The organism is Paenibacillus sp. Leaf72 (assembly GCF_001422685.1).
In the GTDB taxonomy this organism is placed as follows: Bacteria; Bacillota; Bacilli; order Paenibacillales; family Paenibacillaceae; genus Pristimantibacillus.
Genome location: NZ_LMLV01000015.1, coordinates 1 through 57,201, shown reverse-complemented (window position 1 = coordinate 57,201; position 57,201 = coordinate 1). Strand labels below are relative to the sequence as shown.

At 49.5% G+C, this 57,201-nt stretch carries 43 protein-coding genes, 1 tRNA gene, 1 rRNA gene and 2 pseudogenes; 43 read left to right on the top strand and 4 right to left on the bottom strand.

Features of this window, described 5'->3' with window-relative positions:
- Both ASF12_RS18120 and ASF12_RS18115 read left to right on the top strand, forming a co-directional pair.
- Positions 1–135: ribosomal RNA gene (locus ASF12_RS18120) — 23S ribosomal RNA — on the top strand; the annotation flags it as partial.
- Between the two features lie 362 nt (positions 136–497).
- Entirely contained in the window at positions 498–1,769 is a 1,272-nt protein-coding gene (locus tag ASF12_RS18115; protein WP_056037532.1) for an MFS transporter, read from the top strand.
- Positions 1,770–1,803: 34 nt separating this feature from the next.
- Here ASF12_RS18115 and ASF12_RS18110 read toward each other — a convergent pair whose 3' ends face one another.
- On the bottom strand, positions 1,804–2,583 hold the full coding sequence (locus ASF12_RS18110) for a YheC/YheD family protein (protein ID WP_235533198.1): 780 nt from the start codon (positions 2,581–2,583) through the stop codon (positions 1,804–1,806).
- Positions 2,584–3,374: 791 nt separating this feature from the next.
- Here ASF12_RS18110 and ASF12_RS18105 point away from each other — a divergent pair.
- The 8 genes from ASF12_RS18105 to ASF12_RS18070 all read left to right on the top strand — a co-directional run bounded on the left by ASF12_RS18105 (position 3,375) and on the right by ASF12_RS18070 (position 12,239).
- The gene (locus ASF12_RS18105; RefSeq protein WP_056037527.1) at positions 3,375–4,394 is read left to right on the top strand and encodes a beta-ketoacyl-ACP synthase III; all 1,020 of its coding nucleotides are present in this window, start codon (positions 3,375–3,377) and stop codon (positions 4,392–4,394) included.
- Positions 4,384–5,595 (top strand): ATP-grasp domain-containing protein, encoded by a 1,212-nt coding sequence (locus ASF12_RS18100; protein ID WP_056037524.1) that lies wholly within the window; start codon positions 4,384–4,386, stop codon positions 5,593–5,595. Before ASF12_RS18105 ends, ASF12_RS18100 begins: the two co-directional genes overlap by 11 nt.
- Positions 5,596–5,612: 17 nt before the next feature.
- Complete coding sequence (locus ASF12_RS18095; protein ID WP_081418895.1) at positions 5,613–6,611, top strand: NAD-dependent epimerase/dehydratase family protein; 999 nt, start codon at positions 5,613–5,615, stop codon at positions 6,609–6,611.
- A complete protein-coding gene (locus ASF12_RS18090; protein WP_056037522.1) occupies positions 6,608–7,453 on the top strand; it encodes an MBL fold metallo-hydrolase in 846 nt (281 codons plus the stop codon). The genes ASF12_RS18095 and ASF12_RS18090 overlap by 4 nt, the downstream gene beginning before the upstream one ends.
- Positions 7,450–8,763, top strand: a complete 1,314-nt coding sequence (locus ASF12_RS18085; RefSeq protein ID WP_056037519.1) for a F390 synthetase-related protein — start codon at positions 7,450–7,452, stop codon at positions 8,761–8,763. The genes ASF12_RS18090 and ASF12_RS18085 overlap by 4 nt, the downstream gene beginning before the upstream one ends.
- 31 nt (positions 8,764–8,794) lie before the next feature.
- The gene (locus tag ASF12_RS18080) at positions 8,795–9,952 is read left to right on the top strand and encodes a GNAT family N-acetyltransferase (protein WP_056037518.1); all 1,158 of its coding nucleotides are present in this window, start codon (positions 8,795–8,797) and stop codon (positions 9,950–9,952) included.
- A gap of 126 nt (positions 9,953–10,078) precedes the next feature.
- Positions 10,079–11,092 carry an HD-GYP domain-containing protein gene (locus ASF12_RS18075; protein WP_056037515.1) on the top strand — a complete coding sequence of 338 codons (1,014 nt, stop codon included), beginning with the start codon at positions 10,079–10,081 and terminating at the stop codon, positions 11,090–11,092.
- A 61-nt stretch (positions 11,093–11,153) separates the two neighbouring features.
- A complete protein-coding gene (locus ASF12_RS18070) occupies positions 11,154–12,239 on the top strand; it encodes a GGDEF domain-containing protein (RefSeq protein ID WP_056037512.1) in 1,086 nt (361 codons plus the stop codon).
- Between the two features lie 64 nt (positions 12,240–12,303).
- On the opposite strand, the gene pdxR is transcribed toward ASF12_RS18070, so the two are convergent.
- The gene (gene pdxR, locus ASF12_RS18065) at positions 12,304–13,749 is read right to left on the bottom strand and encodes a MocR-like pyridoxine biosynthesis transcription factor PdxR (protein WP_056037509.1); all 1,446 of its coding nucleotides are present in this window, start codon (positions 13,747–13,749) and stop codon (positions 12,304–12,306) included.
- A gap of 191 nt (positions 13,750–13,940) precedes the next feature.
- Here pdxR and ASF12_RS18060 point away from each other — a divergent pair, with 191 nt between their 5' ends.
- The 23 genes from ASF12_RS18060 (at position 13,941) to pckA (ending at position 40,336) form a co-directional block, all read left to right on the top strand.
- Complete coding sequence (locus ASF12_RS18060) at positions 13,941–14,897, top strand: carbon-nitrogen hydrolase family protein (protein WP_056037504.1); 957 nt, start codon at positions 13,941–13,943, stop codon at positions 14,895–14,897.
- A gap of 38 nt (positions 14,898–14,935) precedes the next feature.
- Positions 14,936–15,070 carry a hypothetical protein gene (locus ASF12_RS36175; protein ID WP_257790757.1) on the top strand — a complete coding sequence of 45 codons (135 nt, stop codon included), beginning with the start codon at positions 14,936–14,938 and terminating at the stop codon, positions 15,068–15,070.
- A 275-nt stretch (positions 15,071–15,345) separates the two neighbouring features.
- Positions 15,346–15,918 (top strand): nucleotidyltransferase family protein, encoded by a 573-nt coding sequence (locus tag ASF12_RS18055; RefSeq protein ID WP_056037499.1) that lies wholly within the window; start codon positions 15,346–15,348, stop codon positions 15,916–15,918.
- Between the two features lie 115 nt (positions 15,919–16,033).
- Entirely contained in the window at positions 16,034–16,618 is a 585-nt protein-coding gene (locus ASF12_RS18050) for a TetR/AcrR family transcriptional regulator (RefSeq protein ID WP_056037497.1), read from the top strand.
- 66 nt (positions 16,619–16,684) lie between these two features.
- Positions 16,685–18,142, top strand: coding sequence for a DHA2 family efflux MFS transporter permease subunit (locus ASF12_RS18045; RefSeq protein WP_056037554.1), 1,458 nt, complete (start codon positions 16,685–16,687; stop codon positions 18,140–18,142).
- 111 nt (positions 18,143–18,253) lie between these two features.
- A tRNA-Leu gene (locus ASF12_RS18040) sits at positions 18,254–18,335 on the top strand.
- A 192-nt stretch (positions 18,336–18,527) separates the two neighbouring features.
- On the top strand, positions 18,528–19,577 hold the full coding sequence (locus ASF12_RS18035; RefSeq protein ID WP_056037551.1) for a LacI family DNA-binding transcriptional regulator: 1,050 nt from the start codon (positions 18,528–18,530) through the stop codon (positions 19,575–19,577).
- A gap of 31 nt (positions 19,578–19,608) precedes the next feature.
- A complete protein-coding gene (locus tag ASF12_RS18030) occupies positions 19,609–19,803 on the top strand; it encodes a hypothetical protein (RefSeq protein ID WP_056037493.1) in 195 nt (64 codons plus the stop codon).
- Positions 19,804–19,840: 37 nt separating this feature from the next.
- Positions 19,841–21,250, top strand: a complete 1,410-nt coding sequence (locus ASF12_RS18025) for an ABC transporter substrate-binding protein (protein WP_235533201.1) — start codon at positions 19,841–19,843, stop codon at positions 21,248–21,250.
- 161 nt (positions 21,251–21,411) lie between these two features.
- A complete protein-coding gene (locus tag ASF12_RS18020; RefSeq protein WP_056037548.1) occupies positions 21,412–24,276 on the top strand; it encodes an extracellular solute-binding protein in 2,865 nt (954 codons plus the stop codon).
- A gap of 115 nt (positions 24,277–24,391) precedes the next feature.
- Complete coding sequence (locus tag ASF12_RS18015; RefSeq protein ID WP_442952539.1) at positions 24,392–25,264, top strand: carbohydrate ABC transporter permease; 873 nt, start codon at positions 24,392–24,394, stop codon at positions 25,262–25,264.
- 5 nt (positions 25,265–25,269) lie between these two features.
- Entirely contained in the window at positions 25,270–26,133 is an 864-nt protein-coding gene (locus ASF12_RS18010) for a carbohydrate ABC transporter permease (protein WP_056037486.1), read from the top strand.
- 19 nt (positions 26,134–26,152) lie between these two features.
- Positions 26,153–27,601, top strand: coding sequence for an SMP-30/gluconolactonase/LRE family protein (locus tag ASF12_RS18005; protein ID WP_162241909.1), 1,449 nt, complete (start codon positions 26,153–26,155; stop codon positions 27,599–27,601).
- Positions 27,579–28,202 (top strand): YIP1 family protein, encoded by a 624-nt coding sequence (locus tag ASF12_RS18000; protein WP_056037479.1) that lies wholly within the window; start codon positions 27,579–27,581, stop codon positions 28,200–28,202. The genes ASF12_RS18005 and ASF12_RS18000 overlap by 23 nt, the downstream gene beginning before the upstream one ends.
- 16 nt (positions 28,203–28,218) lie before the next feature.
- Positions 28,219–30,780 (top strand): DUF5696 domain-containing protein, encoded by a 2,562-nt coding sequence (locus tag ASF12_RS17995; RefSeq protein WP_056037476.1) that lies wholly within the window; start codon positions 28,219–28,221, stop codon positions 30,778–30,780.
- Positions 30,777–31,676 (top strand): carbohydrate ABC transporter permease, encoded by a 900-nt coding sequence (locus ASF12_RS17990; protein ID WP_056037473.1) that lies wholly within the window; start codon positions 30,777–30,779, stop codon positions 31,674–31,676. Before ASF12_RS17995 ends, ASF12_RS17990 begins: the two co-directional genes overlap by 4 nt.
- A gap of 20 nt (positions 31,677–31,696) precedes the next feature.
- Complete coding sequence (locus tag ASF12_RS17985; RefSeq protein ID WP_081418893.1) at positions 31,697–32,713, top strand: carbohydrate ABC transporter permease; 1,017 nt, start codon at positions 31,697–31,699, stop codon at positions 32,711–32,713.
- A 9-nt stretch (positions 32,714–32,722) separates the two neighbouring features.
- Positions 32,723–34,393 carry a glycoside hydrolase gene (locus ASF12_RS17980; RefSeq protein ID WP_056037469.1) on the top strand — a complete coding sequence of 557 codons (1,671 nt, stop codon included), beginning with the start codon at positions 32,723–32,725 and terminating at the stop codon, positions 34,391–34,393.
- A gap of 254 nt (positions 34,394–34,647) precedes the next feature.
- Entirely contained in the window at positions 34,648–35,283 is a 636-nt protein-coding gene (locus tag ASF12_RS17975; protein WP_056037540.1) for a spore coat protein, read from the top strand.
- Between the two features lie 118 nt (positions 35,284–35,401).
- Positions 35,402–37,075: a ribonuclease J gene (locus tag ASF12_RS17970; protein WP_442952538.1), complete on the top strand. Its 1,674-nt coding sequence runs from the start codon at positions 35,402–35,404 to the stop codon at positions 37,073–37,075.
- Between the two features lie 452 nt (positions 37,076–37,527).
- Positions 37,528–38,559 (top strand): type I glyceraldehyde-3-phosphate dehydrogenase, encoded by a 1,032-nt coding sequence (gene gap / locus ASF12_RS17965; protein WP_056037463.1) that lies wholly within the window; start codon positions 37,528–37,530, stop codon positions 38,557–38,559.
- Positions 38,541–38,762 (top strand): GapA-binding peptide SR1P, encoded by a 222-nt coding sequence (locus ASF12_RS34560; protein ID WP_162241908.1) that lies wholly within the window; start codon positions 38,541–38,543, stop codon positions 38,760–38,762. The genes gap and ASF12_RS34560 overlap by 19 nt, the downstream gene beginning before the upstream one ends.
- Entirely contained in the window at positions 38,759–40,336 is a 1,578-nt protein-coding gene (gene pckA, locus ASF12_RS17960) for a phosphoenolpyruvate carboxykinase (ATP) (RefSeq protein ID WP_056037460.1), read from the top strand. The genes ASF12_RS34560 and pckA overlap by 4 nt, the downstream gene beginning before the upstream one ends.
- 87 nt (positions 40,337–40,423) lie before the next feature.
- Here pckA and aroC read toward each other — a convergent pair whose 3' ends face one another.
- Together aroC and aroA are read right to left on the bottom strand one after the other, a co-directional pair.
- Positions 40,424–41,479 (bottom strand): chorismate synthase, encoded by a 1,056-nt coding sequence (aroC, locus tag ASF12_RS17955; RefSeq protein WP_056037458.1) that lies wholly within the window; start codon positions 41,477–41,479, stop codon positions 40,424–40,426.
- Positions 41,480–41,498: 19 nt separating this feature from the next.
- Positions 41,499–42,851 carry a 3-phosphoshikimate 1-carboxyvinyltransferase gene (gene aroA / locus ASF12_RS17950; protein WP_056037455.1) on the bottom strand — a complete coding sequence of 451 codons (1,353 nt, stop codon included), beginning with the start codon at positions 42,849–42,851 and terminating at the stop codon, positions 41,499–41,501.
- Positions 42,852–42,956: 105 nt separating this feature from the next.
- Here aroA and ASF12_RS17945 point away from each other — a divergent pair, with 105 nt between their 5' ends.
- From ASF12_RS17945 to ASF12_RS34555, 10 genes and pseudogenes are all read left to right on the top strand, one after another.
- The gene (locus ASF12_RS17945; protein ID WP_056037452.1) at positions 42,957–43,868 is read left to right on the top strand and encodes a LysR family transcriptional regulator; all 912 of its coding nucleotides are present in this window, start codon (positions 42,957–42,959) and stop codon (positions 43,866–43,868) included.
- A gap of 208 nt (positions 43,869–44,076) precedes the next feature.
- Positions 44,077–45,360 (top strand): cellulase-like family protein, encoded by a 1,284-nt coding sequence (locus ASF12_RS17940; protein WP_056037449.1) that lies wholly within the window; start codon positions 44,077–44,079, stop codon positions 45,358–45,360.
- A 185-nt stretch (positions 45,361–45,545) separates the two neighbouring features.
- A pseudogene (locus tag ASF12_RS35725) lies at positions 45,546–46,079 on the top strand (TerD family protein); the annotation flags it as partial.
- A 189-nt stretch (positions 46,080–46,268) separates the two neighbouring features.
- On the top strand, positions 46,269–46,880 hold the full coding sequence (locus ASF12_RS35720) for a vWA domain-containing protein (protein ID WP_056037537.1): 612 nt from the start codon (positions 46,269–46,271) through the stop codon (positions 46,878–46,880).
- Positions 46,881–47,167: 287 nt separating this feature from the next.
- On the top strand, positions 47,168–50,053 hold the full coding sequence (locus tag ASF12_RS17930; protein ID WP_056037534.1) for a cellulose binding domain-containing protein: 2,886 nt from the start codon (positions 47,168–47,170) through the stop codon (positions 50,051–50,053).
- A gap of 196 nt (positions 50,054–50,249) precedes the next feature.
- A pseudogene (locus ASF12_RS35715) lies at positions 50,250–51,392 on the top strand (glycoside hydrolase 5 family protein); the annotation flags it as partial.
- Positions 51,378–52,163 carry a cellulose binding domain-containing protein gene (locus tag ASF12_RS35710; protein WP_235533199.1) on the top strand — a complete coding sequence of 262 codons (786 nt, stop codon included), beginning with the start codon at positions 51,378–51,380 and terminating at the stop codon, positions 52,161–52,163. The pseudogene ASF12_RS35715 and the gene ASF12_RS35710, both read left to right, overlap by 15 nt.
- A 195-nt stretch (positions 52,164–52,358) precedes the next feature.
- A complete protein-coding gene (locus tag ASF12_RS17920; protein ID WP_056037446.1) occupies positions 52,359–55,448 on the top strand; it encodes a hybrid sensor histidine kinase/response regulator in 3,090 nt (1,029 codons plus the stop codon).
- A 16-nt stretch (positions 55,449–55,464) separates the two neighbouring features.
- On the top strand, positions 55,465–56,592 hold the full coding sequence (locus tag ASF12_RS17915) for a response regulator (protein ID WP_056037443.1): 1,128 nt from the start codon (positions 55,465–55,467) through the stop codon (positions 56,590–56,592).
- A gap of 206 nt (positions 56,593–56,798) precedes the next feature.
- Positions 56,799–57,017, top strand: a complete 219-nt coding sequence (locus tag ASF12_RS34555; RefSeq protein WP_155973258.1) for a hypothetical protein — start codon at positions 56,799–56,801, stop codon at positions 57,015–57,017.
- The last annotated feature ends 184 nt before the right edge of the window (positions 57,018–57,201 follow it).

Below are 57,201 nucleotides of genomic sequence, written 5' to 3'. Positions count from 1 at the left end.
AAGGCGAAGCCCCCCTCAAGATGAGATTTCCCAATTTAGTAAGACCCCTTGAAGACGACGAGGTTGATAGGTTCGGGGTGGAAGCGCAGCAATGCGTGCAGCTGACGAATACTAATCGGTCGAGGGCTTATCCTAAACAACACGCTAAAGTTTCATGACTTTGTCTTTCGCATCCAGTTTTCAGTGTGCAACACACATAGGAAACTTTAGCTTCATATTACAAGCCTGCCACTAATCATGTGGCAGGCTTGTTTATTTTTACACAAAAACGAATATACCATTTGCCTAACTTTATACATAGCCGATATTGTATGAAAACACTCGTTAACGTTCAATAAATAGCTTAAACCCCCTTGAAACGGGCGTACAACAGCATTTAAGGCTGTTTTCCAAACCGTTAACGCTTTCAGGCAACGGCTGACCGTCTAGCCCTTGTGCTAAAATGAACGGGAAAGATGAAGTTCATGTAAATAGAGAGAGGCAGGGGCAGTATACATATGCGAACATGGCCGAGATTGGACTATTTTTTCAGCAGGGGAGCGGCTATTCCACCAGAGAGAAGGCTAGGCAGGGAGGCTATTATCTCGATTGTCATTCATGGTTGTTTTCAATTTGGTGCATCCATGTCTGGATTGTTTCTTAATTTGTACTTGTGGCGGTTAACGCAGGATTTAACGGTAAATGCGCTCTACAACATTATTGTATTTCTAATGACACCAATTACGTTTGCAGTTGGGGGTTGGATCGCGAAACGCAAAGACCGAATGGTGACGTACAGGATTGGCATCGTTTTAATAGCTGTCTTTTATTTAATGGTCGTTATTACGGGTGAGCAGGTCGTTAATTATTATGTTTTGTTCGCCATATGTAATGGTATTGCAGGGGGACTATATTGGACCGGATATTTAGTCATCCAATATGATGTTTCTACAGAGGCGAATCGGATTCGTTTTCTAGCGCTGAATATGATTGTGTTCAACACGGCGGGATTGCTGGGCCCGGCGCTGGCCGGATTTATTATTTCTCGTAATGAAGGGCTGCAGGGATATGTTATTATTTTTTTACTCGCCTTCGTTATGTTTGTTATAGCGGCCATCGTGAGCTTCCGGATTCCCATTGTGAAATCGCATCACCGTGCTTATTATTTAAAATTTATGGGGCTTGCGATGAATAAAAACAGGCGGTGGTTCAAGGCGCTCGTCAGCTTTTTTATACTTGGGCTTTTTCAAGGGATTATGTTGTTTTTACCGAATATTTTATTGTTTCAGACGGTGGGGCGTGAGGATCGGGTCGGTTACTTAGGCGTAGCCTTTTCAGCACTTACCGTTATGACGGGGTATGTCATATCTAGGAAAGCACAGAAGGAGCAAGTCCAGAGATATGTGCTATTTTCTACAACAGGAGTCGCCATAGGGGCTGCGCTGCTGCTAATTGCAGTTGATTTTTGGTCCGTGCTTTTGTTTATGATTTTGTTCTCCATCTGTAATCCGCTTGCTGTCAATACATTGACCTCTTACTATTATCGGCTAATTGGCACACTTCCTCTTAAAGGACAACTGCGTGTAGAATGCGTCGTTATGCGTGAGTTGTTTCTGAATGTCGGCAGAGTTGTGTCGATTGGCTGCTTGATCTTGTTTGCTGGCGATGTGACGTCTGTCTGGCTGCCGGTCGTACTGTTCGGGGCTGCACTCGCACAATATTTGCTATCTTTATTAATTAGCGAGAAGCAGCCCGATCAAGCAAAGGTATCTGAACGCGCAGGAGGCTAGACTGCCTTTCAACAACAGGCAAACGTAGCATAAGCTAATCGTCCTTTCGGCCATAGCTTTGGGCAAATCGCATAATCCGGTTGTAGGCGCGGCGATCAATCCATTTTAACGGACGGAATTGGGGATGGTTGGAATTGACCTCCAATATCCACAGGTGCGTGTTGCGGTCCAAGGCAAAATCGATGCCCATTTCAAACATGCCCGCTTTATGCTTGCTGAGGGCACGGGCTACTGTCAATGAGTGCTGTGTCAAATGGCCAATGAGCTCGCTGCTTTTGGCATCTTCATATCCTTTGCGCTGCACCAGCTTATGCATCGTCCAAATTTCGCCGCCCTGATGGTAGTTGGTGACGATTTTACCTTTGGCGCCTACTTTAATAAGGAAGCCGGTAAGATGCCATATGCCGCCCGGTTTTCGCTGAACCATGGCACGAATATCGTAGGGACGATTTTCGACTTGATCGAGGCTGACTGCTTGTTGAATAATAAGGCGGGAAGGCTTGGCAGGCAGCAAATGCTCATAAACGTCATCTAGACTGTGAAAAAATTTGGAAAGCTGCTTTTTGCTTTTTGTATAAAGGAGCTTGTAGCCGTCGTTTAGGGGCTCAAGCTTATGCACACCGACGCCAAGCGAGCCGATATTTGGCTTAATGTATAGCGTGTGATGGGCAGCAGTCATCATCTTCAGATTGGATAAGGTGAAGCTGGTGGTGCTTGGTATGAGCGGTTTAGTTGAAGCATTTTTTTGCAAAAAACGGCACACCTTCAGCTTGCCAAGAATGGTCGCGCTGCGATACGTTTTCGTATACATCATTGTCACCTCGTAGCCAGTGTATGATAGCAGGAAACAACGAAATTGTACGGATAACTAGAATGTTTACGAAAAATAATGAAATCAGCAAAAGCCCTCAATCGCTTGTATCAAGCGGCGGAGGGCTTTTGCCTGAAGGGAGAAGGGCCCAAGGCTCATCCTTATATAGGCCGAATGACGAAAAGCTCACTCGAGGTTGTTGGAAATATGAGCTGCCGAGCAGTCGATTTAGGGTTGGAGATGAAAAGTTAAGCGCTTAGCTCCAAATCCACCTTAAGCATGAGCACATGGCTGACAATCGTTGCGCCGAATAGAGGAACGGAAAGTATTTCCTCGGCAATATTTTTGATTGCAAACAGTTGCTTAAATTCGGCGCTGTCTTCTGGCTGGACTAGGGAATATCAATTATGTAGCTGAGCCGTTCCTCGAAACAAAACGTTTGGTTCATCACCTAGCTGCTCATGATTTCAATTTCCTCAGCAAGGGTAATAATAGGCTGCTTGAGTTTAATGGATGAGCTTAGTAGAGCACAACTATGAGAGTGATTAATATAGAAAGCTTGGTATAGGCTCGAAGCCGCGCGTGCATAGCGGTAAAGCTCGTAAAGCTCGTAAAGCTACATTCCAGTAATAAGTGGCAATAGATTGGATTTTAAAAGAAAATATGTAAATTAAATGTAATTTAAAAGGGTACTAATAAAATTTGGTACTATGTCCAGCTATGCACCATCTAGTAAGATAAAGTAGCAATACACATTAAGATAGACAACAAGCTAATAGATGGCGGTGAGGGTTATGCATGCAAGAAACAAGCATAAGCAACAACGGAATGTACGAATATGGGGGACAGGCTCCTACTTGCCATCCCAAATGGTGACAGCGGAGCAGCTGGACGAAAAACTGAATAAGCCGCAAGGCTGGGTATATAAGAAATCAGGCGTGAAAATCAGGCATTACGCAGCTGGCGAAGCCGCGTCAGTCATGGGCGCAAAGGCTGCCTTTGCGGCTTTGGAGGATGCAGGACTTGAGCTTGACGACATGGACTGCATCATTTGTGCCAATGCGATTCCTGAGCAGCTTATCCCGTGCACAGCGGCGCTCATCCAAGATGAGATGTGGGCAGGCGAATCAGGTATTCCTTGTTTCGACATTAATACGACCTGCTTGTCGTTTCTAGCGGCGCTTGATATGGTGTCTTATATGATAGAAGCGGGCAGATATGACACAGTGCTGCTTGTATCGCCGGAAATTGCATCAAGCGGCCTTAATGACAAGCATCCCGAAAGCGCGACGCTGTTCGGCGACGGGGCAGCAGCGGTAGTCATTGGCAGAAGTGGTGAAGGCGAAAGCTCATCCATTATCGCCTCCCGTATGGAGACGTACGGATCGGGACGCGAGCTGTCGGAAATTCGCGGAGGCGGCTCAGGATTGCCTTCCACACAGTACGGGGCGGCAAATGCGGAGCAATATTTGTTTGCAATGCAGGGCGAGGCGCTGTTTCGCAAAACGTCTAAGCTGCTGCCCGACTTTATCAAGCGGCTGTTTCAGGAGGCGAGCATCGACATGTCCGAGCTGAAGCTCGTAGTTCCGCATCAAGGCAGCGCCCTTGCCATGCGGCTGCTTCAGAAAAAGCTTGGCATTGCGCCCGAGCAGTTCATGAACATTATTGAAAATCACGGCAATATGATTGCGGCTTCTCTGCCGATGGGCATTCATCTGGCCATCCAGCAGGGCCGCTTGCAGCGTGGTGACCGCTTTGCGCTCATTGGCATTTCAGCGGGCATTTCGTTAGGCGGGATGATTATTGAATATTAAAACAGGCCAAGAGCAGGGAATACACACCGGGCGGCGCATCCTTATTACGGGAGGCAGAGCGCCAGCTGCGCTGGATTTAGCCCGTCAGCTGGCGGAGCAGGGTTATGAGGTTTATGCAGCGGACAGTATGGCGAGTCCGCTCATTCGCTTTTCAACCTGCATTAAGCGTTATGAGATGCTTCCAGCGCCACGAGTGGACGAGGCAGCATTTGGCACAGCGCTTGCGGTAATGGTGGAAAAGTACAGCATCGAGCTGCTTATTCCAACCTGCGAGGAAATTTATTATATTGCCAAGCTGCGCGGCAAGCTTGGAAGCTGCATGGTTTTCACCGATGAAGCGGAGAAGCTCACCGCCCTGCATAGCAAATGGGCGTTCATTGAAATGGTTCGGGAGGCGGGGCTTGCCGCCCCAGAGACAAAGCAGCTGCGTTCCTACACTGAGCTAAAACAGCTGCATAATCCCGCTTCAGAGCAAATATGGGTGCTGAAGCCGGTCTATTCCCGCTTTGCAACGAAAGTGCATATATGGCATGCAAACGAGTCGCCGCCTCCTGCTGCGGAACTGCAGCTATCCGCAGATTCCCCTTGGGTAGCCCAAGCATTCGTAGCAGGACAGGAATATTGCACGTATTCAATTGCAAAGGATGGCAAGCTGCTTGCCTATTCCGATTATGCAGTCGACTTTACTGCTGGACGGGGAGCCAGCACCTTCTTTAAGCCATGCCATCAGCCGCAGCTGCGGCAATGGGTGGAGACGTTTGCCGGGCATACGCAGTTTACAGGCCAAATCGCTTTTGATTTTATAATAGACGAGAGCGGCGCGGTATGGCCGCTTGAGTGCAATCCGCGAGCGACGAGCGGATTGCATCTGTTCGACAGGCGCGACCGGCTCGGCCGCGCCTTGTGGGGGACTGGCCAGCCTAGCAGCATCATTATGCCGCAGCAATCGCGGGGCAAAATGATCGCGGCAGCGATGCTGGCCTATGGGCTTTCGCAGCAGCGGCGCCAGCGTGGGCTATGGCGGGGCTCTTGGCACTGGCTGGCGAGCATGGCAGGCGGCCGGGATGTTATTTTCAGCTGGAAGGACCCTGGTCCATTTCTGATGCAAGGTTATGTTTGGTTTGATTTATGGCGGCGGGCACGCAAGGCGGAGCAGCCGCTTATTGCTTTTACAACTGCTGATATTGAATGGAATGGATGAGAAAGGAGAAGGCGAGGATGAACATACTGGTAACAGGGGCTACCGGATTTTTAGGAGAAAATGCGGTATATCGACTGCTGAAGGAAGGCCATACGGTGACCGCGGCCGGGCGTAATCAAGAGGCAGGCGGGCGGCTCAGCGAGGCGGGGGCGGCATTTTTACAGCTGGATTTAGCCTCCAGTGCAATGAGCGAAGCGATTGCCGGTCATGACGCCGTGTTTCATTGCGGCGCCTTGTCTTCGCCTTGGGGCAAGTATCGCGACTTTTATGCATCCAATGTCAGGGGCACGCGCCATGTCATACAAGGCTGCCTTGAGCACGGCGTCCAGCGGCTGGTGCATGTGTCGACGCCTTCGATCTATTTTGACTATCGCCATCGCTTTAATATTGCAGAGCATGAGCCGCTGCCGAAAGCAGCGGTCAATCATTATGCGGCGACGAAGCTGCTTGCCGAGCAAGAGGTTGACCACGCTTATCGTGAGCAGGGGCTGCGCGTTGTGACGATCCGGCCGCGAGCGTTGTTCGGACCTGGCGATAAGGCGATTTTTCCAAGGCTGCTGCGGGCAAATGACAAACGGTTTATACCAGTGTTCGGAAGCGGTCAGCCGCTTGTCGATATTACGTATGTGGATAATGTGACGGAGGCGCTCATGCGCTGTCTGTACGCCGATCCGATTGTGCTTGGACAGAAATACAATATTACGAATGGCGAGCCTATTCAGCTGTGGGAAGCTATGGCGAGGCTGTTTGAAATGCTGAATAAACCGATCCGGACCAAGAAGATTGCATACCCCGCGGCGTATAGTGCGGCCTCTTTGCTGGAGCTGGCGGCGAAGCTGCCGGGGCTTGCCAAAGAACCGCTGCTGACCCGTTATACGGTCGGCATTCTTGCGTTCAGCCAAACGCTTTCTATTGAGAAGGCGCAGCGGGAGCTGGGTTATCGGCCTCTCGTGAGCGTCGAGGAAGGGCTTAGGAGGTTCGCGGCCTGGTGGAAAGAGCAGGAGGAGACACGATGAAAATTACCTTTCATAATACGGGCTACTGCAAGCAGTTGGAGGCGCTAGCGATTAGCGGGGGGCGCTGGCGGCAGCAAGCATTTCCAGGTATTTTTGCTATAATGGAACATCCTGTGCTAGGGCCGGTATTATTTGATACCGGCTATTCGCCGCGCTTTCTCGAAGCGACCAAGCGGCTGCCTTATGCGCTTTACCGCTGGACGACCCCCGTTACGCTTGCCGGGGAACGCTCTGCGGCGGAGCATGTGCAGGCGGCAGGCTATTCGCTTCGCGAGGTTAAGCATATTATCGTCTCGCATTTTCATGCCGACCATGTTTGCGGCTTGCGAGATTTTCCCGAGGCGACGTTTATTTGCTCACAGCAGGCATATGAGGCTGTCCAGCCGCTGAACGGATTTGCAGCGGTGAAAAAAGCTTTTTTGCCCGAGCTGCTGCCGCCTGATTTCGCCAAGCGGGCACGCTGGATCGAGCAGTCGAACGAGGTGGACCTGCCAGCGAAATATGCCCCCTTCCATAAGGGGTACGATTTATTTAATGATGGAAGCGTAACGGCTATCCGTTTGTCTGGCCATGCGGCCGACCAATTCGGACTGCTGCTGCAGGGAGATACGGGGCAGGAGCTGCTGCTCGGCGCAGACGCTAGCTGGTCGGAGGCGGCGGTGCGGGAAAATCGCCCTCCTCATGCGCTAGCCTCCATTGTGTTCGACAACCGGGTGGAGTTTAAGGAAACGTTCGACCGTCTCGTCGAGCTGAAGCGGAGAAATCCGGAGCTCCAGCAAGTTTTCACGCATTGCGGGGAAACGTGGAAACGCTGCACCGCGTGGCAGGGGGCGAGAGCATGAGAGTATTAAGGCTGCTGGTTTATTATGTGCTGACACGGGTGCGCGCCCGGCGCTTTCGCAGCCGGAAGGCGCTGGAAGCCTGGCAGCACCGCAAAGTTGTGGCACTTGTGAGGCGGGTACGCCAGCAATCGCCCTTTTACCGAAGCTATTATCAAGGGCTGGATGCACAAAATTGGCGCAGCTTCCCGACGATCGATAAAGCGGTAATGATGGACCATTTTGACCGGTTGAACACAGCGGGTATTACGAAGGAGGAAGCATTCCGAATCGCGCTGCGCGCCGAGCGGGAACGGGACTTCTCCGCGCAGATCGGCGATATTGCGGTCGGACTGTCGTCAGGCACATCAGGCAGCCGCGGCTTGTTTCTGGTCAGTGCCAAGGAACGCGCAGCGTGGGCGGGAACGGTACTGGCAAAGGCGCTGCCAGCCTCGCTGCTTGTGCGGCAGCGGATCGCTTTTTTTCTGCGGGCGGACAGCCATTTGTACCAAAGCGTGCGCTCCAAGCGGCTGCAATTCCGTTTTTACGACATGATCCATCCAGTAGAGGACAATGTGCGTTTGTTAAGCGAGCAGCAGCCGACGCTGCTGGTTGCACCGCCGTCCATGCTGCGACTGCTCGCTGAAGCGCAGCTTGCCGGAGAGCTGTTCATTGCGCCGGGTAAATTGATCTCGGTTGCAGAAGTGCTTGAGCCGCTGGACAAGCGGCTTATCGAGCAGGCTTTTGGGGTGCGCGTCGATCAAATTTATCAATGCACAGAAGGCTTCCTCGCTGCCACCTGCTCACAGGGTACCCTGCATCTGAACGAGGATATACTCGTCATTGAGAAGGAGTATGTGGACGAGGAGCAGCGTATCTTCTCGCCAATCATCACTGACTTTTCACGGGAAACCCAGCCTATCATGCGATATCGGCTTAATGATTTGCTGACGGAGGCGACGCAGCCTTGTGCCTGTGGCTCCACTTTTACGGCGATTGCCTCCATTGAAGGCAGGACGGATGATTTATTTTATGGACGCGATGCGGATACACAGCGGCTTGTGCCGATTTTTCCCGATTTTATAAGGCGGGCGGTCATTATGTCCTCGGAGCGTATAAAGGAATACAAGGTCGTTCAGCAATCGGATCGGCAGCTGGAAGTAGCTCTGCGCGTCGATGGAGCGCCTGAGGAGCTTCAGCCGGAGCTTGCCGCTGCGCTGTCCAAGCTGTTTACTTCACGCGGCTGCATGGCGCCGCTAATTGCATTTGTCCCGTATGAAGCGGATGAGGGGCTGCGCAAGCTGCGGCGGGTGGAGCGAAAGTGGAAGGTTTAGAACAGATGAAGGAAAGAAAGGAGGGTCAGCTTTGCCCCTATCTAAGACGGTCGTTAAAGAGCTGAACCTAACAGAAATAACAGAGCTTGCCGCAACAAAAAAGGGGGAACGAAATAAAGCGGTTGAATATATGCTTCCTTTGATGCAAAATGGGGTAAATTTATTTATCCGCAACGTGCGCACGGAGCTGCGGCTGCTGCAGGCGAGCCAAGCATGGCTGCCCATGACGGTTAATGAGCAGGAATATGACAATTCCTATGTGTGCTCCCCTTATGGAACGTATGTCAAGTATGCGGAAGAAGAGCTTTATTTGTTGGAAAATCCGCTGCTGCGCTTCCTGTGCGGCTCCTTGCTTAAGGCAATTGCGCCGCTGCTCCGCGGGGCTCAAATTGACCGAAACGTTCATGTGAACAACTGGTTGCTTTCAACGAATTTGTATACCGAAATAAGCTCGGATGAGCTGGAGGGAGCTACACAGACGTTAACAGCAAGCTATCCGAAGCATGCGATTATTTATCGTTCGCTTAACAGGCGCACGAATGGGGAGCTGCTTGAACAATTGCTGCAGCAGGGCTATGTGCTGGTCCCGAGCAGGCAGGTTTATTTTTTCAATGGAGCCGCTCCGTTGTACTTGAAGAAAAAAAATACGAAGTGGGACCGCAAGCTGCTCGCCCAGTCTGACTATCATATCGTACCGCATGCTGAACTCGGCGAGCAGGACTATGAGCGTATTGAGGAGCTGTATGACCTGCTGTATGTAGGCAAATATTCGGCGCTCAATCCCCAGTTTACCGCTGAATATATTCGCCACTGCCATCAGAAGGGGCTGCTGGAAATGACCGGACTCCGCGATGAGGAAGGGGTTTTGCAAGGCGTGATGGGCTGCTTTATTCATGGCGAGGTCATATCGGTACCGCTGGTCGGCTACAATACGGCGCTTGCCCAAAGTAACGGCCTCTACCGGATGCTGATGCATTTGGCGATGCAGGCTGCAGCGGATCGTGGACAGCTGCTGCATCTCAGCTCTGGCGCAGCTGAATTCAAGCGCGTTCGCGGGGCAGAAGCGGAAATTGAATACAGCGCAGTGTACATTAAGCATCTGTCGGCAGGGAGGAGAGCGGTTTGGCGCGGACTTAGCAAGCTTTTATTGACGGCTGGCGTTCCGCTTATGAGAAAATATAAACTGTAAGAAGAAATTTTTCGCTGTTTGAGGAGATAATACAATAAAATTCAAAAAAGTTTCAAACCTGTAAAGTATAATGGAAGAGTACGTATAAATACATATTCTTCATTTGAGAGCGCAGGTGTTTTGAGGGTGGACAACGGCAATCAATTGTTTTTGGGAAAACAGCTGGCTCAGGATTTGTTTAATCATAACGGAGTGCTTGTTGCTCCTGCCCATACCGTATTGGATCAGGAACAGCTCGACTTGATTTATCGCCATGCGATCGAACTGGAAGAAAGGGAGATTAAGCGGGATAAGGAGAAATCGCAGGCACAGGAAAAAATGGACGGCTGTACGCTGTACATGGCGGAGCTGTTTGAGCAAATTCGTTATGCCAAGCAAATTCCAGTGCTGCAAATCCGTGAAAAAATTATTCCTTCGATTAATGAGCTGACGGAGCTTCCTGATTTTTACGAATTGCTGGGCGCTTTGCAATCCAAAGATGATTATTCTTACCGCCATAATATAGGGGTAGGTGTATTATCTGCTTTAATTGGAAAATGGATGGATATGGATGAGCGCGATCTCATGCAGCTTACGATGGCGGCTACTCTCCACGATATTGGCAAAACGAAAATTTCAAATGAAATTTTGAACAAGCCGGCATTGCTTGATCCGAAAGAGTTTGACCTGATGAAAAAGCATACGATTTTTGGCTATGAGCTGCTCAAAGGGACCGTTGGCATTAATCATGTCCAAGCTTTGGTAGCGCTTCAGCATCATGAACGGCAAGATGGCAGCGGATACCCGCTCGGCTTGCGCTCTGAGCAAATCGCCCCGCTTAGCAAAATCGTAGCGGTAGCTGATGTTTTTCATGCGATGACCTCAGATCGGCCATATCGCAAAGCACTGCCCTTTTATGAGACGCTTATCCAAATGAACAATAATATTTTTGGCGAGTTTGATCCGCAAATCAGCAAGCTGTTTATGGACAAAATGATGCAGTCGATGCTTGGGCATCAGGTGCTGCTCACCAACAATCAAATCGGCTCCATCGTATTGATCAATCCGCAAAATGCACTTAGGCCGTTAGTGAAAATGAATGACAACTTTATTGATTTAAGCAGAGATACGAGTTTGCATATTCTCAAAGTTGCGCCTTAAGGCAAGCCGCATGCTATTTCTATGGAAAACGCCGTTGCAGCAAGGCAGGTAAAGGACATTTATGATAATAATAATAACGATTTTATCCGTTACATTCACATTATTTTTTTTCAGCAAGCAGCTCATAAATGCTCTGCTTCGTTTGAATTTATTGCGCTTCGAAGTTAGAAAGAAACTTTTGTTTGGCGTGGTATACGGCGTTTGCGGCATCTTAATCATGTGGTTTGGAGTGCCGGTATCCGATCACGGCATCATTGATTTTAGATATTTCTTTATTATAATTGCTGCGTACTACGGGGGCCTGCATGCTTCTATGCTGGCATCTGCTCTTATTGCAGGGGGACGAATACTGCTGTTTGGCGGCTTAAATGACGCCTCCATCGCCTCTGCGGCATTTATTTTGTTGCTAGGGGTATTATCAGGCATTATTTTTGTGAACAAGCGCCTAGGTGGATTTTGGACAAAATGGAGCGTTTCTTTGCTGGTGTTAATGGCATTGCTTTATGGAAATGCTTGTTATACATATGGTATGGAATGGTCCAGCCCGACTATAAAATTTCTATTCCCGCCGCTGCTTGCCAGCGGCCTTGTCGTCGCATATTGCGTGCGTAATTTGACGCAGCGCGACGAAATGTTCCAGCAAAAGGAACAGGAAGCGACAACGGATTTTCTTACTCAGCTGGCTAATGTCAGAGCTTTCGATGCGGCGTTTAACCGCTTGTTTATTCAGGCAGAGAGTGGAAAGGAGCCGCTTGCTCTCCTGTTTCTGGATATTGATTATTTCAAAAAAATAAATGACACCTACGGCCATCCCGCAGGAGATGCTGTTTTGCGCGAGCTAGCGGCTATTGTAAGGCGCACGGTTAGGGCAGAGGATGTTGCCTCGCGCTATGGCGGTGAGGAGTTTTCCATTTTGCTGCCTAATTGTTCACCGTCCGGCGCTTATGCTTTGGCTGAAAATTTACGCAGCAAAATTGAGAATTGCCAAATTGCCGTTAATGACAAGCAAAAGGTAGGCGTGACCGTCTCGATCGGCATTGCCTGCTATCCGGAGGTTGAGCAGGAGTTTCTAATTGATTATGCCGATCAGGCTTTGTATCAGGCTAAGCTTTCCGGCAGAAACAAGACGATATTGTGGCGCTCTTAAAGCAGCATGGCTTTATGCTTACCGTCTTGTTGCAAGCTTGCTTCATGGCGCCAGCCTTATGGCTTCAGTTTTTCGAGGCCAAGCTGGCGCGCAGTGCGGCTGCTAATCTTTCGATTCCTATTTCCATTTGCTCCGGCTCCGGCCGGGCATAGCTTAGACGAATGAAACCTTCCTCCGAGCCATACACACTGCCAGGAACGAACACAAGCCCTCTCTGAATACTTTCTTCCAGCAGGCGATGATCGCTGATATTCTCCTTAGATTTACACCATAGATTAAGCCCTCCTGGGTGCGCGGTAAATGAAAGTTTTTCTGAAAAATAATGCTCCAGCGCACCGATCATTCGCTGCTGCTTGGCCTCGAGCGCCTTTCGCAACATTTGCAAATGCAGCGGAAATTCGTTTGAAGCGAGCAGGCGGCCAGCCAGCCACTGAGGCAAAATGCTAAGGCCAAAGTCCATTTGCTGCCTGGCATCGGCGAGGCGGCTCACGACCGTTTGCGGTGCGACCAGCCAGCCGATTCGCAGGCCCGATGCGGCGATTTTGGATAATGTGCCAATATAGAGCACGATATCCTCCTTGTCCAGCGCTTTTAGTGATGGCAAAGCCTGATTGTGAAAGGAAGTCAGGCTGAACGGGTCGTCCTCTACAATCGGAATACGCAGCTCGGCAGCTATGGCTAATACGCGCTGCCTTTTTTCCATGCTCAAAGAAGTGCCTGTCGGATTTTGATAGTTCGGATTGAGAAAAAGCATGCGAATGCGATGCTCGCGATATAATCGCGCAATATCATCCGGATCAATGCCGTCATGATGAACCGGAAGACGGCAAATACGCAGTCCTGCAGATTGGAACATCGGCAGCGAATAGCAGTAGGAGGGATCTTCGATCGCAACGGCATCTCCTGGGGCAAGCAAACATTGCGTTATTAAATAGAGCGATTGCTGCGAGCCGGAAGTAACGAGAATAGAAGCTTCAGGAGCCGCAATGCCCTGTTTCCGCAAAAAAGCGCTTAGCTCCACCCGCAGCTGCGGATTGCCCTGTGGATGATCATAGCCGAGCGGCTCCATGAATGGCTGCTCCTGCATAATGGACTGGAGGAGCCGGCTCGGAAACAGCGGCTCCGCCAGTTCGCCGCTCGCCATGTCAATCATTTGGCCATGGTGGCGCATGGATGAACGAATGCGCCTCATAAAGGGCAAATTAGGCAGGAAGCTGCCTCCTTCTGCATATTGCCGCCAATTCGGCGTATGCGAAGGGGATATCCCCCATTTATTGCGGCTCACGGTTGTGCCGCTCCCTACTTTGCTTTCCACTAAACCGGCTGAGCGCAGCTCGGCATACGCCTGTACAATCGTGCTGCGATTAACGCCTAATTGCTCCGCCAGTTTTCGTTCGGAGGGCAGCGGGCTGCCTGGCGGATATTCGCCGGAAGCAATGCTGAGTTCCAGCAGCTCGGCAATTTGCAAGTAAACAGGCGTTTTTAATGTTCGATCCAGCTTCCACGTCATACGTACACCCCGTTCATTATCAATTTGTCTAATTGGAATTATTCCATTCATTATAGTACATTTTGGCGAATTGGATGGTCATTTTAGTGGATAAATGGATGGTTACATGATCAGCCAATCCATTTATGATGATTAATAAGAGAGGTGGCTGCCCATGTAGGGGCAGTTGTCTTAGGGCGGGGGATGAACATATGGAGCACCGCAAGGTGAAAGTTGGCGTTGTGCAGGCTGCGCCTAGTTTATTGGATAAGCAGTCGGCGTTCAAGCAAATAGCTGCCTATGCCGGCGAGGCAGGCAGACAAGGGGTCAAGCTGCTGGTGTTTCCAGAAGTATTTGTCTCCGGTTACCCGCGCGGCATGACGTTTGGAAATCGCGTTGGAAGCCGGACAGCGGAGGGACGGGAAGACTTTCGCCGTTATGCGGAAAGTGCAATAACGATTCCGGGCGAGGATACCGACCTGTTAGGGGAGATTGCTGCCGCACATGGCTTATATCTAATCGTTGGTGCGCTGGAGCGCGACCAGGAATTTAGCGGTGCGACGTTGTATAATTCAATTGTATATGTAGGCCCTGATGGCAGGCTGCTGGGCAAACATCGAAAGCTTATTCCTACTGCTGCGGAGCGTCTGCTCTGGGGGCAAGGCGATGGCAGCACATTAACGGTTATCCAAACCCCTTTTGGACGAATAGGCGGCTTGATATGCTGGGAAAACTATATGCCGCTAGCTCGGACCGCCATGTATGCGAAAGGTATAGACCTTTTTATAACGCCTACAGCGGATGCCCGCGATACATGGCAATCGACGATTCGTCATATTGCCTGCGAAGGCCGCTGCTATGTGCTGTCGAGCAATCAGTTTGCTACGAAGTCCTTATATCCGAAGGATTTGGCGAGTTTTGCCGAGCTGGAGCAGATGGATGAGGTGCTGAGCAGGGGCGGCAGCGCTATCGTTGGGCCGCTAGGGGAATATATAGCAGAGCCTGTTTATGGGCGGGAGGCGCTGCTCGTGGCAGAGCTGGATATGTCGAAAATCGCCGAAAGCCGATTTGACTTTGATGTGGTCGGGCATTACAGCCGGCCGGACGTGTTTCAGCTGCATGTTAATGAATCCACGCAGTCTAATGTATTTTTTAAGAGCACATTGTAAAGGGAAAGAGCAGCTGTACAGCAGAAGGGAGCATTATAATGGATGTACCAGTTGGCGTATGGATTTCAGCGGTTGTTATCGTTGGCATTTTAGCATGGATTACTTTTTGGATTACGAACAAGGCTTACTCCAGAAAATGGGATGAAAATGACGAAGACAAGCTGAAAAATTAAAGCAGTGCAGTTAAAGCTTCAGCAGAACATGGTTTCCTATATTTCAAGTTTTTCGAACGCTTTGCCGGGTTGTAATCAGCCTGGCAAAGCGTTTTTTTGCATTTATGAAATATAGGAAAGTATAGCATTGCGCGATACCTTCTCTATATTTCTAGGATTGAAACGCGCTGCGCCGCCAAAGGACGGTCACATCCGTTTCACCTTGTAAAAGCTCTTCCCAATAAGCGGTTTTTCAGTTAATATGAGAATATATGTTCGGTATTGGGGGCGGATTGATGAATCAAGAGTCATACATTATGGATATTATTCGGGGAGACGATTGGATGATGGACATCCTGCATACGGCAAGGGCGCTCGATTTGCCGGACTGGTGGGTATGCGCCGGGTTTGTGCGTTCTAAATTGTGGGATGTGCTGCATGATTTTAAGAAGCGGACGCCGCTTGCGGATGTGGATGTTATTTATTACGATGCCGAGTATCCGAGTGAGCACATCGAGAAGCAGCTGGAGCAGCAATTGCGGGGCCTGAGACCCGAGATCCCTTGGTCAGTGAAAAATCAGGCGAGAATGCATGTCGTCAGCGGCTTGCCGCCTTATTCCTGCGCGGTGGATGCGATTTCCAAATTTCCAGAAACGGCGACTTCGCTTGGGGTGGCGCTGGATGCGAATGGCCAGCTTCAGCTAGCGGCTCCATGCGGAGTAGCTGATGTCCTTCAAGCTGTGCTAAGGCCTACCGTTTATTATGAGCAGGGGACGGTCAATTACCACGTATACGAACAAAGAATCGTTAAGAAAAATTGGCAGGCGACATGGCCAAAAGTTCATAAAGCAGAGCAGCAGGAGGGATGACAACATCATATCTTAACAAAAATTAGTACTGTAATTACGAGTTTGCGCATTGACAGCCTGCCTTTTTTCTCGTTTAATTAAATAGACCGTTCTCTATAATTAAGGTGGTGAAAAGGTGGCTTCAAAGCCGAATGCCCGCCAGCAGATCATAGATACAGCAATGAAGCTGTTTTGTGTGCAAGGGTATCATGCAACGGGGTTAAATCAAATTATTAAGGAAAGCTCTTGTCCGAAGGGGTCCTTGTACTACTATTTCCCTGAAGGCAAGGAGGAACTGGCGGTTGAATGTATTTCAACGATTAAGAATTTTGTGCTGGAAAAATGGCGGATGAATTTTGAACAGACTTCTAGTCCTGCAGCAGCCATCCAGGCCCATATTTCCGACATCATTCACGATGGGAAGCAATCGCAGTTTAGAGGATTTATGCCATTCAGCTTTTGGATGGCTGCTGAGACATGCCTGATTAGCGAAAGACTGAGAGCAGCGTGCCAAGTCGTTTTTATTGAATGGCAGCAGTATATTGCCCAGCAGCTCGTTGCCAATGGAGTGAATGACAACAGCGCTGCTGAAATAAGCAATGTGATTCTTTCCTTAGTGGAAGGTGCGCTTATTTTGGCCATCACTCATGGCGATGAGAAGCCGCTCGTCCATATTTCGCGTCTCGTGCCGTCAATTGTTAATGGTGGCCCAGCAAGCTAGAACAACAGGTTACAGCAAAATGAATTTTTAATTCGCAGGAGGATGACATAAGTGCAAGCAGGAACGATGCAAGAGACTTCAACTTCACCCAATAAGACTTACAAAGTAATGCCGATTATGATTTCGCTATTGCTTAGCGGATTTATCGGTTTTTTTAGTGAGACCGCTCTAAATGTAGCATTGACTGATTTAATGAGAGATTTGAGCGTTAACGAGGCCACTGTACAATGGCTTACGACTATATTTTTGCTGACGCTGGGAGTACTGGTGCCGGTTTCAGGCATGCTGCTGCAATGGTTTACAACACGGCAACTGTTTGTATGGTCATTGATTTTTTCTATTATAGGAACATTCGTAGCGGCTCTTGCACCGAACTTTGAAACGCTGCTTATTGCGCGTGTGCTTCAAGCAACGGGAACAGGGCTGCTGCTGCCGTTATTATTTAATACGATTCTCGTCATTATCCCGATTGAGAAGCGTGGCGCAGCGATGGGGATTATCGGCCTCATTATGATGTTCGCACCAGCAACGGGGCCCACTTTTGCCGGTATTTTGATCGCAAACTTAAGCTGGCACTGGATTTTCTGGGTGTCCTTGCCGTTTTTGATTATTTCGTTATTTGTAGGGCTTGTCTATTTGCAAAATGTTTCTACCTTGACTAGGCCGCGTATCGACATATTGTCGATTTGCTTGTCTACCCTCGGCTTTGGCGGTGTCGTTTACGGCTTTAGCAGCGCGGGAGAAGGAGAGGATGGATGGGGCAGCGCGAAGGTCATTATCGCGATGACCGTAGGTATCGTTGCACTCATTTTATTTGTTATCCGCCAGCTTAAAATGAAAGAGCCAATGATTAATTTGACGACGTTTAAATACCCCATGTTTACGATCGGCTTAATTATGGTGTTTATTTGTATGATGGTTATTTTGTCCTCCATGCTGATACTGCCTATGTATTTGCAGCGCGGCCTTATGATGAGTCCGTTGACCGTTGGGCTGCTTCTCCTCCCAGGTGGGCTTATTAATGGCTTCTTGTCTCCTGTAATGGGCGGACTGTTTGATAAGTATGGACCAAAATGGCTCGTTCTTCCGGGCCTGTTGGTTGTTGCGGTTGTACTATGGTTTTTCTCTGATATTTCTACCGCGTCGACGACTGCGTTGATCATCGTGCTGCATTCCCTGCTAATGATCGGGATTTCGATGATTATGATGCCTGCGCAAACGAATGGTTTGAATCAGCTTCCACCTGAGCTGTATCCGCATGGAACAGCGATTATGAACACCTTGCAGCAGGTTGCGGGTGCCATTGGTACAGCGCTGGCAGTGAGTATCATGACAGCAGGAATGGAAAAATTCCTGAAGACAGCAGAAGGAAATCCAGAATCGCCAGCCAACTTGGTTAGCGGATTGACCGTTGGCGTGCAAAATGCTTTTATATTTGCCATGGTGCTTGCCCTTGTTGGGCTTGCCATTGCTTTCTTTATTAAGCGAGTGAAGGTGACGGCAGCAGGCGAACAAGGAGCTTAATTTCGGCTCTAAATAGAAGCCCAAATTATTTTTGAAACTTTTTTTGAAAAATGCTTGCGTGTTGCGATGTTTTCTGATATATTATATTTATTCGCTGTTAGCGAACATCGCGCGCGTGTGGCGGAATTGGCAGACGCACTAGACTTAGGATCTAGCGTTTCACGACGTGGGGGTTCAAGTCCCTCCACGCGCATTATGAATGGAAGAGTAAGGACTGTTTCAAGTAGTTTTTAACTACTGAGAAACAGTCCTTTTCTTTTATGTTTGTTTATTTGTTATCCGCCCCTTTTTTCTCTATTAGCAGTAAGGGATGTCATCTATTACATAAGATGTCCGATTTTGCTATAATGGGACGATATATGATAGCAGAAGGGAAGCGTTGGGCTTGAAACAGGTCACCATTTATGATATTGCCAAAGAGGCCAAAGTATCGGTTGCCACCGTATCCAGGGTATTGAACGATACCGCCCCGGTAAAGGGATCTACACGAGCCAAGATTGAAGAGCTTATTCAAAAATACAACTTTCAGCCTAACGCAATGGCCAGAAGCTTACTAAAAAAAGAAACCGGCATTATTGGTGTCATTGTTCCTGACCTAACCAATCCCTTTTTCCCGGAAGTGTTCGCTGGAGCGGAGGAGGAGGGACAGCAGTCTGGGCATACTTTTCTGCTTAGCAATTCTATCGGGGATTACGCGAAAGAATCGGAGTATCTCAGCATTATGCGGGAGAAACGCGTCGATGGTGTTATTTTTTTAGGGGGAAGAATTAATTTAAAAAACTGCGATGAGCATTTGGTGCAGGAGCTCGTGCAGCATGCCAGCATCATTCCGACTGTGCTCGTTAACGGCGGGCTGCGCAATACGAACTTGATTAGAGTTGCTACGGACGAAGCGGTAGGTACTGCTCTCGCGGTCCGGCACCTAATCGAGCTGGGTCATACCGAAATCGGCTTCATTGGCGGGGAAAGCCATATGACGACAACTTCAATCAAGCTGCGGGCCTTCCGAAAGACGATGAAGGATGAGGGGCTTAGAATTCGGGACAATTGGCTGCTGCCGGACAGCTTCTCCATCGATTCGGGCAAGCGCCAAATGCTGAAGCTGCTCGAAATGGAAGAGAGGCCAACCGCTGTTTTCTGCGTCAACGATTATACCGCGATCGGGGCAATTAAGGCGGCGACGGAGGCTGGACTTACCATTCCAACTGACATTTCGATTGTTGGATTTGATGATATTCCGCTGGCGCATCATTTTATCCCTGAGCTCACTACCGTTTCTCAGCAGGCGCATGAGCTTGGGCGAATGGCGGTTCAAGTGCTTAAAGCGATCATGAAGAAGGAAAAGGTCAAACAGCTTACTTCTTTGGCACCACAGCTTATTGTTCGGCAAAGTACGGAAGCGCGGAGCGGCCAAAAGAAGGTCAGCTCGAATTAGAAGGCTGCATGAGGGGAGCTTTCCGCGCCTGATGCAAGAACGCCCTGAAAGAGCAGCAAGCCAGATGTTTATGGCTTGCTGCTCTTTTTTTAGGCCTAATGGAATGAGCGAGACAGCGATTATTCGCATCGATCCATATCTGGAAGATCTAAACTTTAATGTTGACCATAGTAAGGATGCGAGCTATACTGAAATGGGTTTCATGAAAGCCTTTACATTTAATTGACCATCAATTAAGGGGAGCGTGCTGAACAGTGAAACAGATGAAAAAGATGAAATCGATGTTGCTTATTTTATTAACGGCTGGATTGATGATTCTGTCTGCTTGCAGTAGCAACAATGCGGGAAATGCAATAGCTACCCAAGCGCCTGCCGCAACGGCAACGGCAACAGCTGCGGAGGAAACGATTGCTCCTAGCCAGGAGCCTGAGCCTCCAGCCGCCGATTTGGGCGGCAGAGAAATTCGCATCTCGCATTGGTGGGATGCTGCCCCTGACGGAGATTCCGAAGCGGATGAATTGGCACGTGAAAGAATCAAAAAAGTGGAAGAAAAATATAACGTGAAAATCAAATACTTAAATACGGAATATTGGTCGACTACAGAGAAGCTGTCTTCCTCTGTGATGTCCAACGATCCTTTCGCTGAAATTGTCCGACTGCCTGACGGCTTCATATGGGGCCTGATGCAAGGGGGATTTTTGACGCCATTGGAAGATTACCTTAAAGATACGCGAATTGCACCGGATGTCGTTGAAGCGATGCGCTTTGGCGGGGATCATGTATTTGGACTAGAAAGCTGGTATAACCCGAATGACACCGGGATGTTCTATAACAAAAGGATTTTCAAGGAAGCGGGCTTAAAAGATCCGCAGCAGCTAATGGACGAGGACAATTGGAGTTGGACGACGATGCTGGATGCCGCGAAGAAGCTGACCGTAGACAATAATGGTGACGGAAAAGCAGACCAATATGGCCTTGCCGGTGCGCATTATGTGTTCTCGGAGCTGCTCATTGCCAGCAACGGCGGCATTATTTACGACGAGGCGAACAAAAAAGTAGCTTTTGATTCACCCGCTTCTATGGAAGCGCTTAACTTCCTGTATAGCCTGTATAACGAGCATAAAGTTGTGAAGAAAAATGAAGGAAACGACTGGGAGGATCCGGCGAAATATTTTGCAGAAGGTACGATTGCGATGTATCCGGGCGGCTTGTGGGAAATCGAAGGACGCCTCCAGGATAAGATGAAGGATGAGTGGGGATACGTTTATCTTCCTAAGGGACCGCAGGCAGACACCTATTTAGATCCGCTTGGTCAAACGGCAGCTTACGTCATACCTAAAGGGGTCAAGGATGCCGATGTCATCGTGAAAATTTGGGAGGAGCTTCAGGATTTCGATAACTGGCAGGAAAATCGCAGGTTATGGCAGGAAAATGTGCTGCCGGATGAAAGCTCCATCGCTAACGCCATGAATGACGATGGAAAGGTACAGCGTGTGTTCGGCGGACGCTTCGGGGGGCTCGGTATTAAGGATCAGCTCGACTCCGTAACCGGCAAATTCGTCAAAGGCGAAATTACGCCGGCAACAGGCGTCGCCCAAGTCATTGGGCCTGCGCAAGCGGCTGCTGAAAAAGTGCTTAGAGGCGAGCAAGACAAGAAAGACGACAAAAAGTAAATGCCGAAAGCTTTGCCCATAAAAAAGCGGCCTGCCCGGCTTTCCGATTGGGAAAACCGGGCGGTTGCCGTCAAACAAAATTTCGCCAGTTTATAAAAGGGGGGAATTAGGTGGAAATCGTATTTACCAGAAAAACGGCCGCTAGGATAATAGTTATCGCTATGCTGATTTCGATATTGGTTTTCCCTATATCTCAGTCCGGCGCAGCGAGTGTTCAAGCTGACTCAACGACAGCAGCCGATCCAAACGGCGACCAGAGCTTTTTGACAAATGAATCGGAAAACAGCTACGGCCATTACATGCAGCGCTACAAGGACGAAGAACGGCCTCAAGAGGAGATTGTCATTCAAGGGGCGGATTATACAAGAGCAAGCGAAATGGAACCTGAGATCATCCATGAGCTCGGCGGCGTATCGGGCGACTTCGTCAAGACGGGAGAAAGCGGCTCCATGGAGTGGGAACTTGAGGTGCCGAAATCCGGCCTGTATCATATCGCCATTCGCTATTTTCCAATCGAAGGAAAAAGCTCGGCAATCGAGCGGGAGCTGTTGATCGACGGAGTGCTGCCGTTCACCAGCGCCAGAAATTTGACCTTTCAGCGCATATGGAAAAATGAAAGTGATCAGATTTTGCAGGATAACCGGGGAAATGAGCTGCGGCCGCGCCAGGTAGAATCGCCGATGTGGCAGGAAGCGCTGCTGCGGGATACAGAGGGCTATTACGAGGAGCCGTATGTCTTTTATTTTTCGTCTGGCAAGCACACGATGACGCTGGTATCTTCCAGAGAAGCGATGGCGATCGACTATTTGAAAGTGTACCGCTATGATGAGCCTTCATCTTACGAGGAGGTAGAGCTGGGCTACAAGTCCAAGGGCTATGCGGAGACTAGCGGACATTTGATTAAGCTGCAAGGCGAATATGCCGCTTACAAATCGTCTCCGACCTTATATCCAATTTCCGACCGTTCAAGCCCGTCTACAGAGCCTTATGACGTATCCAAGATTAAGATGAATACGATTGGCGGCAACAATTGGCGGGTGCCGGGCCAATGGATCGCATGGGACGTTGAAGCGCCAGAGGATGGATTATACCGGATTGCGATCAAGAATAGGCAAGAATTGCTGCGGGGCATTTATTCCACTCGCTCGCTATGGATTGATGGGGCCATTCCGTTTCAAGAAATGACGCAAATTCCGTTTTATTATGATTCGGACTGGCAGATGAATGTGCTCGGCAGCGAGGAAAAGCCCTATTTATTTTATATGACGAAAGGGAAGCATGAGCTGAAGCTTGAGGTGAGCTTAGGCGCAATGGCTCCTTTGATTCGCCAAGTAGAAGCAAGCCTGCTCGACATCAATGCGATGTATCGCAAAATCCTGATGATTACCGGCAATGTGCCCGATCCTTATAGGGATTATCAATTAGATAAACAAATACCCGACATGGTCGGCGTGTTTCAGGAGCAAAGCGACATTTTGTATGCCGTGTCGCAGGAGCTAGTACGCTTGACAGGAGAGAAGAGCGACAAGACGGCCATATTGGACAAAACCGCCTATCAATTAGCAGATTTGGCCAAAAAACCAGAAACGGTCCAGAAGCGGCTGTCTCAATTCAAAATCAATGTTGGCAGCGTCGGGGCTTGGATTTTGCAAGTGAGGGAGCAGCCGCTTGAAATCGATTACCTCGCCTTGGCTTCTTCTGATGTAGAGCTGCCCGGTGCGAATGCTTCAGCTTCTAAAAAAATCGTTCATGAGGTATCTTCCTTCTTTCATTCCTTCTTTGAAGATTACGATACGATTGGAAACATGGCGCAGGATGAGCAATCGATAACAGTATGGATTGGAACCGGCCGCGATCAGGCTCAAGTGCTGAAAGCGATGATCGACGATACCTTTACGCCGCTAACCGGTGTGGGAGTGAACCTTAAGCTTGTCAATCAGGATGTGCTGCTGCGTGCGTCTCTGGCGGGGGAAGGACCCGATGTAGCTATGCAGGTCGGCAACGATGTGCCGGTAAATTTCGGCATGCGGAACGCAGCGGAAGATTTGTCGCAATTTTCAGGCTATAGGGCGGTCGTGCAGCAGTTCAGGGACAGCGCTATAGTGCCTTACCGCTATGAGGACAAGGTGTTTGCTCTGCCTGAGCAGCAAATTTTCAATATGCTTTTTTACCGGAAGGATATACTCGAGGAGCTGAAGCTTGAGCCGCCGCAAACGTGGGATGATGTGTACGCCATGATTCCGGTGCTGCAAAAGCATCATATGGATTTCGCGCTGCCGATTGCCCAGACGACGGGTGTTCCTGTGCTGGAAGCGAATCGGGCGTTTGCCATGCTTTTGTACCAGATGGACGGCTCCTTCTATTTGAACAACGGGGCAAAAAGTGGACTCGATACAGAGGTCGGGCTAGATGCATTCAAAAAATGGACCGACTTCTATACGAGCTACAAACTGCCGCTCATCTTTGATTTTCCAATGCGCTTTCGCACAGGAGAAATGCCGGTCGGCATACAGGATTATACCTTCTACAATTATTTGAGCGTATCCGCGCCAGAAATTAAAGGCTTATGGGAGTTTATTCCCGTTCCGGGCACCGTGCAGCAGGACGGTTCCATTCGCCGGGATGTGGCTAGCGGCGGGACGGCCGCCATTATGCTTAAGCAGGCTAAAAACAAGGACGCAGCCTGGGAATTTATGAAATGGTGGGTGGGCAAGGATGCCCAGGTTCGTTTCGGCAGAGAGATGGAGGGATTGATGGGCGCTGCAGCGCGTTATCCGACCGCCAATATCGAAGCGCTCAAGGAGCTGCCATGGCCGGCTCGCAATTATCGCAGCCTCGAAGAACAATGGCAATGGGTGCAGGGCGTGCCGGAGGTGCCGGGGGGGTATTTTACAGGAAGGCACTTAGACAATGCTTTGCGGGAAGTCATTAACAATGGAACGAATACAGCCGACTCCTTATACGATTATGTCCAAGAAATCGACTATGAAATTGAGCAAAAAAGAGACGAATTTCATTTGAAATGAGGGGACTTAAGGAGGAACTCTTTTGCAGAAAACGAAAATCGCGGCTGAGATCATGCTCCAGTCGAAGGGCCGCCTTGCTAGGCCGCAGCGGAAATGGGAGCTGTTCATCAAGGATATGAAGCGGGATAAGCATTTGTTTGTTCTGCTGGCTCCTTATATGGTGCTGTTTCTGTTATTTACGGTGCTGCCGGTCGTCATTTCAATCTTTTTCAGCTTTACGCATTTTAATATGCTTGAATTTCCGCGCTGGGTCGGATGGGAAAACTATTCCAAGCTGCTTTGGAACGACGATGTATTTCTCATTGGACTTAAAAATACGCTTATTTTTGCAGTCATAACCGGCCCGGTCAGCTATATTGCTTGTTTTGTATTCGCGTGGCTTATTAATGAGCTTAATCCGAAAATTAGGGCATTTATGACGCTCGTGTTTTTTGCGCCTTCGATTTCGGGCAACGTCTTCTTTATTTGGCAAATTATTTTTTCGAGCGATTCGTATGGCATTATGAACGGCTTTCTGATGAAGATCGGGTTTATTTACGAGCCGATTCAATGGCTGCAGAATCCTGACTATATGCTCAAAATTATTATTATCGTCCAGCTGTGGCTCAGCCTTGGAACCAGCTTTCTCGCGTTTATTGCCGGCTTGCAGACGGTTGACCGCACATTGTATGAGGCAGGGGCGGTGGATGGCGTGAAAAATCGCTGGCAGGAGCTGTGGTTTATTACCCTTCCTTCCATGAGGCCGCAGCTGATGTTTGGCGCCGTCATCCAGATTACGTCTTCCCTTGCAGTAGCCGACGTGGCGATGGCTTTGGCAGGCTTTCCGAGCGTGCAGTACGGAGCGCATACGGTCGTGACCCATTTGGTCGATTACGGCACGATTCGTTTTGAAATGGGCTATGCGTCTGCTATCGCAACGGTATTGTTTATGCTCATGCTGGGCACCAATCTGGCCGTTCAAAAGTTGCTGAAGAGGGTGGGGGAATAGGCGAAATGAAGCTGGCCATGCGTCTGAAAAAAAGAGTGAACCGGTCCTGGCAGGTGGATATAATGCTGCTTCTCGTACTGGGCTTGTTCGGTTCCTTTATGGCGGTTCCGTTGATCTATGTCATGAATAATGCTTTTAAGCCGCTTGATGAGTTGTTTATATTCCCGCCTACACTGTTCGTGAGGAATGCAACGCTTGAAAATTTCGCGGATTTGTTTCAAGTTATGAAAAACTCATGGGTTCCATTTTCCAGATATATTTTCAATACCGTTTTTATTACGGCGGCAGGAACGGCAGGACATATTTTGCTGGCATCGGCGGCGGCTTACCCGCTGGCCAAGCATAAGTTTCGCGGACATAAAGTGCTGTTCACGGTTATTGTCCTGTCGCTGATGTTTTCCCCGCATGTGACGGCGATTCCCAATTATATGATTATGTCCGTGCTGGGATGGATGGATTCGTACCAAGCGGTAATCGTTCCGGCGTTTGCTTATCCGCTTGGCCTGTACTTAATGAAGCAGTTCATGGAGCAAATTCCGGATGCTTTGCTGGAGGCTGCCAAGATCGACGGCGCCAGCGAATACCGGATATTTTGGCAGGTCGTTATGCCGCTCGTCAAGCCTGCCTGGCTGACACTGTTAATTCTAATGATGCAAATGCTTTGGGGAACGGATGGAGGCAGCTTCATTTACAGCGAACAGCTCAAGACGATGCATTATGCGATGGGGCAAATCATTCAAGGCGGTATTGCCCGCGCAGGGGTGGGCGCCGCAGTTGCGGTGATTATGATGACCGTGCCGATCGTGACGTTTGTTTTTTCACAGAGCAATGTCATTCAGACGATGGCTTCATCTGGAATGAAGGACTAAAGCGATGGGGGCGTATGGATTGAAAATAAAGCGAGCGATTCTGTTTTTGGCAGCTGTGCTGCTTTTCGCCGGCTTAAGTCCGAAGCTGGCCCACGCGTCGCCGTATGAGGGGTATACCTATTCCTATTGGGGGGAGACCGTTCATTCGCCAATTGCGTATCTTCCATCCAAGACGATAACGGGGCAAGAAATAGGGGTAGGGCCATGGAGCTCTCCCGCTGATATGTTTGTTGCGCCTGACGGCCATTTGTACGTTTTGGATTCAGGAAACGGGCGAATTGTCGTGCTTGACAGCCAGTGGAAGGCAGTCCGTCAAATTAAGAGCTTTCAGAATAACGGCAAGCAGGACGGTTTCAATAATCCGGAAGGCCTTTTCGTAACGGAGGGTGGTCATATTTTTGTGGCGGATACTGAAAATAGGCGTGTCGTCGAGCTGGACGGCAGCGGATCGTTCGTCAGAGAAATTTCCGCTCCAAAGTCGGAGGTCATCAGCAGCAATTTTGAATATTTCCCGCGAAAGGTCATCGTGGATAAAGCCGGACGTATTTACGTTGTCGCCAGAGGCGTCTTCGAGGGCATTATCGAATTTGACAGCGAGGGCGGCTTTACTGGATTTATGGGGACGAACCGGGTGCAGTTTGATCCTGTAGATTTATTCTGGAAGACGGTATCGACTAAAGAACAGCGGGAAAAGCTCATCCGGTTTGTTCCCATTGAATTTAACAATGTAGATGTTGATTTGGATGGTTTCATCTTTACGACTACAGCCGACAAGCAAACCTCGGCCCCTGTCAAAAGGCTGAACCCATCCGGCATTGACGTTATTCGGATAAATGGGAATATAGGTCCGGTAGGCGATTTGAGCAGAAATCGCTCGGCCTTCATTGACATCGATGTTAGCGGCAATGGCGTTTACCGGACGCTTGATTCGACCCGGGGACGGATTTTTACTTATAACGAAGACGGCAATTTATTATATGTATTTGGCCAGCTGGGCAATCAGCAGGGCACGTTTAAAAATCCGGTTGCGGTTGAAAGCTCCGGCAATCGGGTGTTTGTTCTGGACCGCGATCAGGGGAGAATTACCGAGTTTGCAGCGACCAAATTCGGAAGCCTCGTTAATGAAGCCAACGGATTATACAGCATAGGCAAGCACGATGATGCAGCAAAGCTGTGGAAGGAAGTGCTTCGGCTCGATGCGAACTACGAAATGGCCTATATCGGCATTGGCAAGTCGATGCTGCGCCAAGGCGAATATAAGCAAGCGATGACTTTTCTAAAACTGGGCAACGACAGGGAATATTATTCCAAAGCATTAACGAAATATCGCAGGGAATATATGCGTGAGCACTTTGGGATCTATATGACGGTACTGATCCCGCTGATTTTGGTCGTTATCGCCGTTCGCCGAAGCATGAGGCTCAGAAAGGGGGAACTGAAACAGGATGCAGTTTCTCAAGGAGGCTAGGTACTCGCTGCACGTTGCATTCCATCCCTTTGACGGGTTTTGGGATCTGAAATACGAGAATAAAGGAAAGCTCCGGATCGCGCTTGCCATTTTGCTCGCGGTGACGGTTACGATGATTCTGAAACGCCAGTATGCTGGCTATGTCGTCAACTATAATCATCCGCTGGAATTAAACAGCTTTGATGAATTAAAGTACATTGTGCTTCCTTTCCTTCTGTGGTGTGTCGCGAACTGGTCGCTCACTACGCTGATGGACGGAGAAGGGAAATTCAAAGAAATCGTCATCGCTACTGGCTATGCGCTGCTTCCTTTGATTTTGATTTATTTGCCCAATATGCTGCTCAGCAATGTGATTACGCTGCGCGAGGCTTCATTCTATTACTTGCTGGAATCGGCGGCAGCGCTATGGTTCGTTTGGCTGCTGTTTATTGGAACGATGACGGTTCATCAATATACGGTTACGAAGACGATCATGACGATGCTGTTAACGGTTGTAGGGATGAGCGTAATTATTTTTCTTGGGCTGCTCTTCTTCAGCTTGATCCAGCAAATCGTTAGTTTTGTGTACACGATTTATCAGGAACTATCATTGCGAGCCTAAGAAAGGGGGCCAAACGGTGAAGCGGAAGCTTGCGATCATCATGACGGCAGTCTTTATTGGCTGCTTGCTTATAGCTCAAGGCACCAATTTCGCGGAATATGCGTCCGAGGTTGTAGCCGAGCCAGTACCAAGCAATGGACAACATAGCGGGCTTGCAGCCGCAAGCGGCCAGTCCGGCAAGCTGTCTGCATTGCCTGAAGGGATGGAATCGGCGGCTGAAAATGAATTTTTAGTCTTGTACGTCAATCCCGAAACGACGGAAATTGCCGTTCGGGACAAGCGCAGCCAAGCGATTTGGTATTCCAATCCGCAAAATCGCGAAGACGATCCGGTCGCAACCGGCTATAACAAGACGAAGCTGAGCGTGCAGGTCGAGATCGCTTATTTTGACAGCGCGGGAAATGCATTGAAGTATGACAATTACACCCATAGCGTTCAGAACGGCCAATATGCCATAGAGAAGGCAAGCGGTGGATTGGACATCGTCTATACGCTAGGGGAGGTCAAAAGCGATATGGATGCGATCCCTAAATATATTAGCGCGGATCGCTTTCAAACCGTCATTTTGGATAAAATCGAACAGTCTGTGGACAAAAGAGAAGTTGAAAAGCGCTTTAAATTTGATGAGGAAAAGCAGCGTTACGAACGAAGGGACTCCTCCTTGAAAGGAATCGGATTAGCAAAGGTTACCGAAATCTTTAATCGGATCGGCTATGACGAGGAGCAGAAAGCAATCGATAAGGCGGCATATGGCGAAGCGTCCACTGGCAGCGCCAATGTTCGGATTCCTTTGCATTATCGGCTGGATGGTGAGCATCTGACGGTGACAGTTGCGGCGGGCGAAATCGAATATCCGGCTAGTATGAAAATTCAGACGCTGTCGCTGCTACCGTTTTTTGGCGCAAGCGGACGCGAGGATGAAGGTTATACGTTCGTGCCGGATGGATCGGGTTCGCTGATCCGTTTCAACAATGGAAAAACCTACGACGCGCCGTTCCGGACGGCCCTTTACGGTTCCGACGCATCCATTAGCCAGCTCATTAAAATTCAGAAAGAGGAAGCTGCGCGCTTGCCTGTATTCGGAATGAAATATGAGAACCGGGCATTTGTTGGGATTATAGAAAAGGGTGATGCGGTCGCCGCGGTTGAAGCGGACGTAAGCGGCAGGCTGAACGATTACAATACCGTATTTCCCAGCTTTACGCTGACTAATTTGGAGGAGGTTACCTTGACGAACGGGTGGCGCTCCAGCACGGTCAAAAAGTTTCAAGCGGAGCCTTTTGCCGGGGAAATGACGGTTCGTTACGGCTTTCTCGGCACGGGGGAGGCTAGCTATTACGGCATGGCGGCGCATTACCGCCATTATTTGATCAAGCAAACGGGCCTAACGAAGCTGCCGGATGAAGGGGATGTGCCGATCTATGTCGAGCTGATTGGCGGCATACCGAAAAAGAAATTTTTCTTGGGCATTCCTTATAACGCCTATGAGCCGCTTACGACTTTCGATCAGGCGGAGTCTATTATGAGCCAAATGCTGGATAAGAAAATCAGCGGCATCAAGCTGCGTTATACGGGTTGGTTTAACGAGGGCCTAAACCATAATCTGCCGAAGTCGATTGCCGTTGACAAGCAGCTCGGCGGAAGCAAAGGTTTAAGCGAGCTAAAGGCATATGCCGATGCCAATGGCATATCGCTGTTTCCTGATGCGGCTTTTCTTGAGGCAGCTCCGCAAGCGGAAGGTTTTAAAAAGTCGAGCGAAGCTTCCCGATTCATTACGGGCAGGCTGGCGGAAATTTATCCTTACAGCGCGGCCAGCTTCAGTCAAGAGGATGAACGCGAGCCCGGTTATGTAGTCAGTCCGAAGTCGCTGCCGAAAATGACAGCAGCATTTATGGACGATTACGGGAAGCTGCAGCTATCTGGTTTGTCGCTGCGGGATCTTGGCAGCGAGCTGAACTCCGATTTCAATCGTTCCGAGGTCATCGATCGGGAGGAAGCGAAAGAGATCGTAAAGCAACAGCTGAAGCAAATGAGCGGCTCCGTCCAGGAAGTGCTGGTGGAAGGCGGAAACGCCTATTCGATCCCCTATGCGCGGCATATTGTGAATGCGCCGTTAACGAGCAGCGGCTTTAATATTACCGATGAGAGCGTTCCTTTCTTTCAACTGGTTTATCACGGTTATGTGCATACCGCTGGAAGCGCCTGGAACATGGCAGATGACCAGGATTCCACCTACAACTTTCTAAAAGCGCTCGAAACGGGCTCTTCATTGCATTACACGTGGTTTTTTGCTGATTCATCCGCGATCAAAATGACGGAGTTCGACTATTTGTATTCCGCCGATTACAAGGGCTGGATCGAAGAAGCAGCGCAAAGATACGGAGAACTTAACGACGTTCTCCATGATGTGCAAGACCAAGCGATTATTGATCATCGGGCACTGGCAGATGGGGTGTACCAGACCACGTTCGAACAAGGGAAAACTATTATTGTCAATTATACCGATGCGCTAGCTCAAGTGGGCGGAATTACAGTTAAGGCAAAGGATTATTGGGTTGGGGGTGAAGCACAGCGATGAGGTTCAGGAAGCTTTCGCTTGAACAAAAAAACAGGTATTACGGACTGTATTTCATTCTTCCCTGGTTTGCAGGCTTTGTGTTCCTGTTTATGGTGCCGCTGCTGTCATCGCTCCGGTACAGCTTTAGCAATCTGCAAGTTACGAATGACGGCTTTAGCCTGGGTTTTATCGGACTGTCCAATTACCGGGAAGCTTTGTTCTCGCATGAATCGTACGTCAGAATATTGACGGAATCGGTCGTGGATATCGCCGTCAACACACCGCTCATCATCATATTCAGCTTGTTTTTTGCGGTGCTGCTTAATCAGCGGTTTAGAGGACGGGTGCTGGCCCGGGCGATCTTCTTCCTTCCCGTTATTTTGGCATCGGGCATTATCGCCAGCATCGAGAACGGAGATTTAATGCAATCCGTCGTTCGCAGCGCAAACGATACAACCGGCGGCGGCTTGTCCATTATGAAAAATCTAGAGCTCGCTGCCCTGCTCATCGAATCAGGAGTGAGCATCACCATTGTGGAGTATTTGACAGGTGCCGTCAGCCGAATTTATGAAATTATCAGCCAATCGGGTGTGCAAATTTTGATTTTTCTGGCGGGTCTGCAGTCGATTTCTCCTTCTTTGTACGAGGCGGCTAAAATTGAAGGCTCAACTGGCTACGAGGCGTTCTGGAAAATTACATTTCCGATGATCAGCCCGTTAATTTTGACGAATTTGGTCTATACGATTATCGACAGCTTCATTAGTGATGAAACGAGCCGGCTAGTTGTAGATACGGCATTCAAAAGCTATGATTTTGGCCTCAGCGCGGCGATGGCGTGGATGTATTTTGCTGTCATTGCACTTGTGCTGTGGATTACGACATCGATTGTTTCACGCAAGGTGTTTTATCAAGATTAGCGGTTTAAGGGAGGAAGGATATGAAGAAGGAAACCGCTGCGATGCAACAGTCAACGAAAGAAAAATTGCATCATCGCATGGCATCCGCTGCCTATTGGCTAGAATTTGCGAAAAAATGGCTGTGGATGACCGTCCGATTCGTACTCATTTTTGGCATATCGTTTGTCATCGTCTACCCGATTCTATTAAAGCTGTCGATTGCATTCAAAAGCATGGATGATTTGTATGACTCTACAGTCATTTGGGTGCCGCATACGCTGACGCTTGACAATTTCAAGCTTGTATTCCAAGCGATGAACTACCCGCAAGTGCTGCTCAATACGCTGCTCCTATCTTCTGCGGTCATGCTGCTGCAGACGGTTACATGCGTGCTTGCTGGCTATGGCTTTGCCCGGGTGAAATTCAGAGGAAGCGGCCTTTTGTTCGCAGGCGTTATTTTTACCATTTTGGTTCCAGCCCAAACGATTATGGTTCCGCTCTATTTGCAATTTAAAAATTTTGATCTTTTCGGGCTGATTAAGCTGATCCAAGGCGAGCCCGCCAATCTGATCAACACCTACTGGCCGTTTATTATTTCGGCAGCGCTAGGCATGGGCGTCAAGACCGGCTTGTATGTGTATATTTTTCGCCAATTTTTCAAAGGGATTCCGCGAGAGATTGAAGAAGCCGCCTATGTGGATGGGGCTGGCTACTTTACAACCTTCAGAAGCGTCATCTTGCCTAATGCGCTCCCGTCCATGGTGACCGTCATGCTGTTCTCGTTTGTGTGGCAGTGGAACGACTCTTTTTTTACAAACATGTATTTGAATGAGCCTAAGGTGATGTCGTCGATGATGGCTTCTTCCGGCTATGCGATTGCTACTTTCCTTAGCGGAGGGGGGCAAGCGGAAACGGCTTCTTATGTTCAGGATCCGTTCTTTATGTCCATGATGATGAATACCAGCGTACTGATGGCTATACTGCCGCTTATTATTTTGTATTTGTTTGTGCAAAGGCATTTTGTAGAGAGTGTTGAACGATCAGGCTTGGTCGGATAGGAGAGGCGGATGAAAAAGAAATTGACAGTTGTAATCGTTTTGGCGTTCACGTCAGCTGTAGGCTTGTATTTCAATTTCGCATCGAATCGTTCGGATAGCGCAGGCAGCCCGAAAAAGGAGGAAGCACAGGTCCAGCAGCTGACGCCGCCGGATGTAAATGTATCGCTCGACGCAGCGGTCCGCTATCAAACGATCGATAATTTCGGGGCGTCCGACGCATGGTCGATGGAGCCCCTGGGCAAGCATTGGACGGAAGAAAATAAAAATCGCGTTGCGGATTTGCTTTTTTCAAGAGAGAAAGGAATTGGCCTGTCGGCCTGGCGCTTCAATATCGGTGCAGGCTCGATTGACACGGACCAGACACGTATTCCAGATCCATGGAGGCGGGCGGAATCGTTCAAGCTTGCGGAGGAAGGGGAATATGATTGGAGCAGCCAGTCGGGTCAGCAATGGTTTCTTCAGGCGGCAAAGGATCGGGGCGTGGACACATTAATCGCATTCGTGAACAGCCCGCCGGTCTGGATGACAAAAAATGGTCATGCCCAGCCGGATTCAGAAGTCGGCTCTACCAATCTGAAAGAGGGTTATGAGGAAAAATTTTCGGCATTTTTAATCGATGTTTTGGAGCATTTTAGAAAGGAAGGCTTGGCATTCCAATATATAAGCCCGATTAATGAGCCGACCTGGGATTGGAATTTGGCCCAGCAAGAAAGCAACCGTTATAACAACGACGATCTTAAGCGTGTCATCCTTGAATTGCACCGGCAGTTGAAAGCAAGCGGCCTTGAGGCGCAAATCAGCGCCCCAGACGGCGTAGAAATTACAGCGCTGCTGGATGATGAATATTATGGGCAGTATGCAGGGAGCGGGACCTATTCGGGCGGGGCCAATAGTCTCGGAACAGGGAAATACCGGGAATATATTAAGGAGCTGCTCGGCGATCCCGTACTCCAGGAAGCGATTGGGAATAAAATCGCTTCGCATTCCTATTGGTCTGATTACAGCAATCCGGGCGACGACCGGCTGGGCAAGCTGAGGCAATTGCTGGCTGCCAATCTGAAAAAATACGACGAAAAGGCTAAATATTGGGTAACGGAATATTGTATTCTTGGCGAATATGGTCCGGGGCGTGACCTTGGCATGGAGCCTGCATTGCATGTGGCGCGTACGATTCATTTTGATTTAACGGAAGCAAATGCAGCTGCTTGGCAGTGGTGGACCGCAGTGTCCAAGGTCGATTACAAGGATGGCCTGATCTATACGGATTTTAGCGAAGCGGGTGACGAGCAAAATATTCTGACCTCCAAAATGATGTGGGCGCTCGGCAATTACAGCAAATTTATTCGTCCCGGTGCGCAGCGCATCTCGCTTGCAGGACTGGATGAAGAAGCGCGCAGCGGCTTGCTGGGATCAGCTTATGTACATGAAGGAGAGCAGACGGTTACGGCTGTATTCGTCAATGACAGCGAGGATGACAAGCGCGTTCGGGTTTCATTGAATGGCGTGGATCAGCACCATTCCATTGCATTCATGGAACCGTATATTACGTCGGCGGGTCGAGATCTTGTCCGAGGGGAGAGCATTCCTGTACAAGGCGATTATTCGTTTGAAGCGATTATTCCAGCGAAGTCTGTCGTCACGTTGACGGGAGGCGGGGCAGAAGGCACGGCCGAACATTAAGTCAAAATAATAATCAAAACAATAAGTGAAATCAATAAGCAGGAAGCAGTAGGCGTTGATGGCCGATCATCAACGCTTTTTTTTGTTGTACGCCCAGCATGATCGTCATCTCTAGGGTGGAGTTCCCGAACGGGGCTGGAAAACAGCCATTGAGTTGGTAATATGTCTCGTAGAAATCTGGGATGTATAAATTCAGCCTCCAGCTTTCATATTAACAATTATAAATGGAGAAATAACAAGGAGGAGAATTGATGATGCAGCAGCAAACTACAGCGAATAACGATACACAGAATTCAATGAACAAAAATCACGGAGGACATGAGCTTTTTGATTTGCAGGAGGTATTGAATTGCAGCATTAGCGCAATGGATCAATTTATGATTTTCAGACAATATGCACAGGATCAGGAACTGCTTAATCTTATCGACAAGCAATATCAATTTATGCAATCGCAATACAATTTGACGGCCGAATGCTTTAAGACCGGGCAGGAGCCAAGCCAAAAAACTTCAACCTATTTGATTAAAGAGGTAACACCGACCATATTCGGCATGAAGCAAAGCTCGCCGAAAAAACCGATACAATCACTAGCCGATGTCAACGATGCCGGAGTATGCGGTTTTATGCAAGGCATCGTTAAAAGCCATGCTTCGCTGTTAACGACGTCTGCTCTTGAAGCAACGAACCCGGTTGTCCGTCGTGTACTCGCTTCCCAAGTGCAAAATTTTATTGAAATGTCCTATGAGCTCTTTCTGTATCAAAATAAAAATGCTTATTATCAGGTGCCGCAATTAAATGATGCTGATATGCAGCAAATTTTGAATACATTTTCACCAACCTCCGAAACACCGCAAATGCCAGAGCCTAATAAAGGAACAGCCCTTCATTAACAGCAACATTTAGAAAAAAATAAAAGTTTACTGTTGAATTAAGTACCCCTATGCAACTAAAAAGACGCCCGGTCCCCATTCCGGGCGTCTTTCTACTAAATAGAACTGGAGGCTGATTGTGGTGAAAGAGCGGAATAAACTATCGGTTGCTGCATTAGGCGGGGTTAATGAGATCGGCAAAAATATGTACATTTTACAATACGCGGACGATATCATCGTTATTGACTGTGGATCTAAATTTCCTGATGAGAGTTTTTTGGGTATTGACCTCATTATTCCGGATGTAACCTATTTGTTAAATAATACAGAAAAGGTAAAGGCTCTACTCATAACACATGGACATGAGGATCATATTGGCGGCATTCCTTATTTTTTGAAACAACTGAATATCCCGATTTATGCCTCAAGATTAACCATTGGCCTGATTGAAATAAAGCTGAAGGAGCATGGCCTTCTTCGTACAACGCAGCTAAATTTAATTGATTCGAATTCGCGTATCGCCTTTGGTCCGATTCAGGTGTCATTTTTCAGCACTAACCATAGTATTCCGGATTGCTTGGGAATTGCCCTGCATACACCTGAAGGAACAGTTGTACATACAGGCGATTTTAAATTTGATATGTCACCTGTCAATCATCAATATCCTGATCTTCATCGAATGGCTGATATTGGTAAAAGTGGCGTGCTGCTGCTGCTGTCAGAAAGCACGAATGCCGAACGGCCTGGTTTTACGCCATCGGAACGGCTTGTTGGGGATCACATTACAGAAGCATTCAGCAAAGCTCAGCAGAAGGTGTTTATTTCAACTTTCGCGTCTAATGTCCATCGGGTTCAGCAAATCGTTGACGCGGCCGCTAAAACGGGCCGAAAGCTTGTCCTGCTTGGCCGAAGCATGGTGAATGTAACTTCTGTAGCCAAGGAGTTAGGCTATTTAACCATTCCAGAGGATATGCTTATAGATGCTGGAGATACGGATCGTTATGCCCCTGAAAATATTGCTGTCCTATGTACAGGAAGCCAGGGAGAGCCTATGGCTGTACTCTCACGTTTGGCAAGCTCGAATCATCGGCAAATCGAAATTATGCCGGGCGATACGGTTATTATTGCCGCAACCGCTATTCCGGGTAATGAGCGCAATGTTGCGCGCATCATTGACAATCTTTATTTGCTTGGCGCGAATGTTATATATGGCTCGGGGAGCGCAACAGGTATGCACGTATCCGGTCACGGTAACCAAGAAGAGCTGAAATTAATGCTTACCTTAATGAAGCCCAAATATTTTATTCCGGTTCATGGCGAATTCCGCATGCTTTATCAACACCAGCAGCTTGCGAGGTCGGTGGGAGTTGCCGAGGAGAACATTTTTATCGTGAACAATGGAGAGACCGTGGAAATCGAAAACCAAATTGCACGTAAAGGTAGTAAAATCCCTGTGGGCAATATGTTGGTGGACGGATTAGGGATTGGAGATATTGGGAATGTTGTACTCCGCGACCGCAAACAGCTCTCGGCTGACGGCATTCTTGTTATTGTCATCACGCTTAGTAAAACGGAAGGGCATATTCTTTCTGGTCCGGACATCATTTCCCGGGGATTTGTTTATGTTCGGGACTCCGAAGCGCTCATGCGAGAGATCAATCAACTTGTGGAATCGACAGTTGATAAACTGCTGGAGGAGCACGGAAGCCAGTGGAATATGATGAAGAAGACGTTAAGAGACACCTTGGGACGGTTCTTATTTGCCCAAACCAAAAGAAGGCCAATGATTCTTCCGATCATTATAGAGGTGTGAATAATAATGCTTGTTTTGTAAATCATATAGGGATGTTTTTCGAAAGGAGGGATATGAATTGGCTAAGCAGCAAGGGCATGGCGCACAAAATACAACTACTCGCACCTCGGACAAGCAAGGCAGTAAAGCGAGCAAGGGCGGAAATAAATCATAGTAAAAAAGAGTTTAGTTGCTATCGACCATTAATCCACAATTGCAGCCTTTAGATCAGCGATGATCTAAGGGCTAATTTGTATTTCATAACACAGGTGCGTAAGGGCAAGAGATTGGTGGCCATCGAAAGCTTTATCTCTGTGATGCATCATATAGCGGTATTCCCTGATTAATTCGACATATATGTGACAATTAAAGGTGATAAAAATTTATTTAGTGCGTCATAAAAATATTTATGTTGTATTATAAAAGTGTAATGATGTATGCTATTAGCAAATAAGCGAAGGGGGAATGAGGAAATGCACCGCGGGGTTGGCATTAGCGGAATGGGGAGAATCGGACGGCTGCTCGTTAGGAAAATGTTGTCTGATCCGAATCCAGTAGTTGAGTTGAGGGCGATTAACAGCGTTTATCCAGTGGAGACCATTGCTCATCTATTGAAATACGATTCGGTACATGGGAGCTGGAAGGCAGATATACGGACTCGCGATCAGCAGCTGGTCATTAACGGACATCCCATACAGGTCGTATATGAAAGAGCGCCGGAAAACATTAAGTGGCATCGTTATGGCGTCGAGCTGGCCATTGACGCAACCGGGAAATTCAATGATCGGCAAGGTGCGCTGAAGCATATTGCTTCAGGGGCTGATCGGGTGCTGATTACAGCGCCTGGCAAGCAAATGGACTTGACGATTGTGATGGGTGTTAATGAGCACCTTTATCGCCCGGAGGAGCATCAGCTGTTATCAGCCGCCTCCTGTACGACAAACTGTGTGGCTCCGGTCCTTCATGTACTGGATCAAGCGTTCCGTGTCCAGTCTGGCTGGATGACGACGGTGCATTCCTATACTTCTGATCAAAATCATTTGGACAATCCGCACGAGGATTTGCGCAGAGCTAGATCCTGCACCCAGTCTATTGTGCCTACGACGACAGGAGTCGGCAAGGCGCTTGCAGATGTGCTGCCGCATTTGTCCTCGCGCATTCAGGGCATGTCGCTGCGTGTTCCGACGCAGGATGTATCGTTAATTGACCTCACCGTTCAAACGGAGCGCCATACGACAGCCGCGGAAGTAAATGCAGTTTTGAAAGCGGCTGCAGAAGGCAGCAAGTCTTCTTATATCGGCTTTGCACAGGAGCCGCTCGTATCGGCCGACTATATTGGCTGTTCGAAATCGGCTATGGTAGACGGGCTTTCGACGATGGTCATGGACAATCAGATTAAAGTAATTGCTTGGTATGACAATGAATGGGCATATGCATGCCGCGTAATGGATGTAGCCAATCTAATGATGGAAAGGGTGAAGGATTCATGCGAAATCACGGTATAGAAATGGGAGCCATTTATTGCAAGCACTGCATGACGCTGATTGATACACAACCAACGAAGAAGGTAACTAATTATTATTCGGAATGCAAGGAAGAGGCATGTGTGGTGTCGAGGTCTGGGGGCGGACTAGTCAGCTCGGGGCACATGCAAGCAAGTGGAAATGGGGCAGGCGGATACACACAGACGGGAGGAAGTCAGGCATGAGCATCATGGAGTCGAGACTGCGTCAGCAAGGCGTACATTATCAAATGACGACAGAGCAGCTAATGGAACAAGCGATTAAACGCGGCGAAGGAACGAAGCTGGAATCGGGAGCGCTTCGGGTGCTGACAGGGCAATATACAGGCCGTTCGCCCAAAGACAAGTTTATTGTATGCGAGCCGTCTTCGCTGCCGCAAGTGGCTTGGGGCAAAGTGAACCAGCCGCTTTCGCCGGAGCATTTTAACCAATTGTATGAAAAAGCAAAGCGTTATATGGAGCAGCAAGAGCTGTTCATCTTTGACGGCTATGCTGGTGCGGATGAAGCGTACCGCCTGCCGATTCGCGTTATTAATGAATATGCCTGGCATAATCTATTTGCCCGCCAGCTGTTTATTCGTCCAAGCGAGGAGCAGCTTGCCTCCCATAAGCCTGAATTTACCGTCATCGCCCTTCCGGGGCTCAAGGCAGATCCTGCATGTGACGGTACAGCGTCCGAAACGTTTATTTGCATCTCTTTTGAGCAAAAAATCGTGCTGATTGGCGGAACGGAATATGCGGGCGAGATGAAAAAGTCGATTTTCAGCGTGCTTAACTACTTGCTGCCTCTGCAGGGCGTCCTGTCGATGCATTGCTCGGCGAATGTAGGCGAGCAGGGCGATACGGCGCTGTTCTTCGGCCTATCGGGCACGGGCAAGACGACGCTTTCTGCCGATCCTTCGCGCCGCCTCATCGGAGATGACGAGCATGGCTGGTCGGAGGATGGCGTGTTCAACTTCGAAGGCGGCTGCTATGCGAAATGCATTGGGCTGAGCGAAGAGAAGGAGCCGCAAATTTGGCAGGCCATCCGCAGCGGCGCTGTGTTGGAAAATGTAGCGCTAGATGCGCAGACAGGGCAGCCTGATTATAACAGCAATATTCTGACGGAAAATACGCGTGCTGCTTATCCATTGGAGCATATTCCAGGGGCGGTGCTGGCCGGAAAAGCAGGCCATCCGAACGTTATTTTGTTTCTGACCGCTGACGCTTGCGGCGTATTGCCGCCGATTTCCAGGCTGACGAAGGAGCAGGCTATGTATCATTTTCTATCGGGCTATACGTCCAAGCTTGCGGGTACGGAGCGTGGAGTAACGGAGCCGGAAGCGACGTTTTCCGCTTGCTTCGGAGCGCCGTTCCTGCCGCTCGAGCCAAGTGTATATGCAGAAATGCTCGGTGAAAAAATCGCCCAGCATGATGCCAAAGTGTATTTGGTAAATACAGGCTGGTCCGGTGGGCCGCACGGCATAGGGCAGCGGATGAACCTGCGATATACGCGGGCGATGGTAACGGCCGCGATTAATGGCAGCATTGAGCAGGCTGAATTTATCGCCGATCCGGTGTTTGGCCTGAGCTGCCCGCTCACGGTAGAAGGCGTGCCGGATGCGGTGCTCCTGCCCCGTGAAGCATGGCAGGATAAGGCGGCCTATGATCAGCAGGCGGCCAAGCTTGCCGCACAATTTGAGAATAATTTCCGCAAATTCGTTGGCGTAAGCGCGGAAATTGCCGCCGCTGGTCCAGTGGGACTGCCAGACGAGCGCTGATAGAAGAACGGGATAGTGGTAAAACGAGGGACTGCTTTTAGGCTGTAGAAGCCTTGAAGCAGTCCCTTGTTATTTTTCAGTTAAGTTCTACCCTAGCATGGCGGCTTGCCGCTTGTACTGATCCTCTAATACGAGGCAGACCATCGCTTCCACAACGGGGACAATTCTCGGACAAATGCAAGGGTCGTGCCGCCCCTCGGTTCTAATTTCCTGCTCCTCGCCGTGAATGTTGACCGTTTGCTGCGGGACCGAAATGGAGGAGGTCGGCTTAACGCTTATACGAAAAATAATATCCTGTCCCGTGCTGATGCCCCCTATGATGCCGCCCGAATGATTGCTGAGAAATCCGTCGCCGCTCATCCCGTCATTATGCTCGCTGCCGAGCATGGAGGCGGCAGCGAAGCCAGCGCCAAATTCAATGCCTTTCACGGCGCCAATCGATAGCATCGCTTTCGCAAGCTCCGCATCCAATTTGTCAAATACCGGCTCTCCAAGACCAGGCACTACGCCACGAATCCGGCATTCTACAATGCCGCCGCAGCTGTCGCCAATGGCTGCGAGCTGTTCAATCTTGCTGATCATTTTCGCTCCGGCGGTGGCGTCACAGGCACGCACGGCATTTTGTTCTATGATGCTCTCATCGAAGGTTTCGCATTCAATGCCTCCGATAGCCTGCGTATAGGCAAGCACCTGCACGCCCCTTTGCTCCAGCAGCTTGCGGGCAATGGCGCCGCCCGCTACTCTTCCCGCCGTTTCTCTGCCAGAAGCCCGTCCACTTCCTCTGTGATCGCGAATGCCATACTTTTGCAAATAAGTGAAATCGGCATGGCCCGGGCGAAAGGAATGCTGGATATCGCTATACGCATCCGGCCTCATATCCTGATTATGCAAAATAACGAAGAGCGGCGTTCCAGTCGTTTTTCCCTCGAACATGCCCGACAAAATATGAACGATATCATATTCCTTGCGCGGGGAAGTGACGGACGATTGCCCGGGCTTGCGCCGGTCCATTTGCCGCTGAATGTAGGCTTCATCAAGTTCGATGCCCGGCGTTACGCCATCGACAATGACACCAACCGCCTCGCCATGGGACTCGCCAAAGGTTGTGATTTTAAAAGCTTCTCCGAATGTGTTTCCTGCCATAATGGATCATCCTCTGCGTCTATTCGTTTATTTGAAAGCCTAGTGCAGCCAATTGCTCAAAATAATTCGGGTTTGTTTTGGAGACACAGCCCGGATCGGAAATTTGTAGATTAGAAACTTTCGAAGCCATTAAGGAAAGGGCCATAGCCATGCGATGGTCATCATGGCTATTTAATAAAGCGGCTTGCGGCTTGCCGGGAAAAACGGTTAGGCCATCTTCATATTCCAATACGCGAATGCCTAGTTTACCCAATTCCGTGCAAATAGCAGCTATCCGGTCACATTCGTGATGTCTAATATGAGCGGCATCTTTAAGTGTAATGGGGCCATCTGTAAAAATAGCAAGGACAGCGAGCGTCAGCGTTTGATCCGACCATTTTTGCATGCTGACGGTAAAGCCGCCCTTCAAACGCTCTGGTCCTTGGACTTCAATAAAGCTTGCGCCGCGGACAATCGTACAACCCATCTGCTCCAGCACGCCGAGCATTGCAATATCTGGCTGGCTTGTACGGCTGGCGTCAATGCCTTCCGTTCTTATGCGCCCTGCGGAAAGCGCGGCGAGAGCCCAGAAATAACAGCAGGTCGATACATCAGGCTCCAGAAGGACGGAGCGCGCTTCATATTTTCCCGTAGGTATCGTAATGCAGGGGGCGTCTGTGTCCAGAGATGCAACAGGTGCTGCACCAAACAAAGCCATCATCGCAAGGGTCATTTCGACATAATCTTTTTGCACGACTTCCCCATCTATGCGCACTGTAATCGGCGCTTTCGCATAAGGGGCGGCTAACAGCAAACCGCTTATGAATTGACTTGATGTAGAGCCAGGCAGCAGCACCGTCCCGCCCTGCAATCCGTTTGCCCGAAGGACGAAGGGGAGTGAACGCTCGGCTTGCTCGTATTCAAACGCTGCTCCTAAATGCGTCAGTGCATCCAGCAAGGGAGCCAGCGGCCGCTCGTGCAACCGTCTAGTGCCTTTGATCGCCCAAACGCCGTCTCCAATGGCTAAAGCTCCGGGCAAAAAACGCGCAATCGTGCCGGCAGCTCCGACGTACAGCTCGCCAGATGAGATAGGCCAGTTTCCTCCGCAGCCATCCACATAAGCGGTGTCTCCTTCGATAGTGATCTTTACTCCGAGCTGCTTTAATGCGGCAATGCACCAGTAGGAATCATCGCTTAATAATAAACCGTCAATTTGCGATTTTCCTACGGCAAGCGCGGCTATAATGAGGGCACGGTTAGTTAAGCTTTTGCTTCCCGGTATGCGCACCGTTCCTTCCAATGCTCCGCTTGGAGGATTCAGGGTCACCTGCTGTTTATCGCTATGGGCCGACCATGGGGAGCGTGCAGCTAGATCGGGCTGGAATCCGTCCATATTTCCACCTCTTTTGTTTTCTTGTCTAAACCCGATTATAATGAAGAAAATGAAATAAGTGAAATTGGATTTTATCAAAAATGATATAGAGGTGGTCTATACCAAATGTTCAATCTGGAATGGTATCGTATTTTTCTGCATACAGCACGCTGCAAAAATTTAACAAGAGCGGCGCAGGAGCTGCATATTACGCAGCCATCGGTCAGCTATGCGATTAAGCAGATGGAGGAGGCTTTGCAGCTCAAGCTTTTTCATCGGCTGTCGAAGGGTGTCGAGCTTACCGAAGAAGGGCAAGCTCTGCTGGGCTATGTAGAGCAATCCTTTTCCATGCTGGATTCTGCGCAAAAGCATTTGCAAAATATGAAGCTGCTGAATGAGGGGGAAATCCGCATCGGAGCGAGCGATTCGCTGATTAAGCATCTTTTGCTGCCGCAATTAAATACCTTTCATCGCGATTATCCGGGTATTCGAATCCGGCTTTCGCATGGGAAAACGCCTGATATTACGCAGCGCTTAAGGGAAGGCGAAATCGATTGTGCCATCATCCATCTGCCCATAAACGATTCACAGCTGAATATTCAGACGCTTGCGGTGCTGGAGGATTGTTTTGTAGTTGGGGAGGCTTATGCGGAGCTAGCCCGCCGTTCGGCAGCGAATGGAGCTTTGTCGATGCAGCAGCTGGCTGAGCTGCCGCTCCTGTTATTATCTCCGGGCAGCAGCACGAGGGAGTTTATTGAACAATGGTTTGCGGGCAAGGGACAGGTGGTAAAGCCGGATATCGAGCTTGGCAGCATTGATTTGCTCGCCCAGTTCGCCAGGCTCGGTTACGGGGCCGCCTTCATTAGCCGTTCTTTTGTGCAGGAAGAATTAAATAATGGCATGTTGTTTGAATTATTAGTAGAAGACCCGCTTCCACCGCGCAGCATCGGACTTGCCGTACGTCAGGACAGAAAGCTGTCGGTTGCGGCTGAACGCTTCGTCGAGCTGTTTATGCCAGCTGGCGATGAGGGAAATTAAATAAGTTCTGATCAGATTAGACTTGCCAAGCTTACTCGGTACATCACTCGGTAAATCCGAATATGTTCCATCAGCATCCGTACATTGTTCATGGCGCCTGCTGGTGTGAACCATGTACCATAAAGAAAAAGCGTTCTCTGCACAACCTAGTGTGGTAGCGGATGATGAGATGATCACCCTATCCATAGAGGACAGAAAAGGTGGCCATATGAGCACAGCGAGCAGGCAGCTGCCCCGTAAACTGACAATTACAATGTGGGATTTCTCTTGGTATACGATGACGACGCCGGGGGAGCCTTACAGCGATTTAGCTGCAAGATATAAAGAAGCGGTAGAGCGGGGCTACAATACGATTCGCATTTGTGCAATGCCACTCATGCTGTTTACGGAATCGGGCGTTCGCCCTGGACCGCTGCGCTTCGGCAATTTGGGCGAGGTGGGGCAGCGGACGCGCTGGTACAATTGCAAAGGCGGAGCAGAGCTGGACGGGCATGCGCAGCTATTGGAGCTATTCAAGCAAGCGAAGGCTCACAACTGCTATATTATTCTTTCCTCGTGGGAATACCAGCAAAGTCCGAGCTTTCTGGCGGAGCCCTATTTGCGCGATTTGCTGGCGGATATTCCGCCGGACCAGCGGTTTATGGCACTGGCGAAGTCGATGGATCAGCTCATTTCATATGTGAAGGCAGCGGGCTATGGCGAGCAAATCGCTTATGCCGAGCTGCATAATGAGGTCGAATTTGGACAATTGACCGACATTGCAACTGAGCAGGGCGTTGCTGGCTCCAATACGCCGGGCCTTGTGCAAATTATGCAGCCCTACATCGAAGAAGCGGTTGCGTTTTTGCGCGAGCAGCATCCTGAGCTGTTAATGACGGCAAGCTATACGCTGAATGAGGCTTACCCGAAAGCTTATGTGGCGCGAAATATGCAGGTGGCCCATTTTCATCTGTACATTAAAGGCGTGCTGCAGGAGCTGATGGATCAGGCAGGCATCGACAATGAAGCGGTGCCGTTTCCAAATGAGCTGGTGCAATCGCTGCTGCGGGAGGACGCGCCGCCGTTCGAGAGCTGGCAGCTTCCGGCAGGGCAGGAATGGCGGATGCAGGGCAATCCGGTCGGCATGAAGCTGCTTTATCTGCATGATTGGGCTGATCCGGATCAATGGGATTTGTATTTGTACGACCATTATGGCAGCCACAAGCTGGCGATGCTCCAGAAGGCGGATTTTCGTTTTGAGGAGCTGCATGAATGGGCGGGGCAAACGGAGCTGCCTATTGTCATTGGCGAAGGTTATGTGGGCTACACGCCGCTGCATGCGGGCTTTGAGGAAGGGCCGATCGGCAAATTTATTGCCGAATATGCGATTCGCAAAGGGATGAAGCTGGGCTTCTGGGGGATGGTGCTCTGCTCCAATTGCGCGCCCCATCATCCGTTCTGGGACGATATAGCGTGGCAGCAAAAGTGGAACCGGTTTATTATGGAATCGTAAATAAATTCATGAGGCAATGATAGCGCAAGCGAAAATCACATAGAGACGAGATAAAGCTTCTTTTTCGAGCATGCCGATGGCGTGCGGGGAAAGAGGCTTTTTCTCTCCATTCGCCCGCCCTATTTGCTATAATCGGTATAGATGATCTTATTTACCAATCTAATAGGCGAGAGGAAGATACATATATGCCATTGCTGAAAGGGCAAAAAGCGGACGTGACCAAGGGGAAAAGCTTCGGCAAGCTGGCTGTGCAGTTTGGCTGGATAGCTGGAAAAAGCGAGCTTGGCATCGATGCTGCGGCGTTTCTGCTGTCAGAGCGCGGCCGCTGTGAGCGGGATGAGGATTTTATTTTTTATGGCAATCCATTGGCGGCGAATGGCGCGGCCGAGCATAAATCAAGCAGCCAGCAGCATGGCATGGAAGCGGGCGATCAAGAAGGAATCGAGCTAGTGCTTGGGCGCCTGCCAGAGCAAATAGCGAAAGCGGCCTTTACGGTGACGATCTATGATGGCGAGCAGCTCGGACATGCTTTTCAGGATGTAACGGGGCTTTATGTGCGGCTGGTTAACCTGGACACGGGGGAAGAGCTGCTGCGCTACGAATACGGTGCGGATTTGGTGAAGGAGACGGCGGTCGTAGCTGGGGAGCTGTATCGTCACAATGGCGAGTGGAAGTTTAGCGCGATTGGCAGCGGGTTTTACGGCGGACTTGCTGCATTATGCTTGAATTATGGGCTGGAGCTGGAAGGAAATGCGTCGGCGGGCGAGAATGAGTCATCCCAAGCTCTAGCTCATGACCAAGCTCGGGCAGAGGCAGCTGCGTCGGCGACATTGGAAGCACCTGCCTCCCTTAGCAAAATTGATTTCCGCAAAAAGCTCGTGCAATACACACTGGAGAAAAAGCAGCTGATGAACGTCGTGGCCAGAGTAGGCATCGTGCTGGATATTTCCGGGTCTATGCAGACGCTGTATAAAAACGGCACCGTTCAGGAAGTCGTGGAGCGGATTTTGGCCGTTGCCAGCAAGTTCGATGATAACGGCACGCTCGACGTGTGGGTATACGATAATGAATACAGCCGTTTGCCGTCGGTAACGGAGCGCGATTTTGGCCAATATGTCGATAAAAATATTTTAAACAATGACCTTATTCATAAGTTTGGACGCAATAATGAGCCTCCGGTGATGGAGGATGTCATTCGCAAATATACGGTAGAGGAAAATGATCCTACACCTGTGTTCATTATTTTTATTAACGACGGCGGGGTAGTCAAGTCGATTAAGCATACGATTACCCATTCGGCGGTGCAGCCGATTTTCTGGCAGTTTGTCGGCATCGGAAACTCCAATTTCGAAGTATTAAAGCGGCTGGATACGATGGAGGGGCGAATCGTAGATAATGCGAGCTTCTTCCATTTGGACGATATTGCAGCTGTTTCGGATGAGAATTTGTATGATCAGCTGCTGAATGAGTTCCCGATGTGGATAAAAGCGGCGAAGGAACAACGCATTATTCGGCCATAACCGAACAGAAATTATGCACTGCTCTGAACCAGAACGAAGCGACTCAAAGGCTATTGCAGCTGGCTAGAGCGCCCGGGTTCAGAGCTTTTTTTGCGTGCGGCGAGTTTCAAATAGCTGATTTTCATATGAAAATATATCCATTTTATATAGTGCTTGGCTTAAAATTTATGTGCTAAAATGAAAGCGTATACATTTGGAAGGGAGTGGGTGCTCATCCATATTTATATTTTAGGTGTTTGCGTTATATCATTCCAATTGAGGAGGGTATTCATTTGATCAAACATTCAATGCGCAAGCTGGGCACGCTGGCCCTAGCGATCACAGTTGTCGCCGGCACCGTAATAATCGGCAACCCGCTAGAGGCGCAAGCGGCACCAAGTGAAGCGTACACGTGGAAAAATGTAGTGACTGGCGGGGGCGGAGGTTTCGTTCCGGGATTTGTTTTTAATAAAAAAGAGCCTGGGCTGCTGTATGCCCGTACGGATGTGGGCGGTGCTTATCGTTACAACGCAGCAACTGGCAGCTGGAAGGCGCTGCTGGACCACGTGAGCTGGGATGAGTGGAATAAGACCGGCGTGGATGCGCTGGCAACCGATCCGATTGATCCGAATCGCCTGTATATTGCGGCTGGCTCCTATACGAATGAATGGGACCCGCATAACGGCTATATTATGCGTTCCACGGATAAAGGAGACACTTGGCAGGAAACGCAGCTGCCTTTCAAGGTTGGCGGCAATATGCCAGGGCGATCCATGGGCGAGCGGCTGATGGTAGACCCGAATAAAAACAATATTTTGTATTTTGGCGCACGCAGCGGCAACGGCCTGTGGAAAAGTACCGACTATGGCGTAACGTGGAGCAAAGTAACGGCATTCCCGAATCCGGGCAATTTTGTGGAGGACCCGACGTATCCTTATTTGGCGGATAAAATGGGGCTCGCCTGGATTACGTTTGACGAATCGACGGGCTCGCCTGGAACGGCGACGCAAACGATTTATGTCGGTGTAGCAGATACAGCGAGCAGCATTTACCGCAGTACGAATGGCGGCACAACCTGGTCTGCCGTGGCAGGACAGCCGACGGGCTATTTGCCGCATCATGGCGAGCTGGATTCAAATGGACAGCTGTATGTTACATATAGCAACGGCACAGGTCCATATAACGGTTCGAAGGGCGATGTTTGGAGGTTGAATACAGCCACTGGCGTATGGACGAACATTAGCCCAGTCCCTTCAAGCAGCGCGGATAATTATTTCGGCTATGGCGGCCTTGCGGTTGATGCCCAACAACCTGGCACGCTGATCGTCGCAACGCTAAATTCATGGTACCCGGACGCCAACCTTTATCGCAGTACGGATAGCGGCGCAACGTGGAAGCCGATTTGGCAGTATGGCTCTTACCCGAACCGCACTTTCTCCTACACGCAGGATATTTCGGCTGCTCCATGGCTCGATTGGGGCGTAAGTTCTGCGCCGCCGGAGGTATCGCCTAAGCTTGGCTGGATGATTGGCGATATTGAAATTGATCCTTTCAACTCTGACCGCATGCTATATGGCACAGGCGCTACGGTGTACGGCACGACGAACTTGACGGCTTGGGATAGCGGCGGCAAAGTGGCTTTGTCTGTTATGGCCAAGGGCATTGAGGAAACGTCAATCAAAGAATTGATTAGCCCGCCGACAGGCGCTCACCTGTTAAGCGCCATGCTTGATGTATCAGGCTACCGACATAATGATTTAACGGCGGCACCTGCAAAAATGTTCATCAGTCCAAGCAGCTCCACGAGCATAGACTTCGCTGAACTAAACCCTGGATTCATTGCGCGCGTTGGAAATGCAGATAAGGCGAAATATCCTAATGAAAAATCGATTGCTCTGTCCTACGATGGCGGAACGAACTGGTATAGCCCGAATGCAGAGCCATCCAATACAACGGGCGGCGGTTTCATAGCCGTTGCGGCTGATAACAGCTCGCTCGTATGGAGCACCTCTGATGTCGGCGTTTATTATTCCAAAACGACCGGCAACTCATGGACAGCAAGCACAGGCGTTCCAGCTGGCGCAAAAGTTGTTTCAGACCGCGTCAACAAAAACAAATTTTATGCGGCGGCGGCGGGCAAGTTCTATGTGAGCACCGATGGCGGAGCAACATTTGCAATGACCGCAGCTGCGGGACTTCCAGCAGAAGGGAATATGAAATTTAAAGCGCTTCCAGGCGTGGAAGGCGATATTTGGCTGGCTGGCGGCAACGAGGCGAGCGGTGTATACGGGTTGTGGCATTCGACAAACTCGGGCGCATCGTTTACGAAGCTTAGCAACGTCGAGGAAGCAGATGTCGTTGGCTTCGGAATGGCAGCGCCAGGCCAGACGTATCCTGCGCTATATGTATCGGCGCAAATCGATCAAGTCAGAGGGTTCTTCCGCTCCGATAATGGCGGGGCAAATTGGGTCAGAATTAATGATGACCAACATCAATATGCGTTTACAGGAGAAACGATTACGGGTGATCCGCGCATCTTCGGACGCGTATATATCGGCACGAATGGCCGCGGTATCGTCTATGGCGATACGGTGAATGGCCCAACTCCTACACCGACGCCAACGGCTACACCGACGCCAACACCGACACCGACACCGACACCGACACCGACACCGACACCAACACCAACACCAACAGTGACACCGACGCCGACGTCAACGCCAACACCGTCCCCAGCAGGCAGCTTTAAAGTGCAGCTGTTTAACGGCGGTACAGCGGCAACGACAAACACGCTAAGTCCAAAAATCAAACTGGTGAACACAGGCACAAGTTCACTCAATCTGGCTGATGTAAAGCTCCGTTATTATTACACGATTGACGGCGAGCAAGCCCAAAGCTTCTGGTGCGACTGGTCGACCGTTGGCAGCGCCAACGTTCTCGCTTCCTTCGTCAAGCTGCCGACGGCCGTAACGGGAGCAGACTATTATGTAGAAATTAGCTTTGCCAGCGCTGCGGGCTCAGTGGCAGCAGGCCAAAGCATCGAGCTGCAAACGCGGATTTCGAAGGACAATTGGAGCAACTATACACAAACAGGCGATTATTCGTTCAATTCCAGCGCGACAAGCTATGTAGACTGGAACAAAACAACCGGCTATGCAGCGGGCAGCCTGCAATGGGGCGTAGAGCCATCTTAATTTTAAAAAAAGCAAAGGGCTCATGCACCAGTTTGTAAGGTGCATGGGCCTTTTATGCTGGCGCTGCCGTCGTTTTTGGTCACCAAAGTGATATTAAAGAGGTAACGATTCGACTAGTTTCGAGGCGGCTCCTTGCTTGATAATATAAGTAAGCGTTTCCATTGCAGATAAAAAAACGAAAAGGAGGCTATTACGCATGAAGCAGCAGCTCAAACGGTTCATGATTTTTTCACTGGCGCTAGCTATCGTTTGCGGGTGGATGACAGCCGATACGAAGGCCAGCGCCGCAGATAGCAATGCTTTCGTTACGACATCAGGAAGCAAGTTTCAGCTGGACGGCGAGGACTTTTATTTTGCCGGAACGAACAACTATTATTTCCACTATAAGTCGCAAAAAATGGTCGATGACGTGTTTGCGGACATGGTGGCGATGAATCTCAAGGTGATCCGAATTTGGGGCTTCCATAATGGACAGCCGCAGGATAATGCCGTCCTGCAGCCGACTCCCGGCGTATATGACGAATCGGGATTTACCAAGCTGGATTATGCGATTTATAAGGCTGGACAATCGGGCGTTAAGCTGGTTATTCCATTCGTAAACAACTGGGATGATTTTGGCGGCATGAATCAGTATGTTGCATGGTTTAATGCTGGCTCGCATGATGCTTTTTATACGAATGCTTCTATTAAACAAGCTTATAAAAACTATGTAAACTACATGCTCAACCGGGTGAATACGTACACAGGCGTTAAATATAAAGATGATCCTGCCATTATGGCATGGGAGCTGGCGAATGAGCCGCGGGCCCAATCCGACACAACGGGCAACAAGCTTGTTAATTGGGCGGATGAGATGAGCACCTACGTCAAATCGCTCGATGCGAATCATTTGGTCGCTGTAGGGGATGAAGGCTTTTATAACATTCCGGGGCATTCGGATTGGATGTATGGCGGCGGGGAAGGCGTTGATTGGGAAAGGCTGATTGCGCTGCCGAATATTGATTACGGCACGTTTCACCTATATCCGGATCATTGGAACCGTACAGCGCAGTGGGGCACGCAGTGGATTATCGACCATATCGAGGACGGCAATGCGGCGCAGAAGCCAGTCGTGCTGGAGGAATTCGGCTATCAAAATCAAGCGACCCGCAATCAGGTTTATGCTGCTTGGCTCGGTGCGGTTGAGCAATATGGCGGTGCGGGCAGCCAGTTTTGGATTTTAACAGGCATTCAGGATGATAATACGCTGTATCCCGATTATGACGGCTTCCGCATCATATATCCAAGCGCGACGGCTACGCTGCTGACTAATCACGCAAATGTGATGAATGCCAAATCGGGCGGGGGTACTGGGCCGATACCGACAGTGCCGGCAGCGCCGCAAGGCGTAACAGCTACGGCAGGCAATAGCCAGGCGGCGCTGTCCTGGCAGGCGGTCAGCGGAGCGACCAGCTACAACATTAAGCGCGCAGCTTCAAGTGCGGGCCCCTTTGCCACAGTAGGCACGACAAGCAGCACCAGCTATGTGAACACGGGGCTGGTCAATGGGACGACTTATTATTATGCCGTTAGCGCGGTGAACACCGTGGGCGAATCGGTAAATTCGTTGCAGGCAAGTGCAACGCCAGCTCTTCCAAATACAGGCCCAAGCGAGCTTAAGGTCCAATACAAGAACGGCGATTCTGCCGCTCTGGACAATCAATTGAAGCCGCAATTCCGCATCGTCAATTCGGGTACATCAGCGGTGCCGCTTCATGAGCTCACTATTCGTTATTGGTATTCGGCAGATGGCTCGCAGCCGCAAATTTTCGATTGTGACTATGCAACCGTAGGCTGCTCCAATCTTAGTGGCAGCATTGCCGCGTCAGGCAAGACGAGCGCAAATGCCGACACTTATTTGGAAATCAGCTTTGGTACGGGAGCTGGGAATATTTCAGCTGGCGGCGGCCATACCGGCGAAATGCAGAACCGCATCCATAAAAATAGCTGGACCAACTATGCTGAGACCAATGACTATTCGTATAATGCGGCGAATACAGCTTTTGCCGATGCCAGCCGCGTCACCTTGTATCGCAGCGGGGTGCTCGTATGGGGGGAAGAGCCGTCGTAATGCCGGCTCTTTCTTTTCTATTTTTTCTTCGAAATATGTTCAGAAAAGGTTCAGAATAGAAGTTATAATAGGAGATAGAAACGAAAACGATAGCTTGCACGAATAAGCAGTGCCTGGTGAGTACGACTCAGCAGGCTTTTATATTGTATAGACGATACATAAGAGGCATCGTAACGCTGCGGGGAGAGACTATGAATGCTTAATCGAAAGAACATTGGCATGTTCCTGATGATTTTAGGAATTACGGGCACGATTTTTGTGCTTATGTTCCTTAAGCTGGCGGATAAACAGGATGTACGTGCTGTAAATGGCGTATTGGACTTGAGTAATTGGAGTTTTGTAGAAAATGGGGCAGTCAAGCTGGATGGCGAGTGGGAGTTTTATCCGAACCAGCTGCTGACGCCGAAAGATTTTGCGATTGCTAGCCAGCTGCCAGCGGAGCAGGCTCTACCGAGCAAGCTGGTGAATGTACCGGGGAAATGGAATGCTTATTTGTCTGGAGAAGGCAGCAGGGCGGGCATTGGCTACGGCACTTATCGTTTGAAAATTCAGCTCCCCAGCCATTTACGCGAAATATATGGGGTCTACACCTCGAACATTCGCATGGCCAATCGCATTTATTTAAACAATCAAATGATTGGTGCCAGCGGTGCCCCAGCTGCCAATGAATACGATGGCGTTCAAAACAATGTGCCTTATATTGCTCTTGGCACCGTTGCGGGCGATTCGGTCGAGCTTATTGTGCAGGTAGCCAATTACAGCTATGCTACAGGCGGCATCATTTATTCCATCGCCTTCGGAGACCAGCATACGATTATTAAAAACCGGGAAATGGATATTTTACGTGGGGCGTTGATTATTTCCGGATTTCTCATCCCTGGCCTCTTTTGCCTGCTGTTATACGTGCTTAGAAGGCAGGAGAGAGGGCTGATGTTCCTCGGGCTTTTTTGCCTCTCGTCAATGATTTTTATGATGACTCAAGGGGAACGAATCATTGTCCAGCTGTTGCCTGATCTGCCTTATTCCTTCGTGCTGAAGCTGCAGCCCATCTCATCGGTGTTTGTGTATTATTTTTTATTATGCATCGTGAATGAAATGCTGCCAGGCATCGTGCATTCCAAAGTGATGCGGTTTTTAAAATGGTTTGCGGGATTTACGATTGTGCTGGAGCTCGTGGCAACGCCGTTATTTATTTCGAAGCTGGAAATTTTAATTATGGCTCAAGGTCTTGTGATGATTGTTTATTATATTTATGTTATTATCCGGGGTGTAGGACGCAAGGTGTATGCGGACCCTTACTGGTTTTTGAGTCTTCAGAGCATCGTCATGATGATGCTGGCTTCCATGATGCGGGCATACGGATTTATGGAAAGCGCAATGTTGATTTCTTTCGAAATGCTGCTGTTTGTGTTCGCCCATGCGGGCTTGTTCGCGAAACGCTTTACAAAATCGATCCGCGAGGTGGAGCAGCTGTCGGAGAAGCTGCTGACGCTTGATGGGCTCAAGGATGAATTTATGACGATGACCTCGCACGAGCTGAGGACGCCGCTGCATGGCATTATTAATATGGCAGCCTCCATGCTGGAAGGCGCTGCCGGACCGCTCAACAATACGAAGCAGGCGGAGCATTTATCAATGATTGTTTCGACCGGAAAGCAGCTGTCCGCCCTTATTCAGGATATTTTGGAGTTTGCTGAGCTGCGGGGCGGTGTAATGAAGCTTGCGAAGCGAAAGATTTATTTTCAGCCCGTGCTTCATGCGGTTGTAGAGGTTGTGGAGCATTTGCTCATCGACAAACAAGTTCAGATACAACAGCGGCTGCCTGCCAATTTGCCTTTGCTTGATGCGGATGAAGATCGGCTGCGGCAAATATTGTACAATTTGCTTGGCAATGCGGCAAAGGCGACCATTCAGGGGAAAATAACCATCAGTGCGGTGACGCAAGGAAATAAGGTGAGGGTGGACATTGCGGATACGGGTATCGGTATGCCACCCGAGCAGCTCGAAACGATTTTTTTATCTGAACGAAAAGCAAAGGCGGGGCAGGCGATCTTTCAAGGCTCGGGCTTCGGACTGCGTATTACAAAGCAGCTTGTGGAGCTGGGTGGTGGAACCATCAGCGTCCATTCTATTGCGGGACAAGGGACAACGTTCAGCTTTACCATTCCGATCGCCCAAGGCCAGCAAATAGACGAAGCTGATATCGCCTACCAGGAGCAGGCCGCCGCAATCGAGCTTACCGCTATGCTGAATGTGCCGCCGCCAGCAGCTGAATTCCGCGTGCTCGTCGTTGACGATGATCCGATTAATTTGCAGGTGCTCATTAATTTGCTTTCCATTGAGCGCTGCGAGGTAACGGCGGTAAGAAGTGGAGATGAAGCGCTGGAAGAGGCGTTTGCTGCTCCGGCCAGTTACGATTTGGTCATTACGGATTGGATGATGCCGAAAATGTCGGGTATTGAGCTTTGCCGCAAAATTCGCGAACGCTTCCTGCTGTCGGAGCTTCCGGTGCTGCTGCTCACGGCCAGAACGAAGCCGGAGGACATTAAGCTCGGCTTTGAGGCAGGGGTCAACGATTATATAGGCAAGCCCGTTGATGCCGGCGAGCTGCGTGCCCGCGTTCAGACGCTGCTGGCACTGCGCAAGTCAGTTAAGCTGGCCGTACAGGCGGAAATGGCGTTTTTGCAGGCGCAAATCAAGCCCCATTTTTTATACAATGCCTTGAATACGATTATAGCTATTTGTCCGGTAGATCCGTATAAAGCGATGGAGCTACTCATTGAATTAAGCCAGTTTTTGCGCAGCAGCTTTGATTTCCATAATCGCGACAAAATGACGACGATCGAGCGCGAGCTGGAACTGGTCAAGTCATATTTGACGCTGGAAAAAGCGCGTTTTGATGAAAGGCTGAAAATTGAATACGAAATTAGCTGCGATGCGCTTGCGCTTATTCCTCCGCTGACCATTCAGCCAATAGTGGAAAATGCAGTTAATCACGGCGTCATGAAAAAAGAAGAAGGCGGCACGATTAAGCTGAAAATTTCTGAAATAGACAACTGTATTATGGTTCTTGTAGAGGACGATGGTGTAGGCTTTACTCCAGAACGATTATCGCAGGTGCTCTCGGACAAAGGGACAGGCCGTGTAGGCTTGAGCAACATTCATCAGAGGCTGGTTAATTTGTACGGCAGCGGCTTGGTCATTGATGGGCAGAGGCAGCTCGGGGCAGAGGTAAGCTTCCGCTATCCGAAGGAGCTGCGGGCAGGCACGTATAACGAAGCATAAAAGGGAGTCGGTGGCGATGAGAGTCATTTTAATTGATGATGAAAAGCCGGCGCTCGCTCACATTGAATGGTTGTTCGAGCGGGACGGACGCTTGCAGGTGGCAGAAAAATTTACTTCGGCCAGAGATGGCATTCAAAGTGTACGGGCCACACCCGCACACATCGTTTTTCTGGACATTAATATGCCGGGGCTCAACGGTCTTGAGGCGGCGGAGCATATCCGCAGCATTAACCCTGACATACGCATCGTATACATAACGGCCTACTCGGAATACGCGATTGAAGCGTTTGAGCTCAATGCACTCGATTATTTGCTGAAGCCGGTTCATCCGGAACGGTTTAAAAAGACAATTACTCGAATTATAGAAGATTACAGCCGGGGCAAGCCGGAGCAGCAGAAGCTGCCCGGCAGGCAGGTGCTCTGCTTCAAGCGGCTGGCATTTCATGACGATGGAAAAACGAATACGAGCCTCCGGCTGCGGACGCTGAAAGCGCAGGAGCTGTTTGCTTTTTTACTGCATTATAAAGATCAATGGGTCGCCAAGCAGCAGCTTCTGGACACGTTATGGCCTGATTCGGATTATGAGAAAGCGATGATGCTGCTGCATACGTCCGTCTATCAAATTCGCAAGCTGATGAAAGATTGGAAAGTAGTGGCGCTCGTTGAGTTTGCGCTCGACAGCTATCGTCTGACAAGCAATGGATTAAAGCTGGATGTCGAGCAGTTTGAGCAGGGAGCTGCCGCGATCCGCGCCATTGAGACGGAGCAGCAGCGTATTGCGGCGGAACAGACGCTCAGCCTGTATGCGGGAGACTATTTTGAAGAGCATGATTTTCTGTGGGCGAGGCAGCGCCGGGATGAGCTTAGAGCGAAATATGTGCGGCTTGTCCGCAGCCTTATCCATTATGAGATGAATGCTGGTCACGAGCAGGAGGCGCTCAAAAGGCTGCTGCTGCTGCATGAGCAGGAGCCATATTCGGATGAGCTGTGCCGGCAAATATTAAATCTGCTAGGCCAGATGGGCGACCAGGAGGCACTTGTTCTCTATTACGATGATTTTGCAAGATTGCTTCATGAAGAATTAAATTGCGAGCCGGAGCCGGAGACACAGCTTGTGATGAAGCATTTTAAAGGCACTATATAAAAGAAAACGGTGGTTCAGCTGGATTTGCCTTTCCTTTTTTTGGAGGGCAGTGCGGCTGGGCCGCTTTTTTTAATTTGAACTAGGAGGTGTATGCAAACGGGAGCCCTTCCTGATGCTGCACCTAGCTTGGCGCTAATTCGAGGCGACTTTCAACTGTTTATTTAAGTCATAAGACACAAGTTCATGCAATTGTTACGGAGTTCGTTGTGGCTGGGAAGACTGCTGCTGATACTGTCGTTGTTGATACTGCCGTTGCAGAAACTGTCGTTTCTGAAGCTGCTGTTGCTGATACTGCCGTTGCTGAGCCTGCTGTTACTGAGACTGCCGTTGCAGAAACTGTCGTTGCTGAAACTGCTGTTACTGATACTGCCGTTGCTGATACTGCTGTTGTTGAGACTGCCGTTGCTCAGAGTACTGTTGGCTGAGTCCACAGTTGCTGAGAACACGCAGCTTGGGACGCACAACTCCATTTTTTAGGACAGAGTGCTCTTCTGTCAATAGAGTAGACACGCCCATTATGCTATTTTTTCGTAATAAAGCTGTTCGAAACGCAAGGGTGACATGTAGCCAAGCGTGCTGTTAGGGTGACATGTAGCCAAGCGTGCTGTT

Coding starts and splice junctions, on each gene's coding strand:
- ASF12_RS17980 (WP_056037469.1), top strand. CDS start 32,723: ATGAAAAAGAAATTGACAGTTGTAATCGTTTTGGCGTTCACGTCAGCT.
- ASF12_RS18000 (WP_056037479.1), top strand. CDS start 27,579: ATGCAGTTTCTCAAGGAGGCTAGGTACTCGCTGCACGTTGCATTCCAT.
- ASF12_RS17990 (WP_056037473.1), top strand. CDS start 30,777: ATGAGGTTCAGGAAGCTTTCGCTTGAACAAAAAAACAGGTATTACGGA.
- ASF12_RS18095 (WP_081418895.1), top strand. CDS start 5,613: ATGAACATACTGGTAACAGGGGCTACCGGATTTTTAGGAGAAAATGCG.
- ASF12_RS35720 (WP_056037537.1), top strand. CDS start 46,269: ATGAACGTCGTGGCCAGAGTAGGCATCGTGCTGGATATTTCCGGGTCT.
- ASF12_RS17940 (WP_056037449.1), top strand. CDS start 44,077: ATGAGCACAGCGAGCAGGCAGCTGCCCCGTAAACTGACAATTACAATG.
- ASF12_RS17915 (WP_056037443.1), top strand. CDS start 55,465: ATGAGAGTCATTTTAATTGATGATGAAAAGCCGGCGCTCGCTCACATT.
- ASF12_RS18070 (WP_056037512.1), top strand. CDS start 11,154: ATGATAATAATAATAACGATTTTATCCGTTACATTCACATTATTTTTT.
- ASF12_RS18010 (WP_056037486.1), top strand. CDS start 25,270: ATGAAGCTGGCCATGCGTCTGAAAAAAAGAGTGAACCGGTCCTGGCAG.
- aroC (WP_056037458.1), bottom strand. CDS start 41,479: ATGGCAGGAAACACATTCGGAGAAGCTTTTAAAATCACAACCTTTGGC.
- ASF12_RS18090 (WP_056037522.1), top strand. CDS start 6,608: ATGAAAATTACCTTTCATAATACGGGCTACTGCAAGCAGTTGGAGGCG.
- pckA (WP_056037460.1), top strand. CDS start 38,759: ATGAGCATCATGGAGTCGAGACTGCGTCAGCAAGGCGTACATTATCAA.
- ASF12_RS18020 (WP_056037548.1), top strand. CDS start 21,412: ATGCTGATTTCGATATTGGTTTTCCCTATATCTCAGTCCGGCGCAGCG.
- ASF12_RS18115 (WP_056037532.1), top strand. CDS start 498: ATGCGAACATGGCCGAGATTGGACTATTTTTTCAGCAGGGGAGCGGCT.
- ASF12_RS34560 (WP_162241908.1), top strand. CDS start 38,541: ATGCGAAATCACGGTATAGAAATGGGAGCCATTTATTGCAAGCACTGC.
- ASF12_RS18055 (WP_056037499.1), top strand. CDS start 15,346: ATGAATCAAGAGTCATACATTATGGATATTATTCGGGGAGACGATTGG.
- aroA (WP_056037455.1), bottom strand. CDS start 42,851: ATGGACGGATTCCAGCCCGATCTAGCTGCACGCTCCCCATGGTCGGCC.
- ASF12_RS18105 (WP_056037527.1), top strand. CDS start 3,375: ATGCATGCAAGAAACAAGCATAAGCAACAACGGAATGTACGAATATGG.
- ASF12_RS18025 (WP_235533201.1), top strand. CDS start 19,841: ATGAAAAAGATGAAATCGATGTTGCTTATTTTATTAACGGCTGGATTG.
- ASF12_RS17930 (WP_056037534.1), top strand. CDS start 47,168: ATGCGCAAGCTGGGCACGCTGGCCCTAGCGATCACAGTTGTCGCCGGC.
- ASF12_RS17945 (WP_056037452.1), top strand. CDS start 42,957: ATGTTCAATCTGGAATGGTATCGTATTTTTCTGCATACAGCACGCTGC.
- ASF12_RS18030 (WP_056037493.1), top strand. CDS start 19,609: ATGCAAGAACGCCCTGAAAGAGCAGCAAGCCAGATGTTTATGGCTTGC.
- ASF12_RS18085 (WP_056037519.1), top strand. CDS start 7,450: ATGAGAGTATTAAGGCTGCTGGTTTATTATGTGCTGACACGGGTGCGC.
- ASF12_RS18060 (WP_056037504.1), top strand. CDS start 13,941: ATGGAGCACCGCAAGGTGAAAGTTGGCGTTGTGCAGGCTGCGCCTAGT.
- ASF12_RS18045 (WP_056037554.1), top strand. CDS start 16,685: ATGCAAGAGACTTCAACTTCACCCAATAAGACTTACAAAGTAATGCCG.
- ASF12_RS17985 (WP_081418893.1), top strand. CDS start 31,697: ATGAAGAAGGAAACCGCTGCGATGCAACAGTCAACGAAAGAAAAATTG.
- ASF12_RS17920 (WP_056037446.1), top strand. CDS start 52,359: ATGCTTAATCGAAAGAACATTGGCATGTTCCTGATGATTTTAGGAATT.
- ASF12_RS18110 (WP_235533198.1), bottom strand. CDS start 2,583: ATGATGTATACGAAAACGTATCGCAGCGCGACCATTCTTGGCAAGCTG.
- ASF12_RS17975 (WP_056037540.1), top strand. CDS start 34,648: ATGCAGCAGCAAACTACAGCGAATAACGATACACAGAATTCAATGAAC.
- ASF12_RS35710 (WP_235533199.1), top strand. CDS start 51,378: ATGAATGCCAAATCGGGCGGGGGTACTGGGCCGATACCGACAGTGCCG.
- ASF12_RS18015 (WP_442952539.1), top strand. CDS start 24,392: ATGAAGCGGGATAAGCATTTGTTTGTTCTGCTGGCTCCTTATATGGTG.
- gap (WP_056037463.1), top strand. CDS start 37,528: ATGCACCGCGGGGTTGGCATTAGCGGAATGGGGAGAATCGGACGGCTG.
- pdxR (WP_056037509.1), bottom strand. CDS start 13,749: ATGACGTGGAAGCTGGATCGAACATTAAAAACGCCTGTTTACTTGCAA.
- ASF12_RS36175 (WP_257790757.1), top strand. CDS start 14,936: ATGGATGTACCAGTTGGCGTATGGATTTCAGCGGTTGTTATCGTTGGC.